Annotated in this window: 55 protein-coding genes (1 of these 55 running past the window's edge); 9 read left to right on the plus strand and 46 right to left on the minus strand. The window is 39.5% G+C overall.

Translation table 11 applies throughout. From position 1 onward, the window contains the following. Positions 1-119 precede the first annotated feature (119 nt). The 4 genes from BDR01S_RS06540 to lipP1 all read right to left on the minus strand — a co-directional run bounded on the left by BDR01S_RS06540 (position 120) and on the right by lipP1 (position 5194). The gene (locus BDR01S_RS06540; RefSeq protein WP_066255177.1) at positions 120-1040 is read right to left on the minus strand and encodes a ketopantoate reductase family protein; all 921 of its coding nucleotides are present in this window, start codon (positions 1038-1040) and stop codon (positions 120-122) included. Between the two features lie 170 nt (positions 1041-1210). Beyond that, complete coding sequence (gene cysP / locus BDR01S_RS06545; RefSeq protein WP_066255180.1) at positions 1211-2293, minus strand: sulfate permease; 1083 nt, start codon at positions 2291-2293, stop codon at positions 1211-1213. A 276-nt stretch (positions 2294-2569) separates the two neighbouring features. Next, complete coding sequence (locus BDR01S_RS06550) at positions 2570-4216, minus strand: flavin-containing monooxygenase (protein WP_280513217.1); 1647 nt, start codon at positions 4214-4216, stop codon at positions 2570-2572. Between the two features lie 30 nt (positions 4217-4246). Beyond that, positions 4247-5194 carry a LipP1 family hormone-sensitive lipase gene (gene lipP1 / locus BDR01S_RS06555; RefSeq protein WP_066255186.1) on the minus strand — a complete coding sequence of 316 codons (948 nt, stop codon included), beginning with the start codon at positions 5192-5194 and terminating at the stop codon, positions 4247-4249. Positions 5195-5339: 145 nt separating this feature from the next. Here lipP1 and BDR01S_RS06560 point away from each other — a divergent pair, with 145 nt between their 5' ends. Continuing rightward, complete coding sequence (locus BDR01S_RS06560) at positions 5340-6035, plus strand: response regulator transcription factor (protein WP_066255189.1); 696 nt, start codon at positions 5340-5342, stop codon at positions 6033-6035. 81 nt (positions 6036-6116) lie between these two features. Here the strand turns inward: BDR01S_RS06560 and BDR01S_RS06565 are convergent, their stop codons facing one another. Continuing rightward, entirely contained in the window at positions 6117-7232 is a 1116-nt protein-coding gene (locus BDR01S_RS06565; RefSeq protein ID WP_066255191.1) for an NAD(P)/FAD-dependent oxidoreductase, read from the minus strand. 306 nt (positions 7233-7538) lie between these two features. On the opposite strand from BDR01S_RS06565, the gene BDR01S_RS06570 reads away from it, so the two are divergent. Next, positions 7539-7733: an alpha/beta-type small acid-soluble spore protein gene (locus BDR01S_RS06570; protein WP_026567533.1), complete on the plus strand. Its 195-nt coding sequence runs from the start codon at positions 7539-7541 to the stop codon at positions 7731-7733. Between the two features lie 119 nt (positions 7734-7852). Further along, positions 7853-8689, plus strand: coding sequence for an SDR family oxidoreductase (locus tag BDR01S_RS06575; protein ID WP_066255194.1), 837 nt, complete (start codon positions 7853-7855; stop codon positions 8687-8689). Here BDR01S_RS06575 and BDR01S_RS06580 read toward each other — a convergent pair. The 3 genes from BDR01S_RS06580 to BDR01S_RS06590 form a co-directional block, all read right to left on the minus strand. Next, positions 8686-9258, minus strand: coding sequence for a DUF2062 domain-containing protein (locus BDR01S_RS06580; protein ID WP_066255196.1), 573 nt, complete (start codon positions 9256-9258; stop codon positions 8686-8688). The two genes, BDR01S_RS06575 and BDR01S_RS06580, sit on opposite strands and share 4 nt — an antisense overlap. A gap of 273 nt (positions 9259-9531) precedes the next feature. Further along, the gene (locus BDR01S_RS06585; RefSeq protein WP_066255199.1) at positions 9532-10464 is read right to left on the minus strand and encodes an aldo/keto reductase; all 933 of its coding nucleotides are present in this window, start codon (positions 10462-10464) and stop codon (positions 9532-9534) included. A 68-nt stretch (positions 10465-10532) separates the two neighbouring features. Further along, positions 10533-11165, minus strand: a complete 633-nt coding sequence (locus BDR01S_RS06590; protein WP_066255202.1) for a hypothetical protein — start codon at positions 11163-11165, stop codon at positions 10533-10535. 166 nt (positions 11166-11331) lie between these two features. Here BDR01S_RS06590 and BDR01S_RS06595 point away from each other — a divergent pair, with 166 nt between their 5' ends. Next, entirely contained in the window at positions 11332-12927 is a 1596-nt protein-coding gene (locus tag BDR01S_RS06595) for an acetolactate synthase large subunit (RefSeq protein WP_066255205.1), read from the plus strand. Positions 12928-12991: 64 nt separating this feature from the next. On the opposite strand, the gene BDR01S_RS06600 is transcribed toward BDR01S_RS06595, so the two are convergent. From BDR01S_RS06600 to BDR01S_RS06630, 8 genes are all read right to left on the minus strand, one after another. Next, complete coding sequence (locus BDR01S_RS06600) at positions 12992-13555, minus strand: hypothetical protein (protein WP_066255207.1); 564 nt, start codon at positions 13553-13555, stop codon at positions 12992-12994. Between the two features lie 140 nt (positions 13556-13695). Beyond that, positions 13696-14754, minus strand: coding sequence for a tartrate dehydrogenase (locus BDR01S_RS06605; RefSeq protein ID WP_066255212.1), 1059 nt, complete (start codon positions 14752-14754; stop codon positions 13696-13698). A 98-nt stretch (positions 14755-14852) separates the two neighbouring features. Beyond that, on the minus strand, positions 14853-16793 hold the full coding sequence (locus BDR01S_RS06610) for an FUSC family protein (protein ID WP_066255214.1): 1941 nt from the start codon (positions 16791-16793) through the stop codon (positions 14853-14855). 52 nt (positions 16794-16845) lie between these two features. Then, positions 16846-17565 carry a purine-nucleoside phosphorylase gene (gene deoD, locus BDR01S_RS06615; protein ID WP_066255218.1) on the minus strand — a complete coding sequence of 240 codons (720 nt, stop codon included), beginning with the start codon at positions 17563-17565 and terminating at the stop codon, positions 16846-16848. 109 nt (positions 17566-17674) lie between these two features. Beyond that, positions 17675-19858: a malate synthase G gene (locus tag BDR01S_RS06620; protein ID WP_066255221.1), complete on the minus strand. Its 2184-nt coding sequence runs from the start codon at positions 19856-19858 to the stop codon at positions 17675-17677. A gap of 246 nt (positions 19859-20104) precedes the next feature. Then, positions 20105-20278, minus strand: coding sequence for a hypothetical protein (locus tag BDR01S_RS25245; protein ID WP_157406114.1), 174 nt, complete (start codon positions 20276-20278; stop codon positions 20105-20107). Positions 20279-20552: 274 nt separating this feature from the next. Then, positions 20553-21275 (minus strand): DUF2161 domain-containing phosphodiesterase, encoded by a 723-nt coding sequence (locus BDR01S_RS06625; protein WP_066255223.1) that lies wholly within the window; start codon positions 21273-21275, stop codon positions 20553-20555. Between the two features lie 93 nt (positions 21276-21368). After that, positions 21369-21872, minus strand: a complete 504-nt coding sequence (locus tag BDR01S_RS06630; RefSeq protein ID WP_066255226.1) for a hypothetical protein — start codon at positions 21870-21872, stop codon at positions 21369-21371. Positions 21873-22069: 197 nt separating this feature from the next. Here BDR01S_RS06630 and BDR01S_RS06635 point away from each other — a divergent pair, with 197 nt between their 5' ends. Continuing rightward, positions 22070-22363 (plus strand): hypothetical protein, encoded by a 294-nt coding sequence (locus BDR01S_RS06635; protein WP_066255227.1) that lies wholly within the window; start codon positions 22070-22072, stop codon positions 22361-22363. Positions 22364-22470: 107 nt separating this feature from the next. Here the strand turns inward: BDR01S_RS06635 and BDR01S_RS06640 are convergent, their stop codons facing one another. From BDR01S_RS06640 to BDR01S_RS06675, 8 genes are all read right to left on the minus strand, one after another. Further along, positions 22471-23064: a class I SAM-dependent methyltransferase gene (locus tag BDR01S_RS06640; protein ID WP_066255230.1), complete on the minus strand. Its 594-nt coding sequence runs from the start codon at positions 23062-23064 to the stop codon at positions 22471-22473. Positions 23065-23133: 69 nt separating this feature from the next. Further along, positions 23134-23694: a class I SAM-dependent methyltransferase gene (locus tag BDR01S_RS06645; RefSeq protein ID WP_066255231.1), complete on the minus strand. Its 561-nt coding sequence runs from the start codon at positions 23692-23694 to the stop codon at positions 23134-23136. Between the two features lie 689 nt (positions 23695-24383). Then, entirely contained in the window at positions 24384-25709 is a 1326-nt protein-coding gene (locus tag BDR01S_RS06650) for an aspartate aminotransferase family protein (RefSeq protein WP_066255236.1), read from the minus strand. 78 nt (positions 25710-25787) lie between these two features. Then, positions 25788-26645, minus strand: a complete 858-nt coding sequence (locus BDR01S_RS06655) for an ABC transporter ATP-binding protein (RefSeq protein WP_082797326.1) — start codon at positions 26643-26645, stop codon at positions 25788-25790. After that, the gene (locus BDR01S_RS06660; RefSeq protein ID WP_157406115.1) at positions 26646-27443 is read right to left on the minus strand and encodes an ABC transporter permease; all 798 of its coding nucleotides are present in this window, start codon (positions 27441-27443) and stop codon (positions 26646-26648) included. 118 nt (positions 27444-27561) lie between these two features. Beyond that, a complete protein-coding gene (locus BDR01S_RS06665; protein WP_066255238.1) occupies positions 27562-28554 on the minus strand; it encodes an ABC transporter substrate-binding protein in 993 nt (330 codons plus the stop codon). 107 nt (positions 28555-28661) lie between these two features. Next, a complete protein-coding gene (locus tag BDR01S_RS06670; protein ID WP_066255240.1) occupies positions 28662-29768 on the minus strand; it encodes an iron-containing alcohol dehydrogenase family protein in 1107 nt (368 codons plus the stop codon). A gap of 305 nt (positions 29769-30073) precedes the next feature. Then, positions 30074-31462 carry a sigma-54 interaction domain-containing protein gene (locus BDR01S_RS06675; RefSeq protein WP_235846503.1) on the minus strand — a complete coding sequence of 463 codons (1389 nt, stop codon included), beginning with the start codon at positions 31460-31462 and terminating at the stop codon, positions 30074-30076. 254 nt (positions 31463-31716) lie between these two features. On the opposite strand from BDR01S_RS06675, the gene BDR01S_RS06680 reads away from it, so the two are divergent. Both BDR01S_RS06680 and guaD read left to right on the plus strand, forming a co-directional pair. Continuing rightward, complete coding sequence (locus tag BDR01S_RS06680) at positions 31717-32391, plus strand: Dph6-related ATP pyrophosphatase (RefSeq protein ID WP_066255242.1); 675 nt, start codon at positions 31717-31719, stop codon at positions 32389-32391. Between the two features lie 123 nt (positions 32392-32514). Beyond that, positions 32515-33882: a guanine deaminase gene (gene guaD, locus BDR01S_RS06685; protein WP_066255244.1), complete on the plus strand. Its 1368-nt coding sequence runs from the start codon at positions 32515-32517 to the stop codon at positions 33880-33882. A 99-nt stretch (positions 33883-33981) separates the two neighbouring features. Here guaD and BDR01S_RS06690 read toward each other — a convergent pair whose 3' ends face one another. From BDR01S_RS06690 to BDR01S_RS06745, 12 genes are all read right to left on the minus strand, one after another. Beyond that, positions 33982-34404 carry an SRPBCC family protein gene (locus BDR01S_RS06690; RefSeq protein WP_066255245.1) on the minus strand — a complete coding sequence of 141 codons (423 nt, stop codon included), beginning with the start codon at positions 34402-34404 and terminating at the stop codon, positions 33982-33984. Positions 34405-34604: 200 nt separating this feature from the next. Further along, positions 34605-34805 carry a CDGSH iron-sulfur domain-containing protein gene (locus BDR01S_RS06695; protein ID WP_066255247.1) on the minus strand — a complete coding sequence of 67 codons (201 nt, stop codon included), beginning with the start codon at positions 34803-34805 and terminating at the stop codon, positions 34605-34607. Positions 34806-34821: 16 nt separating this feature from the next. Then, on the minus strand, positions 34822-35460 hold the full coding sequence (gene folE / locus BDR01S_RS06700) for a GTP cyclohydrolase I FolE (RefSeq protein ID WP_066255250.1): 639 nt from the start codon (positions 35458-35460) through the stop codon (positions 34822-34824). Between the two features lie 6 nt (positions 35461-35466). Further along, positions 35467-36171 (minus strand): helix-turn-helix transcriptional regulator, encoded by a 705-nt coding sequence (locus BDR01S_RS06705; RefSeq protein ID WP_066255252.1) that lies wholly within the window; start codon positions 36169-36171, stop codon positions 35467-35469. Between the two features lie 143 nt (positions 36172-36314). Beyond that, the gene (locus tag BDR01S_RS06710) at positions 36315-36842 is read right to left on the minus strand and encodes an FAD synthetase family protein (protein WP_066255255.1); all 528 of its coding nucleotides are present in this window, start codon (positions 36840-36842) and stop codon (positions 36315-36317) included. 152 nt (positions 36843-36994) lie between these two features. After that, positions 36995-38089, minus strand: coding sequence for a TRAP transporter substrate-binding protein DctP (gene dctP, locus BDR01S_RS06715; protein ID WP_066255258.1), 1095 nt, complete (start codon positions 38087-38089; stop codon positions 36995-36997). A gap of 64 nt (positions 38090-38153) precedes the next feature. Further along, positions 38154-39458: a TRAP transporter large permease gene (locus BDR01S_RS06720; RefSeq protein ID WP_066255259.1), complete on the minus strand. Its 1305-nt coding sequence runs from the start codon at positions 39456-39458 to the stop codon at positions 38154-38156. Continuing rightward, positions 39448-39981: a TRAP transporter small permease gene (locus BDR01S_RS06725; protein ID WP_066255262.1), complete on the minus strand. Its 534-nt coding sequence runs from the start codon at positions 39979-39981 to the stop codon at positions 39448-39450. The genes BDR01S_RS06720 and BDR01S_RS06725 overlap by 11 nt, the downstream gene beginning before the upstream one ends. 71 nt (positions 39982-40052) lie before the next feature. Then, positions 40053-41546: an MFS transporter gene (locus tag BDR01S_RS06730; protein WP_418303028.1), complete on the minus strand. Its 1494-nt coding sequence runs from the start codon at positions 41544-41546 to the stop codon at positions 40053-40055. A gap of 49 nt (positions 41547-41595) precedes the next feature. Continuing rightward, positions 41596-42465, minus strand: a complete 870-nt coding sequence (locus BDR01S_RS06735; protein WP_082797329.1) for an alpha/beta fold hydrolase — start codon at positions 42463-42465, stop codon at positions 41596-41598. A gap of 81 nt (positions 42466-42546) precedes the next feature. Beyond that, entirely contained in the window at positions 42547-43758 is a 1212-nt protein-coding gene (locus BDR01S_RS06740) for an acyl-CoA dehydrogenase family protein (protein WP_066255265.1), read from the minus strand. Between the two features lie 55 nt (positions 43759-43813). Then, positions 43814-44731, minus strand: a complete 918-nt coding sequence (locus BDR01S_RS06745; RefSeq protein ID WP_066255267.1) for a VOC family protein — start codon at positions 44729-44731, stop codon at positions 43814-43816. A 644-nt stretch (positions 44732-45375) separates the two neighbouring features. On the opposite strand from BDR01S_RS06745, the gene BDR01S_RS06750 reads away from it, so the two are divergent. Continuing rightward, on the plus strand, positions 45376-46506 hold the full coding sequence (locus BDR01S_RS06750; protein ID WP_066255269.1) for a hypothetical protein: 1131 nt from the start codon (positions 45376-45378) through the stop codon (positions 46504-46506). Positions 46507-46621: 115 nt separating this feature from the next. Here BDR01S_RS06750 and BDR01S_RS06755 read toward each other — a convergent pair whose 3' ends face one another. The 6 genes from BDR01S_RS06755 to BDR01S_RS06780 all read right to left on the minus strand — a co-directional run bounded on the left by BDR01S_RS06755 (position 46622) and on the right by BDR01S_RS06780 (position 52734). Continuing rightward, the gene (locus BDR01S_RS06755) at positions 46622-47101 is read right to left on the minus strand and encodes a flavin reductase family protein (RefSeq protein WP_066255272.1); all 480 of its coding nucleotides are present in this window, start codon (positions 47099-47101) and stop codon (positions 46622-46624) included. 100 nt (positions 47102-47201) lie between these two features. After that, positions 47202-48101, minus strand: coding sequence for a formyltetrahydrofolate deformylase (purU, locus tag BDR01S_RS06760; RefSeq protein ID WP_066255273.1), 900 nt, complete (start codon positions 48099-48101; stop codon positions 47202-47204). Between the two features lie 248 nt (positions 48102-48349). Beyond that, on the minus strand, positions 48350-48904 hold the full coding sequence (locus BDR01S_RS06765; RefSeq protein WP_066255276.1) for a hypothetical protein: 555 nt from the start codon (positions 48902-48904) through the stop codon (positions 48350-48352). A 54-nt stretch (positions 48905-48958) separates the two neighbouring features. Then, positions 48959-49888 (minus strand): carbohydrate kinase family protein, encoded by a 930-nt coding sequence (locus BDR01S_RS06770; RefSeq protein WP_066363071.1) that lies wholly within the window; start codon positions 49886-49888, stop codon positions 48959-48961. Positions 49889-49970: 82 nt separating this feature from the next. Beyond that, a complete protein-coding gene (locus BDR01S_RS06775) occupies positions 49971-51542 on the minus strand; it encodes an acetate--CoA ligase (RefSeq protein ID WP_066255281.1) in 1572 nt (523 codons plus the stop codon). Positions 51543-51783: 241 nt separating this feature from the next. Next, on the minus strand, positions 51784-52734 hold the full coding sequence (locus BDR01S_RS06780) for a ribose-phosphate diphosphokinase (RefSeq protein WP_066255284.1): 951 nt from the start codon (positions 52732-52734) through the stop codon (positions 51784-51786). A gap of 328 nt (positions 52735-53062) precedes the next feature. Here BDR01S_RS06780 and BDR01S_RS06785 point away from each other — a divergent pair, with 328 nt between their 5' ends. Next, a complete protein-coding gene (locus BDR01S_RS06785) occupies positions 53063-53296 on the plus strand; it encodes an ABC transporter (RefSeq protein ID WP_066255286.1) in 234 nt (77 codons plus the stop codon). A gap of 107 nt (positions 53297-53403) precedes the next feature. On the opposite strand, the gene lpdA is transcribed toward BDR01S_RS06785, so the two are convergent. The 4 genes from lpdA to gcvPB all read right to left on the minus strand — a co-directional run. Beyond that, positions 53404-54804 (minus strand): dihydrolipoyl dehydrogenase, encoded by a 1401-nt coding sequence (gene lpdA, locus BDR01S_RS06790; RefSeq protein WP_066255288.1) that lies wholly within the window; start codon positions 54802-54804, stop codon positions 53404-53406. A gap of 96 nt (positions 54805-54900) precedes the next feature. Next, positions 54901-55206 (minus strand): iron-sulfur cluster biosynthesis family protein, encoded by a 306-nt coding sequence (locus BDR01S_RS06795; protein WP_066255291.1) that lies wholly within the window; start codon positions 55204-55206, stop codon positions 54901-54903. Between the two features lie 37 nt (positions 55207-55243). Further along, complete coding sequence (gene lipA, locus BDR01S_RS06800; protein ID WP_066255297.1) at positions 55244-56122, minus strand: lipoyl synthase; 879 nt, start codon at positions 56120-56122, stop codon at positions 55244-55246. 127 nt (positions 56123-56249) lie between these two features. Continuing rightward, positions 56250-57671 carry the 3' portion of an aminomethyl-transferring glycine dehydrogenase subunit GcvPB gene (gene gcvPB, locus BDR01S_RS06805; RefSeq protein WP_066255299.1) on the minus strand. 63 nt of this gene lie beyond the right edge of the window, so 1422 of the gene's 1485 nt are visible here — the last part of the coding sequence; the start codon falls outside the window, past its right edge — the gene reads right to left on this strand; its stop codon occupies positions 56250-56252.

Genomic DNA, 57671 nt, shown 5'->3' on the forward strand with positions numbered 1-57671 from the left:
CCTTCGCACTCCGCCCTACGATAAGTCAACATCGAATCGCCTCTGGCTCTTCGTATTTCCTTTATCTCAGTTGGAGTGCTCCAGGCCATACGCCGCTGAACAGGGCGCTTGCGCATTTCTTAGTATTGACTTTCGATCAATTGAATCCGCTCATAGAGGTCCTGATTTACGGGTGTTGCTATACCGTATTGATTAGCTAGGTGTAAAACAGTTCCGGCAAACAATTCCACTTCACTGGGGCGTCTGGCCTCGACATCTTGAGCCATCGAGGGTTTTCCGTCTGGACTTAAGGTGGCCAATACACTTAACCAATAGTCTAGATCTGCTTCTGTAAGATGGACCCCTGCTTTTTCAGATAGCTCGATGACCTCTCTCATCGCTCCAATCATCATGTCTCTAGCTTTCCCATCCTGTTGTACCTCTCCATAAGTGCTCTCATAAACAGCTACGGTTTGATTGACCCCTACATTTAACATAAACTTCCCCCATTGTCGTTTCACCATATTCGTATCGATCTCATAGGGAAGTTCGACTTTATCAAAAAATTCCGCTACACCTTTTACCTTGTCTGAAATCAAGTCTGGTTCTTGTTCTCCAAAACAGAGGATTCCCATATGGTCATATGTGAGTTGATTCCCCTCTTTAACGGCATCCATTCCTTGGGCAACACAATATAAAATTTTCTCTTCACCATAAACCTGTCCTATGACACTCTCGCTAGAAATCCCATTTAAGGCAGATAAAATAATGGTCTGTTCACCAACATGGATCTTTACAGCTTGAATGGCATCCTTTAATCCGTTGTATTTCACCGTAAAAATGAGTAAATCAGCTGGCTCACATGGTTCATCAGGTGCCAGATAAGTGAAACTGCATAGTTCACCATTACAATAGACATGTTCTTTTTCATATTTAGTTATTCGTTCCCGGTCCGCAATGATTCTTAAATCTGCTTTTGGCATTTTCTTTGATAAATGATGGCCATAAAGAATTCCTAATGCCCCTAAACCAATAATAGTTACCTTTTTTATCTCCCTCACGATATCTATCCTTTCTTTTTGAAGATGCAAAAATTTTGTTGGTTTTCTTACAATTTTTACTATGTAAACCTGCTCAAAAACAATTTTACTACTAGTGTGTTCATAATAAAATATAAAAACTCTGTTGATAGTTTTCCAACAGAGTTTTAAACATGCTCAAAATCGTGATATTATATTCCACCACCATCATCATGGATGGTACTGTTTTCCTTGCGGATGGTTGCTGAAAGGCTTAACGCTCCTACTGTTGCAATCAATGTACTAACAATGATAATAATATTATAAATATTAATTTCCACTAAGAGATTGATGAGAATATAAGAAATAACAAGCGAAGCTAAGGGAGAAATTAGCCAAACTTTTAGAATTCTTTGAATCACCGATTTTTGCCAAATGCCAAACCCTTTTTGTGAGGCACCCACACCTAAAATTCCACAGGTCGTTACTTGGGTCAGCGGAATTGGCAAACCAAACAGGGATGCGACAATTACGAGGGTTCCGCCCGTAAAGGAAACTGCGCTTCCTTCAAGTAAGGACAACTTGGTAATTTTCTTACCATTCGTTTCAAGCACCCTGCCCCCTAATAAAATGGCACCAATTGAAACGAATAAACCGCCAATCCAGATTCCTTTCGTCGTGGAAATCATCCCGGCACCAACTAGCGGACCAACGGCGTTTGCAACATTATTCATCCCAGCCGAAAAAGCTTCTAAACAGCCCCCCACGACAAGTAATACGGCCAGCCACTTTTTCCATTTCCCATTCTTCGTCAAAGCAACCCATCGTTTCTCAGCCCTAGAAATTATTTTTCCAAGGAAAAAAGTAATGAAAAAAGAGACAATCGGAACTAACACCCAAAATAAAACAATCACCAACAGATTATTTAGGTACAAACTTTTAAAAGCAATCCCTGCTCCAACAATCGATCCAACAGTAACCTCACTTGTCGATAAGGGAATTCCTAATATATTTGCAATAAACAATGTCAATGTAGCTCCGGCAAGGATCAGGACGACTAATTTTATAGTTAGGAGATTGGAAGGAATAATCCCCTCGCCAATAGTTTTCACAACCTCTCCACCACCAATTACAGCCCCTAGGAAAGCTGCCAAGGCCACTAACACCATTGCCAAGCGCTTACTCTTAATTGCATCTGCACCATAGGCCGATCCCATCGATGCTGCCGTCCCACTTGCTCCAATATTCATGGCGAAGAAGAAAGCAATGATAAAAGCAATAGACGTCCAAACCATATATAATCTCTCCTTATGTAACCTCTCTATTAAGCTGGTAAACACTCATCCAATGTTTCAGCCCTTAATTCATACTATTCAGGTAGGAATAATTTAGTATGTTGTTTATTATACATTTCCAGTTGCGAATAATCAATCAATTATTTCAAATGTCTTTGAATTTTCTAAAAATTATTTTCAAATGGTTCATAAATTCGCCTCGGCTTATTTTTAAGACATAAAAAAAGAGTCCGAAGACTCTTTTTTTCGAAGTTTATTTTTTTCTAGCTCAATCGATTAAAGTGATACTGTCTTAGGAGAGGTCATTAATGCAAATCCTTCGTACCCATTTTCTGCGATTTCAGTACACTTTTGGCGATAAGCACCGACTCCGCCTAAATAAATTAAGAATCCGCGTGGCTTACCTGGGATATTCGCACCAGTATACCATGAATCCGTTTTCGTAAAGAGCGTCGATTCAGCTACTTCTCTGCAATGCTTACTCCAAGCTTCTTCCGCCTCTACATTCGCCTCAATTGTTTCAAGTCCATGTTCACGCATATACTCGATACAATCAGAAATCCATTCTACATGCTGCTCAATCGAGACAGGCATGTTACTAAGGACAGAAGGACTTTCGGGACCAGTAATCATGAACATGTTTGGAAAGCCAGCGTTGGCGATGCCAAGGTAAGTCCTGGTCTGTGCTCCCCCTGCCCATTTTTCCTTCAATGACACTCCGTCTTTACCACGAATATCGATCTTAAGTAACGGTCCCGTCATGCCATCATATCCAGTCGCAAAAACAATCGTGTCCAGGTCATACTCCGCCTCCGTGGTCCGGAGCCCTTGTGGAGTAATCTCCTCAATAGCTGCCTTCTTCACATCGACCAAAGTGACGTTTTCTCGGTTATACGTTTCATAATAGTTAGTGTCAATGATTGGCCGTTTAGTGCCATAAAAATAGCTTGGTAAAAGATTTTGGGACACCTTAGGGTCTTTTACAATTTCACGGATTTTGGTGCGGACAAATTCAGCAACCGTTTCATTAGCTGCTTCATTGATCGTCACGTCATAATAGGCGGTGAAAAGTCCTAATCCACCTTTCTCCCATGCTTCTTCATATACCCGCTTGCGCTCCTGCGGTGAAACCTCCAGTGCTGACTTAGTTGGTGGTATCACTGGCTGGCCGCCTTGGGATTCACGCATTTGACGTTTAATCTCGCTGAAATTTTCTTTAGCCTGCCGGATATACTCCGGGTCGTACGGATGATTTCTCGCCGGCGCGCAATACTGTGGGGTTCGTTGGAAAACGGTTAAGTGCTCGGCCTCTTGCGCTATGACTGGAATGGCTTGCACGCCAGTCGAACCAGTCCCAATAATCCCGACCCGCTTTCCCTTGAAATCAACCTTTTCGTGTGGCCAGTGCCCCGTGTGGAACCACTCGCCCTTGAAATGATTAATTCCTTTAAAGTTTGGTACGTTGGAAGCAGAAAGACAGCCAACTCCTGTGATGAAGTACTTCGCTGATACACTCGTCCCATCGTTTAAATAGACATGCCATTTATTATTCTCTTCATTATAATGTGCAGCTGTAACCCGAGTCTTAAACTGGATGTCACGACGTAGATCAAACTTTGTTGCCACGAAATTTAGGTAACTTAGTATCTCTGGTTGCTCAGGATATCGAGAAGTCCAGGTCCATTCCTTATAGAGTTCTTCTGAAAAAGTGTAATTATAATAGATGCTTTCCGAGTCGCAGCGTGCTCCGGGATAACGATTCCAATACCATGTACCCCCGACGCCTTCTCCCGCCTCGAAAACACGGACAGAGAAACCAGCCTCCCGAAGACGATGGAGGGTATACAACCCTGAAAAACCTGCCCCAATAACAATAGCGTCGTAGTTGGCAACCTGATTTGACTGTTTAGTAGATTTCAACAATATCCCTACCTCCCGCATCTAAAATAATTGTTAAACCCTGCCGACCTTTTGGTCAACCTCACTTAAAAACTTAGCGAATCTAGAAATTGATGCCTTGATCCGCTCTGGAAATACTGCCATATTTGTAAAATAACCATGAACTAAACCTGATTCGATTATCGTTTCAACCCTGACCCCTGCTTCTTTAAGACGCCCCGCATAAGCTAAACCCTCATCTCTCAGAACATCATTTTCTGCGGTAATAACGCAGGCTGGTGGTAGATTACTTAAATCCTCTGCTAATAATGGCGCTACATACTTATTCTTTGAATCCTCATCATTATTAATATAATAATTGCCAAACCATTTCATTAAATCTCTATCAAGGCCAAACCCTTGTTGAAACTCTTCATATGATTTAGTGTCATATCCCAGGGCCGTTACGGGATAAATGAGAACCTGGGATGCGATGTCAGGTCCATTTTGTTCCTTTGCGATTATCGATACGACGGCGGATAGATTTCCACCCGCACTGTCACCGCCAACCGCCAAATTGGAAGCGTTTCCATTTATTGCCGCAGCATTTTCACTTACCCACTTTAATGCCGCGTAGGAATCCTCAACAGGGATTGGGAACTTATATTCAGGTGAAAGTCTATAATCAATAGAGACCACTACTCTTCCTGTTCGATTAGCAATCATTCTGCAGCTTGGATCTGCCGTCTCAAGATCCCCAATTACCCAGCCGCCGCCATGGTAATAGACAAACAAAGGAAATGGTCCTTGACCCTCCGGTGTATAAATTCTCACCTTTATCTCGGCATCATCGGCGACAGGAATCAATCTGTCCTCCACCTTCGCAAGCGATGCCAGCTCTACCTCTACAGGAGGGGCTAATGCAAACATTTCTCTTACTGTTTGTGCGTCTAATGATTGGATTAATGGCATCTGGCTGAACATTTCTAAATAAGCTTTTGCTTGCGGGTCTAAATTGGCCAAAAAACATCTTCCTTTCCTAATTGGGAATTTTATAACTTTTAATGAAAAGATTTTCCTAAAAGTCTATCTTAAGATTACAATTTTTTGTATAATTTGAATATTCCCAATTTTAGACGTGCTATATCCCTATAAAGGAGATGATAATATGACATCTCAGTATACTTTACAGCATAGAATACAAAATTTAGAGGAAGCAACATGCCATGAAGAAAGATTATATAAAATTCTGGATGTTTTCATGGACTTCTATCCCGTTACGAATGCTTATTTATTTAGATATTCTCCTTTAGGGTTTCTTGGTGAGGGAATCATCTCATTATCACCTGCAGGAATGGTACATATTGGGGATATCCGGGATGATATCCGCTCACTGCCGATCATTTCTTCAGCGATTAATGAAAAGAAAGCGAAGTATTGTTCAGGCATTGAGTATCTAAAGCAAACAAGTAGTAAATACATAACTTCTTCGGGTGTAAATTCACTTGTCGTTGTTCCTATTTGTTACCGGTCGGTTATTATTGGATATATTTGCTCCAATGAGTTTGTGAGAGAGGTTGCGATTGATGAAAAACTGCTTTCCTCATTAACCCTTTATGGCAAAGAAGTTGGAATGTTTTTTGAGAAATTCGATAATGTGGAGGACCCACAAAATTTAAGTAAGCGGGAACTAGAAGTAATGAGAAGAATTGCTTGGGGGGAAAGCATAAAGGAAATGGCAGATTCAATGCAAATTAGTGAATTAACGGTGAAACAATATGTGAAAACGGCTATTAAAAAGCTCGGCGTCCAGAATCGCTCCCATGCGATTGGCGAACTTTTCCGGAGAGGAATTATTACGTAGTTTTGTGAAAGCGCTTTATTTCTTTATATATCCTCGGAGCAATTAGCACCCATTTTGGGTGCTTATCTTGTTCTTTACCTCTTATAAAAGTGCACCTGCCACATTATAACTGCTCAGATCTATTTCTGTTTGCCTTCCTATTACATGTTTTGCCAGTTCCCTACCAAGATAAGGCCCACTCGTTAACCCTGATGCCCCTAAACCATTGGCTACATAGATTCCTTCGAATTGCGGCAACGCCCCAATCACAGGCAAAAAACCTGGGGTATACGGCCGAAAGCCAACTCTTGTTTCAAGTAATTTACATGTTGATAAACCAGGTGCTACATCAAGTGCTTTGCATAATATTTCATGGATTCCACCTGCGGTTACTCTAGTGTCAAATCCAGCGTCATTTTCATGGGTCGAACCCACGACGACGCGGCCATTTTCAAAGGTCAGAATGTAATGATTTTGAGGCGGAATCACCACCGGCCACCGGCTTGTATCCGTTTCAGGTAATTCCAGATGAATGATTTGCGCTTTTTGAGGTTTGACTAAAAACTCAACACCTAATGGTTGTAAAAGCTCTTTAGACCATGCCCCTGCGGTCACAATGACCAAATCTGCAAAAAAGGTTGAATCATCAATCTTCATGCCAATTACTTTGTTTCCCTCCATGACGAGTGACGCGTCCCCTTTCCTGAATGTAACACTGTACTTGATGGAGGCGCGAATTAATGACTCTCGCAATGCCCTTCCATTTACCCGTGCTCCTCCACTAACATAAACAGACCCATATACCTCAGATAACGGAGGAAAAAGCTGTTTGGTTTCAGATGGTGATAGAATTGCAATCTCACCAATTTCCGGGGCATCCTCGTGCCGTTTTCTCGCTCTTTCCGCCATTTGTTCGAGTTTATTCTGTTCTGTATGAAGACTGATGGCCCCAACCCGTTGATAGCCAGTATCTTTTTCGCCATCAGCTTCTAATTGAGCAATTAATTCCGTGTAGTAACGAGCACCGCCTTTAGCTAACTGATACCAAGCTTTGTTGCGCCGCTGTGAGAGCCATGGACAAACAATCCCTGCCGCAGCATCCGTTGCCTGTCCGGGATCCATACGATCAACTAATATTACCTCAGCACCAAATTTGGCAAGGTGATAAGCGGTTGAAGCACCTAGAATTCCTGCTCCGATTACGATTATTTTTTGCATAAAACACCTATTTCATTATTTTTAAAAAAAGGATTTGATAATTTCTTGTTCATTCTTGCATTCGGTACAAATATATTCTATCTCTAAAGCATCTTCACGTACCATGTGTTCTGTTTCTTTGCCACACTTATCACAATATAGATTTTTTGGGAATTCAATCATATCCAACATCACTCACTTTTCTATATAATGTTTAACCAACCATCAAGAATAATATCCCCGATGATAATGAAATGAACCAAAAACGGGTAAATTATCAATGAGCAATTTTTATTGCTCAAAAAACTTCGTCGGGAGTGATGTATCATGGCTAGAAACAAACTATTGGTTCCTGGAGCAGATAATGCTTTAGATCAAATGAAAGAAGAGATTGCCAACGAGTTTGGAGTTCAACTTGGTGCTGATACGACCGCACGAGCAAATGGTTCAGTCGGGGGCGAAATGACCAAACGTCTAGTTGCTTATGCTGAACAAACCCTCAGAAATCATCAAAATCAATAACCGGTGATTTCAGTCAGAGGCTGTCCCAAAGTATTTTGGGACAGCCTTTTTCTCTTTAGTGTATACAAACACCTTTATTTTAAGTTTAAATAGAGAAAAGGGCAGTGAAGGAGGCACACATGAAGTCAAAAACAGCAATTGTTACAGGATCTTCGAGCGGATTTGGCATGTTAACTGCGATTGAACTGGCATTGAAAGGATTTACAGTTATTGCAACGATGAGAGAGGTAAACAGAGCAAAGCCGTTATTAGAGCTTGCAAAAGAGAAACAGGTAGAAGATTTCATCCATGTCGTGCCGCTTGATGTGACGTCACAGGATTCCATTCGTCTTTTTCAAACCTTGTTGGCGGAATATCCCGCTATAGATGTGTTGGTAAACAATGCAGGCTTTGCACTGGGAGGTTTTAGCGAAGAGCTATCAGTAGAGGCTTATCGAAGTCAATTTGAAACTAACTTTTTCGGGTTGATTGCTATCACCCAAGCAGTCCTGCCATCAATGCGGGCAAAGAAACAAGGCAGGATTATCAATATGAGCAGTATCAGCGGAAGATTTGGATTCCCCGGTTTATCTGCCTATGTTGCATCCAAATACGCTCTTGAGGGATATAGCGAAAGTTTACGATTGGAGCTCAAACCCTTTGGGATTGATGTTTCCTTAATTGAACCTGGCTCCTATCAAACCAATATTTGGGCCAGCGTTGATGGAATGGAGGTCAATGGTGAGTCTCCATACTCATCCTATATGGAAAACATTCTAAAAGAACTTGAAGGTGGCAAAGCTGGACATGGCAATCCAATTGAAGTTGCCAAACTGGCTGCACGAATTGCTTCGCAACCAAAAACACCCGAACTTAGGTATCCAATCGGGGCTGGTGTAAAGAATATGCTGACACTTAAAAGTTTTCTGCCCTGGAAGCTTTTAGAATCCATCATCATTAAAAAGCTAAAACCTTAATTGTTACCGGCATCAATGATAACAAGCGTATTTTTTCGAGAAGCTTGTTTATCACGAATTCTTGTAAGTCTTTTCTCTTTTTCTTTTTCGTAGAAATAATGAACAAGGAAGAAAGAAAGGACGCCAAGGATAATTCCGAATATAGTCATTCCAATTAACACATGGACTCCTCCATGAAGGAGGCTGACAATGCCATGAAAATCACCCTGCAGTAGTCCCTCAACCGAAAATGGTGTCTTATGCCCGATTTGTCCATTAAATGGATAAATGATTTTACCGATTTTCTTTGCTAAAGGTAAGAGGAGAACTGGAAGAAAGGAAAGTTTTCCAATGACATTTCCGATGATTGCAGCAGGCAAGGAACCTTTAGACATTCGTACCATTGGTAAAAACACAATATAAATAAGGGATGCCGAAGAAAGTACCACCATCTCTAAACCAAAGCCAATTGCGAATCCCAACGATACTTTTTTGGCTCCACCTGGAGAACGCAACAGTTTGATAAAGTTCAGTTTAAAAGCTCGTCCAATTCGTTGAAAAGTATTGTGTTTTCTATGTTTTAAGTTCATTGGAATACTTCCTTTTTCAACAGATTTTCATCAACCTGATTCCAAGTAAATCAAGGCTTCGGTTCAATATTACTATTACCATTATCATAACACTAAAAACATCTTAATTATGATTTAAATTGTGAACTGTAAGCGAATTTACAATTTACCAAGGGTAAATTTTCCTCCTGTCCGATGGGACTTCCTTTTAAAATTTGAATGATTCTTATTATTCCTTATTTAATAAAAATAAGCCGTGAAAAGGTGGGAAAAATCACCCTTCACGGCCAAATATTATTGGAAAATCCGATCGATAGCATCGATCTCATTTGCAGTCAAATGAACGGTTAATGTTTTAAGATTATCGAGCACCTGCTCTGCCCGCTTTGCACCTGGAATGATTACGTCAATAGATTTTCGTGATAAATACCAAGCAAGGACAACTTGAGCCACTTCCGCACCCTTTGCCAACGCAATGCTGCGAACCTGTTCAATTTTTTCTAAGTTATGTTCAAAGACACCTTCTTGGAATTGTGGTCTATTCCGATTCTTTTCACTAAGGTGCGATTCTTTAGTATATTTACCCGTTAAAAACCCAGAAGCAAGCGGATAAAATGGGACAAATGAAATCTGCTTTTCGATAGCGTACGGAAATAATTCTTTCTCAGCTCCGCGGCTTAATAAGTTGTACTCACCTTGAAATACATCAACATAACCATCAACATTAGCTTCCTTTAATTGATCAATCGAAAAATTAGATACTCCGATGGCTCTAATTTTCCCTTCATCCTTCAATTGTTTTAATGTCCCAACTGCTTCGGACTTTGGGGTATTTTTGTCAGGAAAATGAATATAAAATAAATCTATGTAGTCGGTTTGAAGACGAGTTAAACTCTCTTCGACTGCTTGTCTTAAAAAAGCAGGTGAATTATCTAGGACCATTTCATTGCCAATCAATTTATGCGCTGCTTTTGAAGCGATGATAACATCTGAACGATTTCCACGTTCTTTAACAACTTCCCCAATGATTTCTTCAGATCGTCCCAGACCATAGACATAGGCTGTATCTAAAAAATTGATCCCATTAGCAAGTCCTGATCGTACTAATTCCCTTCCCGCTTCTTCATCAAGGTTTGGAAAGAGATTATGTCCGCCAACAGCATTGGTTCCTAAACCAATCGGATGCACAAATAAATCAGTTTTTCCGATTCGAGTACGTTTTTCCATTTTCCATTCATCTCCTTTTTCTACATCAATGATATCAAATGGTTGAATGATAAAACAAAGTTAATGCTCTACTCTTCTTTAAGCAAAAGAGCCAATTCAGAATCAGTGTATCGATCTTTAATCCCCGGTTTGTTTTGAAGATAAGTGAAGATTTCATCATCAAGGTAGTCTTTACTTAATCCCTTTATAATTGTTTTTAAATAGGCATGGGAAGGCTTGTTCCATTCTACATCATTGATATCCCATGGGGCTGTAAATGTATATATTGGAAAGCCCCCTTCTTCTCCTAAAAATAATATATTCCCATACCAAGAATAGCGTTGGAATACTTTTGAACCTTTCCGATTGACCTCTTTTAAATCAATTTCAAAATCAATACCATTATTCTCCTGTTTAACAACATCTAAAAACTGCTCGACCGTAATTAGATATTTTTTGCTGTAGGTCCTGTTTTCTTTGTCTTCGTGCAAACCGATAAAGGCTACTCCTTGGGCTTCCCATCTGGCTGCTTCTTTAGCAAAGTAAAGTGGCCGGTCTATTGTAAAAGTTGACTCATCCACTGGAAGAGTAGCATCCTTACAGCCTATCTCAACTTGGGAGGAACCCTCAGGTTGACCGCCTTTTATATAACATAGGAATCGGTCGGCATTAATATTGGAACCATAACTTGCATACCACACAAATTGTTGGTTTTCATTCATTAATTTTCACCCTTTTTCTCACTTTTTCCATTATTTTCTTTTTATTGTAACACTACTTGGATTACACGTCTTGGCATTTTTCCAATCTTCTCCTTTTAGTGGAAGGTTGAAAAATCCTTTCAGCGGCAACCATAGAAAAATAACGAAGGCGTTAAAGGAGGAAAAGATGAAGGTAACCGATGTACTTGTTCATTGTTTAGAAAACGAAGGTGTGGAATACGTGTTTGGAATTGTCGGGAAGGAAACACTTGATCTGGCTGATTCGCTATCCAAATCATCACAAATTCAATATGTGAATGTCAGGCACGAGCAAGGGGCTGCTTTTATGGCCGATGTTTATGGTAGATTGGCAAAAAAGGTTGGCGTCTGTTTATCAACACTTGGCCCTGGAGCTACCAATTTGTTAACTGGAATTGCCAGTGCCCAGCTCGATCATTCACCAGTGGTGGCATTAATTGGTCAAGCAGGTGTGGAACGTCATCATCCCGAATCACATCAATATATAGATATTACAAAAATGTTTGAGCCAACCACAAAATGGAGCACTCAAATCAAAGATTCCGAGACTGTCCCTGCTATTATTCGGAAAGCTTTCAGAGTGGCAAAAATGGAGAAGCCTGGTGCGGTCGCTATTACTTTACCCGAGAACTTTGCTGCTCAAATGATTCCTGGAAAGCCTTTACCGGTAAAATCTATGCCTGAAAGTGTCCCAGTTAATGAGGCACTCGAAGCAGCAACCAATCTTATAAAAAGACACCTGAAACCATTTATTATCATCGGAAACGGTATCATTAGGCAGGACGCAGTTCCAGAGGTGCTGACATTTATCGATACCATTCAATCTCCGGTTACCCACAGTTTTATGGCAAAAGGTGTGCTTCCAAAGGAACATCCGTTGAATTTCTTTACGTTTGGATTTAATGAAAACGATGAAGTTTTACCAGGCATGGCGGAAGCAGATTTACTGATTGTCATTGGCTTCGACTTTGTCGAGAAACTGCCAAAAGATTGGAATCAAAAGAAACTTCCGGTATTACATATTGATACCTTACCTGCCGAAATCAATGAATATTATCCAATCGAAGTTGAACTGGTCGGGAACATTAAAAAGACACTCCAAATCCTTAATCAATTAGAGCTACCAACGAAATCCTGGGTACCTTCCGGGGGTCTTAAGGAGCACATAAAGACCGCTTATCAAATCGATCAGGACCAAGTTAACACCCACTCTCAGTCCTTTACGATTGAGAATATCTTACATTGCATTGAAACGCTAACACTTGAAAATACGATTGTAATATCTGATGTCGGGTCCCATAAAGTTTCAATCGCGCGGACCTATCAGCCGAGAATGCCAAACCGGTTAATCATCTCTAACGGTCTCGCTTCAATGGGAATTTCCATACCTGGTGCCATAGGTGCAAAATTGGCCTGCCCTAAAGACCCTGTTATTTGTATTACTGGTGATGGTGGTGCCCTTATGAATTTTTCCGAACTAGAGACCGCCAAACGCCTAGGGCTTTCTTTTATCGTTATTGTTTCAAATGACTCCATGTTAAAACTTGAGGTACAGCAAATGAACAAAAAGTTTGGCGATAACTTCGGCGTCACCTTCAAGAACCCCGATTTTGTACAATTGGCGGGTAGTTTTGGAATTATAGGAAAGCGAGCGAGCAATCTGTTTGAATTCGAAAACATCCTTAAAGAATCGTTGAAGTCTGTGGAGGAAATCGTCTTAATCGACGTTGCCATGCAAAATTGACTGGAAGATCCCCACTAGAATAAGAAAATAGGATCTGCTCCTAACACAGGAGTGATTTGGAGGATTACCAGGTAAAAGCCTTATTTAACCTTTTAAAAATAACTAAAACGATATCAATCCAAATCCAGCTATAAATGCACGCAAATAAAAAAATACTACCTGTTGTTAAAAAGGAGAAAGAGGTCGAAATAGTTGGTCCCAAGAGTGGGAATTTAAAAACATTTAATAGGATTATTATACCGATCGTTAAAAATGCGGCCCCAGTAACGATGATGCTTATTCTCTTCTTAAAAAAATAGAAAGCGGCACCAGTACCCAGCCCTAACAAACCAGTTGTAAAGGGGAAGACAATTAATTCACCTGGCTGAAGAATTAGCAGCAATAGATTGGTAAGGAAATAGGCCATCACGCCAAGCGGAAGGGAGAGCATGGAACAGAAAAGAATCGGTGCTGTCGCAAAGGGGCTGATAAAATAACCTAAAACTGGTAAAAAACCACCTGCAGCTTGGAGAACTGCTGCAATACATGCAAATAATGCACAGAATACCAGCCGTTTGGTTTTTGAATTTTTCTTGAAATCCGCATGTATGGATTTAACATTCTCTGAAATTGTCATTAAAAAATACATCAGTTCCACCTCGGTCCTCGTATTTTCTACATTACAATATATTTGCCAGGTATAAGTGGTGGAACTGATGCGTTAATGAAATTTAGAAATGACACGCCTAAATCTTATTTTTTTCTAAGAATCTCTGAAATGGTAATAAACTAGTAGTTTGATAACTTCCTAATTATCTCTTCTGTTACTTCTTCTGTGGTATGTATTCCTCCAAGGTCCGGTGTTAAAATACCCGCACTTGTGACGCTTTCGATTGCAGCTAGTAATAAATTTCCGAGTTCTTCTTCTCCAAAATGGTCCAACATCATTTTGGCCGTCCAAATTTGACCAAGCGGATTTGCGATGCCTTTTCCGATAATATCAGGTGCAGAACCATGAACAGGTTCAAACATCGACGGATATTTTCCATTCACATTAATATTGGCGGCTGGTGCAACCCCGATACTTCCCATAATGGCAGCACCTAAATCAGTTAGAATATCGCCAAAAAGATTACTAGCCACAATTACATCGAATTTTTCGGGATGGGTAATAAAGAAGGCTGATAAGGCATCAATGTGCTGTGAATCTGTATCCACAGTTGTGTAATCTTTTGATACGTCTTTAAAAACCTCATCCCAGAAAGGCATTGAGTAGACGATTCCATTTGACTTCGTAGCACTCGTTACATGCTTTTTGCGTTTTAATGCCAATTCAAAAGCATAGCGCATCGCACGTTCTGTTGCTTTTCTCGAGAAAATATTATTTTGTATAGCCAATTCGTCTTCGCCTTGATAGATTCTTCCGCCAACTGAACTATATTCTCCTTCACTATTTTCTCTAACGACTATTAAATCAAAGTCCTTTGGATTTATTAAAGGAGATGTTACTCCTTTTAGTACTTTCGCTGGCCTAATATTAATAACCTGTTCAAATTCTCGTCTAATTTTAATCAGAAGACCCCAAAGTGAAACATGATCTGGAACAAGCTTAGCATTACCAACAGCCCCAAGAAAAATGCTGTCAAAATCTTTTAGTCTTTCTAGTCCATCTTCAGCCATCATCGCACCATTTTCCAAATAATATTCACAACCATACGGAAAATTGGTGAAGTCAAACTTCATGCCGCCATGGATATTTGCGATTGTCTCCAACACTTTAATTGCTGCTGGAACCACTTCATTTCCTATTCCATCCCCAGGAATAGAGGCAATTTTTATATTCTTCATCTTTCTACCACCTTTACTTAACATTTTTTAAGATAAACTTTTAAAAAAAGTAGCCTATCGCACTATGCTTTAGGCCATTTTTTAACTTTCGTAGAAACTCACCCTTCTTTTAGTAGCGATTTTTGCAAGCTAAAAATTTCACTTTGAATGCTTGGGAAATCTGCAATTTCTGGAACACTTTTTACAGAAGTCGAACGTTTTCGAAGAGTAGCATTGGCCATCATTTCAAAAATATACAGCAATTGGGAATGTGTTTCTTCCGAAAGATTTGGACGTTTTCTGATCTTTGAACAATTTTCTAATAAATACCCTAAATTTTCAATGGAGAAAATAACGGGCCAGTAGTAGTCTATTACTTTTTGATTAACCGGGATCTCCCCTGAAGCGGTTGTATATAGCGTAATTAAATTAATGATATTCGTGTGCATTTTCTTAAGTTCTCTACTCTCAGAAGCAATAAAGCCTTCTCCTTGATCAGAAAAGAGGATGAACAAAAATTGTGCCTGACTTCGAATCGTTTTTGTGATTAAATGGGGCAGCCGACTAGAGGCCGACTGTCTCCCTACTAACCATACACCAATTAGACCAATACTTATACCGATTATGACATCGATTAATCTGGCTGAGGCAAAATAAGCAAAACTAAACTTCGCTTGACTCGTGCTTTCTGCCATAAGTAACGCATTCGGAGTAAAGAATAGGGCCGCTAATCCATAATTTTTTACGATAAACAGCTCAGTGATAAATGTTAATAATAAGATAAAAAAAGCAATTATGTAGCCAGCAGGGTGCATTGCCAGAATCAAACTAGCAATTAAGATACCCAAAATGGTACCAAATCCTCTTTGAATCGCCCGATGATAGGTGGCAACAATCGTTGAGCCAGATAAAACAGCGACACAGGATAGTGGCACCCAATAGGAACGTACAAATCCAAAATGAAAGGCAATAATCGCAGCAATGATTGTAATAACACCGAAACGTATCGCCGTAATAAAAACAATTGAATTTTTATCAAAAGCACCCATAAAAATCGATTTAAGGGAAGGTTTAGAAATTCGAATCGTTTGATTTATTTTGGATGTTGGTTCATTCATAATAGCATCCGCATCATAAACGATTGTAAATAACTTTGCAACCTTTTCATCCATCTCGGAAGGCTGAATAATTTTTTCAGAAAAACTTTCTCCCTTTATCTTCTGGTCGAGTGAATGAGCCATTTTCCGGACAGTCTTGCCTAATTCTAGGGGGATTTTAGCATGACTATCTGAAAAATTTTCAAGGACATACAAAAATAGTTGATTTGCATGATCCTTTAAGACGAATAAACGATTAAATAGATCTGTTGGTCGCCAAGGGATGTAACCCGCAGCCAGTGTTTCTTCCGCTTCTTTTAAAACGGACATAACGCGATGTCGCGACTCATTAAATTTTTTCGTCCCAACGGAATCAAGAAACACTGCCAATTCCAAGTAAACTCTTTGGACGACCCCTGTTTCCGGGCCATGTGGATTGAAGAACCAGCCAAACATTGCAATAATCCACGAAAGTGTTCCACCAAGAAAAACAAGACCGGCGCGTAACGGGGCAAGCTCTGGTTGAGCAGGCATCCCTGTTGTCATTGCAAAAACTAACACAAAAAAGATGGCGGAGGGTCCCGCTATTCGTAAGGCTCCAAAAATAAATAAAGCAACAGCACCAATGATCCCCATTAAAAGGGCAATAGCCAGCGGGTAAGGAGCAGCAAGTGTACCTAATACTGTGACCAAACATATGCCAAGGATAACAAATAATAGCTTTTTTGCCCTTAGAGCATAGGGAATATTAAATACATAAAGATAGGTAAAGCCCCCCATCCCGGCTAACAACCCATATTCTATGTTGCCAAATAATAATCCAATCATAACAGGAAGAGCTGCTGCAATACCTGCACAAAATGCTTTTAGCCAGGGAAAGGGTTTCTTATTAACTGCAATCGCTTGTTTCATAATCGTTAAGACTCTAGGGTTAGATGCTCCTGATTTACGGCTTTCAACCATGCAATCGCTTCTTTCCAAAAGTAGTAGCTCACTTGCAGAGTTCCCGCCTTGTTCAGGCAAGCTCTAAGGCGATTTCCATCATTTGAGTGAAAGCATTTTGCCTTTCCTCAGGTGACGTTTGTTCATTCCTTAAAATATGATCACTTACCGTTAAAATGGTTAACGCATTAACCCCGGCATATGCTGCATTCATATAAAGTCCCGCAGTCTCCATTTCTACACAAAGAATCCCCATTTTACGCCACTTTTCAATTGCAGTAGCGTCCGCATTGTAAAAAATATCACTCGAAAGAACATTTCCGACATGGACAGGAAGTCCTTTTTCATCTGCTCCTTTTTTTGCTCTTTCCAACAATGAAAACGAGGCAATATTGGAATACTCTCCAGGGAGGTTGTATTGATGAACATAGCGGGAGTCCGTCGATGCTCCCATTGCCAGAACAATATCATACAAATTCATCTGGTCTTGGATAGCACCGCAAGTTCCGATCCGAATCAAATTTTTTACTCCAAAAACATGAATCAGCTCCCAGGAATAGAGACTCATGCTTGGCATTCCCATGCCTGTACCCATTACCGATATTTGTTTTCCTTGGTAAGATCCTGTGAATCCAAACATATTTCGAACTGAATTAAATTGGACCGGGTTGTCTAAATAGGTCTCAGCGATAAACTTTGCCCGTAACGGATCTCCAGGCAATAAAATTGTTTCGGCAATTTCTACCCCATTTGGCTTAATATGCGGTGTTTCTTTCTGTTCAACGTTACTCATCTTAATCACTCCTTAAAAAGTCATGTATCAAAGGTATTTTCCCTTATATTGACCTTTTCATTCATCAAAAAAGGCAACTACATCTGTTCCATGCAGTTGCCTTTCCCCACTAGTTATAGTTCTTGACGCCCCATTTGGCTTTTGCTTCAATTCTGCGGCGATGCAAAATTGGCTCGGTGTATCCGTTGGGCTGATCATAGCCTTTAAAGACCAAGTCGCACGCTGCTTGAAAGGCAACAGATTGATCGTAATCGACAGCCATTGGGCGATAAGACGAATCTCCTTCATTTTGACGGTCGACCACTTTCGCCATTCTCTTTAAAGTTTCCAATACTTGTTCCCGGGTACAAATCCCATGGTGGAGCCAATTGGCGATATGCTGACTCGAAATCCTTAGCGTCGCACGGTCCTCCATCAAGCCCACATGATTAATATCCGGTACTTTCGAACATCCAACACCCATATCAACCCAACGAACCACATATCCAAGGATACCCTGGGCATTGTTATCCAGCTCCTGCTGAATTTCCTCCGCCGACCAGTCGGTATTTTCGGCTACAGGGATTGTTAAAATTTGATCCCTTAAATCCTGGATATCCTTAGCTAACTCCTCCTGCACCTTTGTAACATCTAATTGATGATAATGAAGCGCGTGCAGGGTAGCAGCCGTTGGCGAAGGAACCCATGCCGTTGTACCGCCAGCTTGCAAATGACCGATTTTTTGCTTAAGCATTTCGGCCATTAGATCAGGCATTGCCCACATCCCTTTACCAATCTGGGCACGACCTTTTAGACCAGCGGAAAGCCCGACAAACACATTTGATTTTTCATAGCTTTGGAGCCAAGTTGAAAACTTCATTTCATTTTTGCGAATCACCGCACCGATTTCCATAGACGTATGGATCTCATCCCCTGTTCGGTCCAAGAAACCTGTATTAATGAATACGATACGTTCCTTAACCTCACGTATGCAATTCTTCAGATTCAAAGACGTCCGGCGCTCTTCGTCCATGACACCAATCTTTAGCGTATTTCGCTCAAGTCCCAGCATATCTTCGACGCGATTAAACGTTTCGTTAGCAAATGCTGCTTCCTTAGACCCATGCATCTTCGGCTTAACAATATAAATAGAGCCCTTTGAAGAATTCTGATATTTTCCATTCGCCAGAAGAGAATGTTTAGCTATCAAACTAGTTAGAACTGTATCCATTAACCCTTCAGGTACCTCATTTCCATCCTTATCAAGAATTGCATGACTCTTCATTAGATGTCCGACAATTCGGATAAACATGAGAGATCGTCCTTTTAAGGTAATCTCACCACCTGAAGGGGCAGCATATCGTCTGTCAGTCTGGAGAGCTCGCGTGATCGTCTTTCCATTCTTCGTAAAAGCAGCCGTCAGGTCCCCCTTCATCAAACCGAGCCAATTGGAATAAACAAGCACCTTATCCTCAGCATCCACAGCGGCAACGGAATCCTCACAGTCCATAATCGTAGTCAAGGCCGACTCTATGAAAATATCTTTAACGCCCGCCAAATCTGTTTTACCAATTGGATGGCTGCGGTCAATTTGAATTTCAAAATAATTCCCGTTATTTTTCATCAAAATGGCGGAAGGCTCTTCAGGATTCCCTTGATATCCAATTAATTTGGATCCATCCTCAAGTTCTCCCTTAGCGCCGTTACGAAGTAAAACTACCAATTTTCCATTCAAAACCTGATATTTGACAGCATCCTGATGAGAAGATTGTTTAAGAGGTACTGCTTGATCAAGAAATTCCCTTCCATAGGCAATGACTTTTTCCCCACGTTTTGGATTATAGGCGCCTGTTCGCTTTGCATCATTGTCTTCACTAATCGCATCCGTTCCATATAACGCATCATAAAGGCTTCCCCAACGTGCATTGGCTGCATTTAGGGCATAACGGGCATTATCGACTGGAACGACGAGCTGCGGCCCTGCTTTTAAGGCTACCTCTTCATCAACATTGTCCGTGCTAATCTGAAAATGGGCTGCTTCCGGTTCTAAATAACCAATTTCCTTTAAAAATGATTGATAATTTTCAAAGTTGAAGGTTTTATTTATCCGATGCCAGGCATTGATTTGTTGCTGAATATCATCCCTATGAGCTAGCAGTGTATTATTTTTCGGAGTTAAATCGTCTAAAAGTGTCTCGAAATCAGCCCAAAACTTCTGTCGGTCTAAGCCAGTCCCAGGCAGTGCATCCTCGTTAATAAAATGATAAAGTACATCCACTACTTGAAGATTACCGATTTTTACATAGTTTGACATCCTTCAATTCCCCCTTATGTAGCTTAAACTTTTACACCCATGAAAACCTACTAATCTCCGAACCTCTTACACCTGCATACCGTAATTGGTTGGTCAATGACACCATTTTTTATAAATATAAAGCGCTTCCTTTATTATACAATAATTAACACGAGAAAAAACCTTGCAGTTTGCAAAGTTACATTTAAAATCTTATAAAAATATAGGCAGCATCTGCTGCCAATAGAATTCATCCCATCAAAAAAATTACTCTGCCGAAAGAATTCTAATTTCATTTTCCGCCTCAACCATCCTGCCAAATTTATAGCCTTCAATAAGTACATGACGCTCATGTTCACTTAGTCGACGCTTCCATTTCGTTTCTAAAAAATAGATGACTTCGTTATAGTAAATTTCCGGGTATTCAAACGGTTTATTCATAAATAAGTCTCCTTCCTTATTTTAATCGCCCTCTATTTATCAGTCTTGACAAAATGCAGAGAAAATAAAAATAGGATTTTTATGAACAAATTTAGCAATCAACTTAATTTGAATGAATTTAGGACAAGCACCCTTCTAGCTACCCTGTTTATCTTCGCCTTGGCATGCTATGACATCCTTTCAAAATATAATTATGCACACCCGCCAATCGGAGTTCCCAGTGTCCAATTAAAAAAACTGCCCCAAGTAAATTCTTGGGACAGCCTTTGTATGTTTATGTATCGTTCTCGTCACCTAAGCTAGTTAAATAATAAGTTACTAACTCCGAATATCCCTTAATTTCTTCTTTCCCCTTTTCTGTTATCACATAAGTACCTCGTTTGATTCTTTCAAACCAACCATAATAGTTTTTTGTAAGAATCGATGAAGTATTTTTTCCTGATCCTAATTGAATTAACATCCTCGGGGCTAATGGACCTAATTTTTCAAGATAACAGGCAATTTGGATACAATTTTCTTTATATGCCGTCATGATTTTCGTCCGATTACTCCCGCCAATATTATAATCCGCACTACGGCCATTAATTTCCTTCAGAATAGTATCGCGCTTACGTTTGTTTTTCCTGCGCTGAAAGGGAGTGGGCTCAAAAATAATTTCAGCACTTCCCCTTTTCCCCGGGCTTGAAACAACGATTAAACCAAGCTCCAGCCTGCGAATTAAATGGAATTTATCCGTCCATTGTTTCGAATTCAAACGATGCTTAGGTTTCGGAATCGCCACATAAACGTTATCCGTAATCCGCTGCCGTTTGGCCGCTTGTATCAATAAATCAACAGTTAAGTTAAGCTTTAATTCGATGACAACTAACTCCTCATCTTTGACTGCAACAATATCACAGTCTTTTACTTCACCGTAAACCTCATATCCTTCTCGGACAAAATAGGTCTGAATGGGTTTATATAAATCTATCTCTAGGAGCTTTTTTGTTTCCTTCATGCGGTATCACCATCCCAATGCAAACCCTATAGAATCGAATCATCCTACCATCTGAATGGAACTTTCAGACGGAAGTGCAACAATCACCCAAAATTACTTAATGTCCTGTTTTTCCCAATATTCATTAATCATTTTTTGAAAAATTTCATTCAAACTTTTCTTTTTTTGTTTTTTTAGCCATTCTATTTGATTTATTGGCAGATTTAGTTTGATACTAACATCCTCATTAGGCATTTCGACTTTTCTTATTTCGTCTATTGTAATGCCATCTTCGATATTCGGAAACCAAGAATCATTTTCGCTTACCCGATCGAAATCAGCGTATTCTTGGACATCATCGAGGTCACTGAATAAATTAAGTTGTGGCAATCCGCCAGAGAGAATTTTTACATGCATAATCGAATGGATGATTCTACCATCTTCTAATTCTATCTCGACAATTAGGTTGTCTATCGTCTTATATTTCTTTACTACAACCTCACTGACAATCAGATCCAATTCTAAGGTAAAGCCCGAACTTGATTCAAAGATGTAGATAGCGTTTCTAAAAACATGGATACTCTCACCATCGATTGTGACTGATTTTACAACTGCCATAACCCTTTCCTCCATACATCTGTTTCAACTATAATCGTGCTTCTTTTTATCCTGTAATTGAAGTATTTCACTCTTTTAATTTACCATAGAAATGGTGAGACAGTTGTATTTTTCATTAAACTTTTACTCCACAATAATTTTAAGGACTATAGGGAATATTAGAAGAGGCTAAATAACAAAAAGAGGTGGACGAGACATTGAATCAAGATAATACAATTGATCCGAACCAGTTGCCTAAATTCAATAGTCATGAAGAAGCAAGAGAATGGTTTAAGGGGCAATTTGGTGATAGCTTTTTATTGAGAATGACAGATATGAAAGATGGAAGAAGAGTAAATTTCTATCATCTCGTAAAGGATCCTGAGGTGTACAAGCCCTACATGGAGAGCTTTGCCAGCGTAGTTCAGCATGAAATCACCAACATGGAAGTCTTTAAAAGCTATACTACTATCGAGATTGATGAAAATGGAAATGTTGAAATTAAGGACTAATTAGTTCGAGTCTGGTCTCTGGAGCGTTTAATCAAAAAGTTTGGCAAACCAAAAGGCTGCTTCTGCGTTGTTCCTTTAACAACCTTTAGAATCGGCCTTTTAGTCACCTATTTTTTATTTTCGCCTTCTGCACAAACAAATAAATCACGATAATACTTTTGGACATTAATTATCGAGATATTATGACCCCTTAGTAAGTCGATGGTATTTCTATTTAAACAGCAACCATCACAGATCTTTTTCCAGGCTGGAGTAAGCCAGTCCTGTAGCGAAGAAAGAAATCTGTTTTGCATTTTAACATGCTCAAAAAGAAGAATTTTCCCATCCGATTTACATACTCGTTTCATTTCTAAGATTGCTTTTTCCGGATTTGGAATCGTACAAAATACAAGTGTTGCTATAACGGTATCGAAGGCATCCGCAGCAAAAGGCAGTTCTTCTGCACTTGCCTGAACGATGTCTATTGGGACACATGCTTGCTTTTGTTTTAATATTGACCTCTCAATCATGTGCAAATTCGGCTCTATTGCAGTAACTGTTACTGCTTCCTCATATAAAGGAAAATTTATTCCTGTACCCGATCCTAATTCTAGGATATTACCAGTTGCCTTGGAAAGAAGCTCCTTCCGAATCTTCTTAAACTTCTTTTTCTCCAATGGATTCATAAAAAAATCATACCAATTGGCAAATAAACGGCTCAAAATTCTCCACTCCATAATCCCATTTTAGTTTACATAATATTTTTATATTAAACTAAACTCTTTACTACGCTATCGCTTCTGACAAAATATTGTTTGTACCCCCTCCTGTTCATTTTCTTCAAAAAAGAGAACATCCCAATCTTTAAATTCACCCAACAACTCTTTAGGATTAAGTTTATATTGATTTGATACACCCTGATTCCCGGCCTTCGTTGATTGATAGAAGGTTTCCATAAAAAAATACCCTCCCACTTTAATCAGGTTCTTCATCATCGGAAAAAGCGCACGGTCAAGGTAATAGGAAATGACCACTAAGTCGAAAGTTTGATTGACCCAGAATGTATTATTCAATTCTGTTAGATCACATACCTGGGCTTGAATCTTGAGATGATCCTTTTCTGCCTGATCTCTAACATAGGTAATTGCCACATCCGAAATATCAACAGCGTGAACTTGATAGTTCAGTCGCGCTAGGAACAAACTGTTCCCCCCGAGTCCGCACGCTAAATCAAGAGCAGTTCCTCCTTTAAGATAGTCAGACTGTTTTTTTAATCGGGGATTTGGTACAGGTTCCTTCAGATTATTCATACGTTCTTTATATTTTGAATTCCATTTACTTTTACTGTCCACTTATAAACTCCTCATAATAACTTTTTACATTAATTAATGGATGCTTTACTTCCACCTAAAACCTACAACATCCAAGAGGAAATGTCTATTTTGATTTCATTTTATTATTAACTAGGCATATGAGTGATGCGTTTCATTCTGACAAACGACATCAATGGAGAGCAAAATCCAGATGAGAGTGTCGCACTTTTGTTAGTTCTTACAGTAACGATTCGATGTTATTTGTGCCTATCATTACTGAAAAGGATCTTTCATGGTCACGATTAGGTGCTATTCGTGACTTTCATTGATAAAATAGCATCTTTTTGGTAACTATTAGATACTATTCGTTACTTTTATTGATGAAATAGCACTTTCTTGGTAACGAATAGATAATGTTCGCAATCAAAAAGAGTCCAGGGCATCGATCCATTATTGGAACATTTCCCTGCACTCTTTGACCTCTATGATTACCGTTGTAACAAAAAAATTGAACCGAACGGGCATCATATATCCTCTATGGTTACAGCCATACCCGAAAATTCCAATACGCGTGCATCATACGTCTCCTATGATTACCGCTGTGACAAAATTTCACTTCGAACCAGCATCATACAAAACTACGATGATACCTGCTTATGTGCATACCACTTTTTCCCTTTGAAGCGCAAGCAAAAGCCAATCGAAGGGATTGGCGACTGAAATTACGCTTAATTATTCACTGGATTCAACAAGGTTGCTTCATACTCTGTTAAAGCCTCATCCAACATTTGCAAACCAGCATCAATCTGTTCCTTCGTCACAATTAGCGGAGGAATCATACGAATAACTTCCCCATGGTTTCCGCATAGGTAGAATAAAACACCTTTTTCAAGGGCGAGATCAAGAATTTTTAACAATCCTTCTCCATTTGGTCCACCTGTCACTGGGTCAATGATTTCAATTCCAATCATTAATCCCACCGCACGGATGCTCCCAATTACAGGGTGACGTTCTTTAATTTGTTCTAGCTGCCCAACAGCATAACTTCCCATGTTTCGAGTGTTTTCAAGCAAGTTTTCCTCTTTCATTACTTCCAAGGTAGCCAGTGCAACGGAACAAGCGATTGGATTACCGCCAAACGTCGTGCCATGACTACCGAGTGGCCATTGTTTCATTAATTCAGCGGAAGCAACTGTCGCGCTAAGTGGAAGACCATTGGCAATCCCTTTGGCGATTGCCATAATATCCGGTGTCACATCGAAGGTTTGCGCTGCGAACCATTGACCTGTACGGCCAAATCCAGTTTGAACTTCATCAAAGATAAGTAAAATATTATGACGATCACAAATTTCACGAACTTTTTTCAACCAGCCCTTCGGTGGAACCACATATCCACCTTCACCGAGTACCGGCTCTAAAATGACACATGCGACCTCTTCAGGTGTTACTTGATGACTGAATAACGACGCGAAATCTTTTTCTAATTTTTCGATCACATAGGTTTCAGGATCCATACCTGCTGGACATTCTTTTACATTTGCATAGGGAACTTGATAAGTTAGACCCGATGGCTGCATAAATTTCCGATATTTGCTTTTTGAAGTCGTCACACTTAATGCCCCTAACGAACGGCCATGGAAACAACCCGTAAAGGAAATGACATAAGGGCGTTTCGTTACATATTTCGCCAGTTTAAGAGCTCCTTCGATGGCTTCCGTCCCACTATTGGCAAAGAAAAAGCAATCAAGCTCACCAGGTAAAATATCGGCCAGTTCATCGGCTAAACGTAAAATCGATTCGTACATGATCACGCCTGAAGGACCGTGCATCAATCCATCTGCTGCATCTTTAATCGCTTGGACAACCTTGGGATGACGATGCCCAACATTTGTGACCGCAATTCCTGAGGTAAAATCAAGGTATTCCTTTCCATCTACTCCATAGTAATAGCAGCCTTCCTCTTTAACGACTGGTAGATTGGGATGATCCTTTGCCATACTTGGTGCAAGCCGATTCGGCATATTTTTCACGAGGTGATCCCATTTGTTCTCCATACTTTGACCTCCATATTCGTAATCCTTTTATCTAGAAATTACGCGTTTCTTCTATTATTATCAGGTTAGTGACGTGAGTTATTTAATCGCTTTTAAACTTTCATCTCGAATAAGAGACAATAATTCATCCTTGTATTCAGCAAACTCGACTGTTGCTTTCACACTGAAATCCCTTGGTCTCTCCAATTCTATTGGTACCTTTTTCTTTAAACGCCCTGGTCTAGCGGTCATGACATAAACTGAATCCGCTAAAAAGATCGATTCATCGACATCATGGGTAATAAATAAAATCGTCTTTTTCGACTCTTCCCATGCTTTCAGGAGCACTTCTTGCATAATGTTCCTTGTTTGAGCATCCAAAGCTCCAAACGGTTCATCCATTAATAAAATCTTCGGATCGTTTGCTAATGCCCGTGCAATTGCGACACGTTGTTTCATCCCTCCAGATAATTGGATTGGGAAATGGTTTTCAAATCCTTCTAAACCGATTAATTGCAAGTAGTGCCTGGCAATATTGTCTCTTTCTTTATTTGAAACACCCTTTAGCTTTAACCCGAAGGTAATATTGTCTTTCACTGATAACCATGGAAATAACGTGTATGATTGAAAAACCATGCCGCGATCAGGTCCAGGTCCATGGATTTCCTGCCCATCAAGGAGCACTTTTCCTGAAGTTGCTTCTTCTAACCCTGCAACAATCCGCAAAACGGTTGACTTACCGCAGCCCGAAGGCCCTAAGATCGTCACGAATTCCCCATCCTCAATCGAAAAGGAGGTCTTTTCTAAGGCGGTCGTTTCCCCTTTTTTTGTTTTAAATACTTTTCCTACCTCTTTAATTTCTAACTTTGGGGTTCCTGTTACCGAAATAATCGATTCACTACGTTTTGGTTCAACTATATTTTCTCTTTCTTTAACTTTCAATTGAGGTGTGACCATTTAAAATCCATCCTTTCTCATCCATGAAAACGAAGCCTTGTATATGGCTTTAAAGAGGATATCGGTAATCAGCCCCAATATTCCAATAATCAAGATTCCGACGATGATTTTATCCGGCTGCAGAAACCGTGAGGCCTGCATAATCATATAACCTAAACCACTCGATGCACCAACAATCTCTGCCACGACTAAATACGTCCAAGCCCAGCCGAAGGTAATCCGAAGTGTATCAACAATTCCCGGTAATGAAGCAGGTAGGATAACCTTTGTAAACACTTGTGCTTTCTTTGCACCTAATGTGTAGGAAACATCGACTAAATCATTTTGAACATTCTTGGTGACGTCCATAATCATCAACGTCAGCTGAAAAAACGTTCCTAAGAAAATGACACTCATTTTTTCTGTCTCACCAAGGCCAATCCAAAGTATCAGCAGTGGAATGAAGGCGGAAGCAGGCATATAACGAATGAACCCAATGATTGGTTCAAAGGCTCCCTCCATAATCCGCAGTGAACCCATTAAGATCCCTAGAGGTATGCCAATAATCGCAGCAGCAAGAAACCCGAACAGAACCCTCGTAAAACTGATCCCAATATCAGAAAGAATTTCACCATTTACGAACAAATCAACGGCAGTAGTTAATACATCAGTTGGAGTTGGTAAGAATAAAGGATTAACAATCTGTCCGTAACTGAGGACGGACCAAATCAATAGAAATATTATAAATGTTAAAAAGCCGGCGGAAGTATAAAACATTTTTGGAATTTCTTTATTAGGAGTAAACAATTTTGCGATCAATTTTTCTCACCTATTTTCCTATGCATCTATTTTGTAAAAAAGCCTAACTGATGAGGGCAAAAACACATCTCATTAGTCAGGCTGATCAAAGTGAATCCTTAAACTTGCTTAAAAGTTGTTACTTTTGGAAACTTGGATTAATAACATCCTCAGCTTTTGGCTCAGTTTTAAGTAGTTTTTGCTCTTTGTAAAATGAAATCGCATTTGCTGTTGATTGATAGATCGAACCTTTTGCACTTTCTGTCCCAAATAACTTTTCGTTATCCTCTTTTGAGAAGAATTTCAAACCAGTTACTGTTCCTTCAAATTCTTTAACATCAATGTTCAAACCTTTTGCCATGATTTCGTTGGCTTCTTTTTCATTAGCTTTCCAGTATGCCATTGCTTCACCCATCGCCTTAACAAAAGCTTTTACATCTTTCGGACGGTTTTTAATCACATCTTCTTTAAAGCTAACCGTATCAACAATGATTCCAGATAAATCTTTAGTTGTTAGCAACACTTTACCGTTTGCTTTTGCGCCTTTTGATAACCAAGGCTCCCAGGTAACAGCTGCGTCCACTTTACCAGCGGCAAAGGCAGCACCCGCATCGCCTGCAGACATTTGCACTACTTGTACATCTTTTTCTGTTAAACCACCTTGTTTTAATGCTTGTAGTGCTAGCATATGGCTTGTTGAACCAACTTCAAATGCTAGTTGTTTGCCTTTTAAATCTTTGACACTATTAATTCCTTTTTTAACTAGGATTCCATCACCGCCGTATGAATCATCCAATAACCAAACCACTTGCACAGGGATTTCCGAAGCAGCTAAGGAAACTTGTACATCTAGCGCCGTTGCCATCCCGTCAATTTTTCCACTAGCTAACGCTTGTTTACGTTCTCCTAAGCCCTCTACAATGGAAAGATCTACATCAATCCCATTCTTTTTGAAGAAGCCCTTTTCTTTTGCTAAAAATAATGGACCGTACCCAGTCCAAGTTGGCAGAGTCACTTTCAATGGTTCAGAAGACTTCCCATCCTGTGCACTACTTGCCGCATCCTTTTTCCCACATGCTGCTAGTGCGAATAACAACATCAGTGAACAAACAACTAATAACCATTTTTTCATCATAAAATCCCCCTTGTTTTATATATTTCTGTGTAGCGAGTTTCATAGATTCACGTTTTTCCTATCGAATGATAATCGGAATAATACTTCTTATAATCAAAGTTTAATTAATTCACAGCAGATGGGCTTAACATCATATTTCCTATTTGATCTGCTCGGCGAACCGCTTCAATCACCATTTCAGGTGTGACTTCAAATGGCATATTCGCCATATCCTCTATCGTAACAGTTATTTCACCAAGCTTATTCCACTGACTTTCCGATAAGTTAATAAGCCCCATTTGCTTTAAGGTATACGGAAGCTCGACCTGCTGGTAATAGCCGATTAATGCTTTTATCTCATCTTCGCTCGTATTCTCCATGCACAGTTGTGCAAGAATCCCAAAAGCAACAATTTCGCCATGATAGGTGTGGTGAACTTCTGGAAAAATGGTTAATCCTGAATAAACTGCATGGGCTCCAGCAGTCCGGCAATCATCGCCGCCGTACCCACTTACACTGCCACTGACTAAAATAATCGTATCAATGACATCTTCTAATTCTTTTGTTACGGTTTGTGTTCTAACAGAAGTGACCGCTTCCTCCCCAATTTGGAGTAACGTTTTGTACACCTGTCCTGCAATTGCAATTGCCGTCTGATTCAATGCAGTTGGTGTCGCTTTTTTCACTGAGGATCTCGTTTCAAAATATTTAGCCAATGTATCGCCAATTCCAGCTATTAAAAAGCGAACCGGTGCCTTCATGATGATTTCCGAATCGACTAAGACGAGGTCAGGCGCTTTTGACTTTCGTTCAATCCCAATAAATTCACCCTCATCGCTGTATAGAATGCTAATCGGTGTCGCTGCCGCACAAGTTGCTGCAATGGTTGGAATGGCAACTAATGGTTTATTAAGCTGGTAAGCAACGGCTTTCACTGTATCAATTGCCTTGCCTCCTCCAGTCACAATAAGAACATCGATATTTTCATCTTTTAATTTATCTACTAATCTATCGATATTCGTTTGAGAAGATTCTCCCCCATACCAAGTGGAGTGCTCCAAAAAAACACCATGATCTTCCAAACTCTTCTTTAATGAAACTTCTATAATTTCACTACTTGTATGGCCTCCAATCAAAGCTGCAGTTTTTCCGAAGTTTTTAATATATGTTCCTGCAACTTCTAATAAGCCCTTATCTCTAATATATTGAGCTGGTCCAACCGTTACTTTCATAATCCACCCCTTCTCTACTAAAATTATTTAAAAATGAATAATATTCTTATAATATATAGATTCAATTATTTTATGTCAATATATTTTTCTAATATTCTATCTTTATTGAATATACATATTTAGAAATAAAAATACACAAATATTGCTATCTGGAAATACTTCCGTTTATTATTTCTGTATAAAAATAAATAACCAGTTACCTCTTGTCCTTCGAATATGCCCCCTTTATTCGGCATCCTACTGCTTTGTTAGACACTTGGATTATTATTCTTATCTCTTAAAATAATGCAAGTTTTGTGCCACTTTTATTCTATTTTGTGTTTTTTGAGTTTTCTAAATACAGAGGGCTGACTTATCCCTAATGCTTTCGCCATGTTTATCGTTGTTTTGTATCGTTTTCTAGCCTTGATAAGTACTTGCTTTTCAACACTATCAAGAATTTCATTCAAGGTGCGATTCGTTTCATCGACAGATGTCACATCAGTAAAAGACTTCCGAAATTGATTGGGTAAGTCCTCAATTTCAATCAGCTGTTTAGGCGAGGTAACTACCAGTCTTTCAATTAGATTGATTAATTCCCGGACATTTCCCTTCCACTCTTGTGTTAACAATAGATGGATAACACCTTCATCAAGGCTACGCTCACGGTTGTACTTTTTTGAAAAAAACGCTAAAAAGTGTTCGATCAACGGTAGAATATCAGTTGAACGCTTCCTTAATGGCGGTATGGTAATGGGTACAACATTTAACCGGAAATAGAGGTCATGCCTAAAGGTATTTTCCTCAACCGCTTTCTCTAAATCCTTATTTGTCGCGGCTATTATCCGAAAATCAACGGTTCGAAGCTTCGTTCCACCGACACGATAAAATTGCTTTTCCTGAATAAATTTGAGGATTTTCACTTGATCTGCTAATGATAATTCACCAATTTCATCTAAAAATAATGTCCCGCCTTCTGCAAGTTCTGCTAAACCTATCTTCCCTTTTGTATTTGCACCTGTAAATGCACCTGCTTCATAACCAAAAAACTCTGCCTCAAACAAAGCTTCGGGGATGGCTCCACAGTTAACTTCAATAAAAGGACCGTCTTTACGCGAACTTTTTTTATGAATGAATTTAGCAATATGTGATTTTCCTACTCCCGTCTCGCCCAGCAGTAACACATTGACATCGATTTCAGCCACTTGTAAAGCGAGCTTGAGAACTTTTTTCATTTTTATACTGGTAGCAATCATTCCATCTGAATCAAATTGAAGATTCCTGAGCAATTCAAGCTCACTTTTCACTCGTTCCATCTCATCCTCGATGTCAGTTAAATATTTCTTCATGTTAAGTAACTCTGTTACATCATGTGAATAACTGACAATTCGAACTAACTCTTTGCTCGCATCGAATACAGGAATCCCGGTAACAAGTAACTTTTCGCCAGTATTGGTCGTTTGGACAAGGGTAATTTTCCTTTTTTCTTTAATGACTAATGGCGTTAAAATCGGTGTAAAAACCCCTTCTTTTTCCAGTTCATAAACGGACCGACCGACCATTTCATTAGACTTCATATTATAAATTCCTTCGGTCGCTGCACTTACCTTCAAGATGATGCCGTCTGTATCGGTGACTAAAATATCGTCTTGCAATGAATGAAGAATCGCTTCACTTTCATTCCAAACTTTTTTCTCATCACTAATAAATAACACTCCCTTCTTGGACTAAGCAAACAATAAATTATTCATTTATGAATAGAAAACGAAACAAAATTGTTGATAGTATAGTTATATCAGATAATTGATAAAATTTATACTCTTTCGAATAATTTATTCATTTTTGTATAATACAACCATTGTAAACAATTTTTTTCGATGTTTACCCAGTACCAACTCAGTGGTTTTATCTTTGTGTTAAACTATCAATATTACTAATAATGAAAATATTTTAATGAGGATGAAGAATCATGAATAAAAGAATTGCTTTATCTTGGAGTGGCGGTAAGGATTGTTGTATGGCATTAGATACACTAATTTCGCAGGGATTTGAGGTTGTTTCGTTGGTTACAACTGTTCCCAAAGAACTTGGGCGAACATTTGGGCATGGGGAGCGAACTGAAATGATTAAACTTCAAGGTGAAGCTCTATCTATCCCTGTTCACTTTATCGAATGTACATACGAAAGCTATACAAATCAATTTGTCAAAGCAGTCCAAATCTTGAAAAATCAGTTTAATATAACAGGAATAGCTTACGGAGATCTTTATTTAGACGAACATCGGGAATGGGGCGAAAAAGTCGCATCTGCTGCAGAAGTCGACGCGTTGTATCCATTATGGATGAAAAAGGAAGCAGCCTTACAGTCACTAGAAAGGTTTGTCTATTCCCGGTATAAAGCAATCGTGATTCGTGTCCGTGAAGATGTATTAGATGACACGTGGCTTGGTAGAATCATAGATAAATCGTTTCTGGATGATGTCCAAGAAACTTCTATATGTCCTATGGGGGAATTGGGAGAATATCATACCTTTGTTTATGATGGACCCCTTTTTACAAAGAAAATTCAATTGGAAAATGGAGAATTAATCCAGCTGGAGACGACAAAGAAACTGGAATTTAAGAATTTTCAACTTATCGAGTGAAATCATTAAAAAATTGGGATTTGCAAAAATATTAAATATGTAGTTACCTAGTTGTTTGGTTAAATCCCAAATATGGATAGAATAGATAGTATTTCAAAAATACAAACATTGGAGGTGTCCTTCTTGAGAAAATATACACAAGTTTTCCAAGGGACTGCTTTTTCCAGCAAGTCACCAAAAGAAGTCCAAATTTTAAAAGAATATCTTTTCTGTGTTAATGCGAACGGAATGATTGAAAAAGTCGTTTCCCCAGAAGATGCTGACTACCGACCTTTACTAGATGCTTTTCAAGGTGAAGAAAACTTTCTTCGTTTAGCTGAAGGGCAATATTTCTTACCTGGTTTTGTCGATTTACATGTTCACGCTCCGCAATGGGCTCAAGCTGGAACAGCATTAGATATTCCACTCTATGACTGGTTAAACACCTATACCTTTCCACTTGAGTCAAAATTCTCGGATTTAGATTTCGCGAAAGATGTCTACCAAGATGTCGTCAGCACCCTACTCGCAAACGGAACTACTACGGCACTTTATTTTGCAACTGTACATAAAGAAGCTAGTTTATTGCTAGCTGAAATATGCGCTCAAAAAGGACAGCGCGGACTAGTTGGGAAAGTTGTGATGGATGATCCTGAACAAAATCCAGACTATTATCGTGACGCAGATACTCAAACGGCATTAGCGGATACAGAAGAATTTATTTTAGCCGTAAATAAATTAGCAAAGAGGGTGAAACAGGGTGTTTATCCGGTCGTGACTCCGCGCTTTATTCCAAGCTGCACCGATGATGCGTTAAAAGGTTTAGGAGAATTAGCTGCAAAGTACGATACATATGTCCAATCGCACTGTAGTGAAAGTGATTGGGAGCACGATTATGTAAAGAACCGCTTCGATAAAAACGATGCGTTTGCTTTACATCATTTTGGTTTATTACGTGATAAGTCAGTCATGGCGCATTGTAATTTCTTAAATGAAGATGACGCCGATTTATTTGTTGAAACAGGCACAGCCGTTTGCCATTGTCCCATCTCAAATGCTTACTTTGCAAATAGTGTCATTCCCATCGCTCATTTGCATTCAAAAGGTGTTGAAATTGGTTTAGGAACCGACATTTCTGGCGGGTTTTCACCCAGTCTTTTCGATAATGTTAGACAAGCGGTGATTGTCTCTAGAATGTTAGAAGATGGTGTGAATACGGCATTGCCTGCCGAGGAGCGCGGTGTTGCTAATTCACGGATCACCATTAATGAAGCGTTCTATTTGGCAACCGCTGGTGGTGGAGAAAGTTTAAGCTTACCGATTGGTCGTTTGGCAGAAAACTATGCATGGGATGTACAAATCATCGATACGTCTGTATCATCTGCAAAACTTCCTATTTATCATGCAAAAGAAGATTTACATGATGTCTTCCAAAAGATTATGTATCTAGTTCGATCAGAAAACATTCGTGAAGTCTGGGTACAAGGCGAAAAAGTTCATTCACGTTTTTAAGCTACATAAAAAGTGCCAAGCATCATCCATTTACTGGGTGGTGCCTGGCACTTTTTTTCCAACTAAAGGGATTACTTGAAAACAATATTTTCAAATTAATTATTGCTCGGCATATTTTTTAAAATTATCTAAAATTGCCTGCCATCCTGCTTGTTGCATCTCAACTGGATTAGTGGTTTCCGCATCGAAAGTTTCGATTACCTCGGTTTCGTTTCCTTGACCTTTAAAAGTAATTGTAACTTTTCTTCCATCCCCCAAGGTATAAGAAATTACTTCATGTAATTTCACTTCATCATAAATCCCGCCAAAATCAAAGCCAAAACTGCCATCTTTTGCTTCCATTCTGGTAAGGAACTTCCCACCAACCGTTAAATCATTTTCAGCAACGGGAGTGTGCCAATCATCTGAAGCATTGTTCCATTGGGTGATATGTTTGGGCTCGGTCCAATATTCCCATACTTTTTCTACAGGAGCATTAACTACTGCTTTTACAGTTACTTTTTCATTATTGCTTGTTGTCATTTTATTTTCCGCCTTTCCTATACACTAAGTTTATTATGTAGATTTAATTTCCTTCATGGTGCCACAAACCTGTTAATATCTTATCAACTCTTCCCTGTGAACGCAATAAACAGTCTTGGATAAGGGAACAATAATAAAGCCAGGATGAAGTTTTTCATCCTGGCTTTATCAAGTGGTGCCTGACACCAATTAATCCTTCTTTATTCAGTGGCTCTTGGACTGCTTTCAAATCCGCCTTTTTTATGGGATCCATCACAGAACGGCTTTTTGTTGGAAAGGCCACAACGGCATAGATACACTTTTGCCTTTTTCGGATACTCCTTTCCATTTGCATCGAAGATCTGAAAATCACCACTTATCTGCAATGGACCATTATCGTTAATTTTTATTTGATTATCCATATTTATCATATCTCCTTTAGTTTTTTATTAATGAAAAAAATTCAGAACGTAAATCAGCATTAGTTTCAAATGCCCCGTGACTGCTGGTGGTAGTGGTAACCGTGGTTGATTTTTTCGTCCCTCTGCTGCACATGCACATATGTTTTGCTTCAACAACTACCATGGTTCCTTCCGGCTCCAAAACCTCTTCCATGGCCGCTGCAATCTGCGATGTAAGTCTCTCTTGCACCTGAAATCTTTTCGCATACCCGTCAGCCATTCGACCAATTTTCGATAAACCAGTAATTTTCTCTTTGGGGATATAACCTACATGAGCGACGCCAAAAAAGGGAGAAAAATGATGTTCGCACATTGAAAAGAACTCAATCCCCTTTACTAAAATCAGTCCCTTATGTTGAATATCAAACGTCTTTTCGAGGTGGAGTTTGGGATCCTCATGATAGCCTTCGGTGTATTCGAGGAATGCTTTAAGTACCCTAAATGGAGTGTCATGCAGTCCATCTCGATCAGGATCATCTCCACATAGCTTAATTAATTGTCTAATCGCCGAGGTGAAAATATTAACATCCATTAAATTCCGATGGTTCTCCTCTGCATGGGGTTTAAACAAGCTAGGGAACTTCTTAGATAATAAAAGATATTGATCACTTGTCATTACACATCATTCCTTTGGCATGATATTGGAGGATTGATCCTCGATGATTAAACAAGGGGCGTTATTATCTACTTGCTCATTTTGTTGAATTCGAAATGCACAGCAACCATCACCATTCTGAAAGCGTTGTTCTCTTTGCACCCTACATCCGAGCAATTGAGTCAGAACAGAAACAGTCACGCTGCACAAGATAGGACGCTTAAGAGCAACATTATGAAAGGGACAATTCCGCTCAATTAGGTAATTATCATTACCCTTTTTGACTACTTCCATATAAGAGTCATCTTTTGCATAAAAATCCTTAAGCACTGTTAATCTTTCGTTGGTACTAAGCCCTTTCAATTTCGGCTTCCATTCACGAACCCTATCTTCTATCATCGCAGTAAGCACATCTTTAAGTGCATTTTCACCTAGATGACTCACCAAGGTATCTAGAACTTCAATCGTTAAGTGATCATAGTTTTTTTCAAAAAGATGTTCCCCGGCAGTGGTTAATTGATATCGAATATGAGGCCGGCCAATCCCATTGTGCTTTTCAGAAATCCTGACGATCCAACCGTCTTTTTCTAAATAGAGGAGATGCTGCCGAACTGCCTCAGCGGAGATATCTAATTTGGAGGCAAGTTCACTCATGGAAGAAGCACCGTTAGTTTTAATCGCACGAACAATTCTTCTTCTAGGTTCTGATAAATGTTCGGCCTGAAAACTCATGATCTCCCCTCCCTGAACTATCATTCTTAAATGTATATTCAGGAAGTTTTCGAATAGTTCAAGTTTTTTATTGAATAAATGGAAAAAATCTTTAAACAAAAAGAATCCCTCTGAAAGGGATGTAGTTAAAATCTATCATTATATTAATCCCAACCCAATAACTGCTTAGCTTCTGATTGGATTTTATCTTCGAAAAGTTTCCGAATGCGACTCGATGAGATGATTTCCCCTGAGGCACACCGTACCGGCTCTAAAATATGAACGGCAAATTCTTCTTTTAATAAGTCAACATTCCCCTTCCGTTTGACACCATATTTAAAGTTATTTCCGACCCATATTCCCAGTGGATTTAATTTTTGGAGTTCATCATGAAATTCCTCTGCTTTGCGCGAAGCATATAGTGTGTCAAATGGTGCTATGACCACATGTTGGACACCCAAACGTCTTAGTCTATTTAACTTCTCAGGCAAGGGAGTTAAAAGTCTCACTTCTTGAAAAAACACCCTTGGCGGGGGATCAAAAGTATAAACAACAAAATGTAGTTGAAGTTTCTCCGCATGACGACGTGCACTGTCAATTAATTTTTGATGACCTTTATGCACACCATCAAATCCGCCGATTGCCACTATTGAAGCTGATAATTGTAACGTGTCATAAGTGTGAATTTTCAATTATCTCACACCCCTCTTTCTCAAGATAACTGAAGCAAACGGTTCGCTTGAAAGTTGACGATAAGCTATTCCAATGAATCGTTCACCTCAGTCTCTTTAAGCAATCACAGACTATCTCTTAATAATTAAGGTAAGAAATTCTATTTAATAGATTAAAACGGTAAGTCCACGCCAGCTTCTTTTAACAATTCCTGATATTCTTTCATCATTTCCTTTCCATTATATCCTTTCTTATTAGCGTCTTCGACCCAGGCATCCCAAGCTACTTTGGACTTGCTTTTGAGTGAATCGATATCTTTATCCGCCAAGGTAGTCACTCCACCTTTTCCTTTTACGATTTCAGTAAACTTCTTCATCGAGGTGCTATTATCCTTAATTTGAGCGTCCAAAACCAGTTGGACCAAGGCAGGACTCAAGTCATCTTTAAACAATGTTTTCAAATTATCTGGAAGTTGATCATAAACAGACTTATTCATAATCGGTACCATTTGAATCGACTTATATGGCAGATCGACTACATATGGGACGACTTCATTAAGAGAAGTATCAATCGCTCTACTTAAGGAAGTAACACTAATATCAATAATTCCTTTTTGAAGAGATTCATAGTGTTCTTCCGCTGTAACAGAAACTGGCACGGCCCCCCATGCTTTTATTGTATCGGCCTCGCTGCTGCCAACCGCCCGCATTTTTTTGTTTTTTAGCGATTCATATTTCTTAATTGGTTTCGTGCTAAATATATAGGAAGGAACTGCCGCTGAAATGCCCATAATCTGAACATCTTTCCCCATGTCCCCAATATATTTTTCTGCAAATTTATTAACAATCTCATTATTTGTTTTAATATCGGCAGATCCTGCAAATGGAAGGTCAGCAATCGTTAAAGGAAACAATTCAGATTGCATAATATACGGGGTCCAAACCAATCCGACCTCATATACACCGCCTTTTACATCATTTAGAATGGTGTCTGTCCCTCCAAGCGCACTGCCATGGTACAAGTTTACTTTCACTTTTCCGTTCGTTTTTTCTTCAACAAGCTTCTTCCATGGCTCAAATACCTCTGTTGCATAAATACCCGTACTTGGTCCATTATTATTAACATTTAGTTCGATTACTTTAGAATTTTTCCCATTGGAATCTGAAGCATTCCCATTTACTTCTTTTCCGCCGCCGCAAGCAGCTAACACTAGTGTGAGCGCCAGCATTAAACTGCCCATTTTAAATAAGTTGTTCGATTTTTTCATACGTAATTGCACCTTCCTTTAATAGGTTTCGTCAAAGTTCTACACAAATTAAATTTCACTTTCTCTATCCGATCATTTGACTAGGAAGCCACAGAGCAATTTCCGGGAACATGTAAAGTAAGACGATGATGACTAACATTGGCAGTAAAAATAGGGTAGCACCCTTATATATTTTGCCAATCTTCAATTCGGGCACCGTACCGTTTAATACCATAATGTTCATTCCATACGGCGGTGAAATGAGAGCCATTTCTACTAAAATACAGAGCACAATACCGAACCACACCAAATCATGCCCTAAAGAACTCATAATTGGGATAACAAACGGCACGGTGATGACGACAGCTGCTAATGAATCCATCACCATACCTAGAAGAATATACATAATGACAATAAGGGTAAACATCGCTAAAGGTGAAATATCCAAACCTAGCAGAAAAGATGAGGCTGCAATTGGCACTTTAGAAATAGCTAACAGATAACTAAACAGAAACCCTGATAGGAGGATTGCATAGATAAATCCAGAATTACGGACCGTTCTCAAAATGGTTTCTTTGAAAATCGACCAAGTAAGCTTCTTTTTGGCAGCAGCTATTAATGTAGAACACATGGCGCCAATCCCAGCCGCTTCTGTTGGGCCAAATAATCCGATAAACATGCCTCCGATGACAATGATAAACAATACAAGAATCCACATAGTACTTTTCAAAGAGAGAATCCGTTCTTTCCAAGAAACCTTTTCCCCTTTTGGAGCCAACTCCGATTTAGATAAAACAGCAATGTAGATCGTAAGGATGAAAAGAAGTGCCAGCAATACCCCTGGAATAATCGCCGCAAGAAGTAGATTTCCGATCGACTCTTCTGTCAGCATGCCATAGACGATCAAGAACGAACTTGGCGGAATTAATATACCCAAGGTTCCACCAGCGACAATCGAACCACCAGCTAAGCTAGTATTATATTTATTGTTCATCATTTCCTTTGCTGCCATCTGTCCAATCGTCGCTGTATTCGCGATACTGGAACCCGATGCCGCCGCAAATACCGCGGAAGCGCCAATCGTCGCCATACTTAATCCGCCCTTAAATCTTCCCAGCCATTTTTGGAAGGTGGCATATAACTCACTACTGATTCCAGTAAAAGTAAGCATTTCACCCATCCACAAGAACATCGGGATTACACTTAATGAATAACTAAAGCTGTGGGTCCAAATGTTTGATTCCACCGAAGTAGCTAATACCGTCCAGTCCCTAAGGTAAAAAATACCGATAACCGCTGGTAACATCATGGAAATGACGATGGGTACACGCAGCATCATGAGAACTAACATAACAACCAGTGCCAATATTCCAACCAATTCAGCTGACATTGCTGCTTTCCTCCCTTCCTGGTTCGATCATGATTGCCTCTTTCTCAATCCCGCTAAAATATTTGATCATCCTGTTAAGCGCTTCCAATCCCCAAACTAAAAAACCTAAGGAGACAACAAATTTTAGAATGTAGATTGGAAACTCCAGCATTAACGTTTCTTCTTTGGTTACTTGAAAATCATGAAGGGCTGAACCCATAAAAATATAGCCAATAATGAAGCAAAGGACAGCAGTTGCAACATTTCCAAATAGATCAATCGTGTTTTGAATCCATTTTGGTAAGTGGTCGACGATGATTCCAATCTTAATATGCTTGTCCCCGGCTTCCGTGGAAGCAAAAGTGAACATAATCAGTCCGATTAGTAGAATCTGTACAACCTCAACAGCGCCAACAATCGGATGCCCCAAAAACTGAAATACGACGCCCACAACAATGGCTAGCATCATAATAACTAGAACAAACGAAGCAATCCATAAAGTGAAACGTGTCAAATTATCAAGTACTTTCGATATAACGACCACTTACTCTCCTCCTGCCATAAAAAAGATGACGAATAACAAACTTTTATGGTAACTGACCCATACAGATAAAATCATGGATGCTCTGCCTGGTGCTGCTCCGACTTGTTGGGTTTACCTCTTAGCAACGAAACTGCTGCCCCAGCGGCGCTTAATAATGCGGCACCCCAGAACACCGTGTCTAATGCGCTCATGAATAATTCTGGAGGAACAGTACTCAACTCTTCAGTATTCGATGGACCACCCATATCCCGTAACCGAAAGGTAAACAAGGAAACGGCAAAAGAAATCCCCGTTACCATTCCGATATTACGGGTCAGCGCGTTCAACCCACCTGCCAAACCAACCTTCGTACTCGGCACCGATCCCATTAGACTAGAATTATTCGGAGGTTGAAACATGCCCTGACCGACACCAAAAATAGCGATATTCCCCGCCACCAGCCAAAGGCTATTTTCTGTTGATAAAAAAGTTAGTGCAACAAATCCAAGGCCAATTAGCACGAGACCGCCTGAGGTTAAAAAATACGAACCAAATCGATCGGACAACCAGCCAGCTAGCGGTGCAGTCACTCCCATCATCAACGGATAAGTGACCATCACATATCCAGTTGTCCCTGGTGACAACAACAGGACATCTTGGAGAAAAAATGGCATTAAGATAATCACGCAATACATGGCCACGACCGAAAGATAGGCCGTCAGAATACTTGTTTGAAACACCTTGATTTGAAACAAGGAAAAATCCAACATCGGGTAGGCTGTTCGTATCTCCCAGAGATAGAATAATCCCAAAACCACGGCAGCCCCTAGGAGGCCCATTATGGTTTGCCAGGATGTCCAGCCTTGATTTTCCGTTGAAGAAATGGTGTAAAGGAGTGTTGTCATTCCGGTCATAAACAGGACCGAGCCAAAATAATCAAAAGGCACTTTAGTTTGATTGGTCCGCTCTTTTGGCATGATCCATAGACCAGCCGCGAATCCAAGTAGACCAATCGGCACATTAACCCAAAAGATCGACGGCCACCTGAAATGTTCAATGAGGAAACCGCCTAATCCAGGTCCGCTTAATACACCCAATGACACAGCGATTCCTGCAATACCCAGTGCTCTGCCGCGTTCCTTGGCTTCAAATGTGACCGCTACAATCGCTTGGGTGTTTGCCATCACTAGTACCCCGCCAAGGGCTTGAATTACCTTTGCCCCAATCAGCATGATAAAGGTAAACGACAGGGCACTCAGACATGAACCAATCGTGAAGATTAGAAAACCAAAATTGTACAGTCGTCCTTTGCCGAATAGATCGGAAAGATTACCGGCGATCGGCAATAGCGCACAGATGGTCAGGAGATAGGCGGACATGACCCATTGTACGACAGTGATGGATACATGGAATTCGGCACTTAGGGTCGGCAGCGCAATACTAGCGATACTGACGTCCAGATTGGTCAAAAACGTTCCAATCGATACGATGGCCAAAATCCACCATCTACGTGGGTGGGCCAATGTCCTCTTCTCCGAACTCATGTGATTCACGGGCGCCGCTTTTTCGTAAGCTTTTTCTGCCATCATTCATCCTCTCTCTCCTCATTCGAAGAGTTACCTAGACAGGGGAGACCTACTCATTTGTTAGGAAATCGGCGAGTAACCGGTTAAATTCATCTGCCTTTTCCCACTGGGCCCAATGCCCGCATTGGGCAAAGATATGCAATCGGGCGTCTGGTAGTTCCCAAATAAGTTTCAGCGCATGATCTAATGAAACAAACCGGTCATCCCTTCCCCAGATTACTAAGGACTTTGCCTGAATTTCTTTAATTCGCGGTGTGATATCCGTAAACAACCCATCCGGTGGAGCTAACTCCCTGCTCTTAATAAAATTTCTGAGATGCTCGCAGTCATTGCTCAGCATACTTTCAAATCTGCTTTGAACAAGTTCTTCAGTAAGTTCACTAGAATCATAGACAAATAGCTTCATTAATTTGTTGAATTTATCAAAACTCGGATTCTCATATTCCTGAAACACATTGAATAGGAGTTTCGTCCCCTCTGTCGGCATAGGATTGAAAAGACTTGGACCCAAGAAGCCCCCAGGACCCATCAAGATCAATTTGTCAAGACGTTCTGGATATTCTAAGGCAAATGCAATCGCACTTTGTCCTCCCAATGAGTTACCAACAACATGGGCCTTCTGTATATCAAGAGCGTCCATTAATTCCACGACTGCCCGAGCATGGACCAGTCTCCGTGGTTCAGCTGTAACAATCGGTCCAGATTTGTGGAAACCTGGACAATCAGGTAAAATGACGCGATATCTCTTTTCCGCAAGTGGACCAATATTTCGAGAATAATTACTCCAGCCTCCAGCGCCTGGCCCGCCTCCGTGCAGCATAATAATTGCTTCTCCTTCTCCTGCTTCGTGGTAATGGAGTTTCAATTCTCCTAGCTGAACGTATTTACTAGTGGATTCTTCAGTGATTACCATTGACATTGATTTGCTCTCCCCTTCTTTTACATAATTAGATTTTATTTATATTTAAAAATAAGAACTCTAGCGTCAGTTTTATTTACCTTATTGAGATTCGGGTGTGTAACCATCCAAATTAAATAGTCTTGGAGGTATTCCTTCACCCAATAGGTATCCACCCAGAGTTCCAGCGGTATCGTCGGAATTTTGTGTCCCATGACAAGCAGCTGCCAAAGTATCTCGTAAGATTCGTTGGATCGGGCTTGAAGAGTAAACCCCACGAGCCCCCAGAGCTCTTTGAAGTAATTGAACGGCGTCAACACATTCCTGACCCACACTTGCTGTATCGAGAACAAAGTGGACATATTCACCTTCTGGAACCCTTTCGCCGCGATTGACATAAGCAGTTGCCTCTCTGACTGCTTGCAGCAATCTAGCTCTTGCCGACCGCACATTTAGAACTGCATTACCTAGACGATCTTTGACGTATGGGCTTTGTGAAGCCTTGTTCCCTCCAGTATTCGTTTTACGAATGGTTGTACGGGTTTTCATGTGTTCCATAAAATGATCAATTGCTCCTTGCGCAAACCCAATCACACCCGATGAAATACAAGCGAAGAATACAAAGGTTTGATGAAGTTGGTACAAGTTAGGACGATCTGACCATGGCTGGTCAATAATACTATGTGAACGATGATCAGGGACAAAGACATTATCAATAACAACACTCTTACTCCCCGTTCCCTTCAAACCAAATACGTACCAGTTGTCAAGAATCGTATATTCGCTTTTTGGTATTAGGAAAGCCCGATGATCTGGCTTGGACTCGTCTTCACTGACCACATATGCCCCAACAATCGTCCACTGGGTATGATCACAACCGCTAGACGTTGGCCATTGACCGCTTAGAATCCAGCCGCCATCTACCTTTGTTGCTTTTCCGACCGGAGCATAGGCAGACCCAATCAACGCATTACTATTTTGATTCCATATATCCTCTGCTGCTTCCGGAAGGAGCCCCATTTCCCAATTGTGAACCCCAAGAACGGCCAGGTTCCACGCAGAGCTAGGACAGCCCCGCCCAATCTCCATTAGCACTCGACAAAACACAGCAAGGTCCATCTCGTATCCACCCCAGCGTGCAGGCTGAGTAATTTTAAAGAAACCCGCTTTCCGAAACTTTTCAATCGTATCCACTGAAACTTTGCGGGCATTCTCCGTTTCCTCAGCTCTTTCCTTTAACCAAGGAATCATATCGTGGGCACGCTGTACTAATTCTTCAGCGGTTACCGATGTCTTTTCTTTCTGAATCGTCATAGTTTCTTTCCTCCCTTTCATCTAAAAACCTCAAATTCGGTTTCGCCCAAAATATTTATTCTGAAACTTTTGCTAGAGTTTTTTGAGCTATTGGTTTATGCCCCCATGCGCTAGATTCATAGTGGACCTTCACTTTCCATTCCTCTTCCTCTTCGATCACGATTCCGCCCCATCCATATTCGATCTCAAAGCCTGACGGAGACTTGATGTAGAAAGTAAGTGCCTTGTCGTTAGGGTGCTGACCTAGTCCCTTAGCAACATACCCGGCTTTTAAGCAACGGTCGTAAGCCAATCCAACGTCCATCATGTCTTCTACCTGAAACATCGTGTGGCGGATCCGTTTTGGATGTGGTGCTTCCATTGTGGCAATGGTATGGTGACGACCAGTAACAGTATGGAAAAAAGCACCATCTACAAAAACACCAGGCTTTACTTCAATTCGAACAATATCAGAAATGCGCATCCCTAATACATCGCGATAGAACGTCACACTCTCTTGATAATCCTTCGCAATTGGTACCAAATGACCGATCCCGAGTGGACCGGTCACAAATCCAGTCCCGACCAAAACTTTAGAATGAAAAGGTTTTGAAGCACGTGCCAAGGCTGGTCCGCAATAAAATTCATGCTTGAAATTACCGCTTGGATCGTCACAAACATATACCTTCTCTACACGTCTTCGCATCTCCAATTCTTTCCCGCCGTTATTTATCTCGATACCAGCTGCATCAACCTTTTGGACAAACTGTTCTAACGCTTGTTCATTTTCAAACTCCCACCCAGCTACCAACAAGTCATCATCATTGCTCTTCTCAAGGATAATCCGTTGCTCGTACTGATCCATCCGAAGAGTCAACAGGTTTTCTTCTCGCCTGCCCACCTGTAAGCCCAGAATATCGACAGCAAATTTTTCCCAATCGTCCAAATCACTGACACCAAAAACTGAATATCCCAGACAGGTAATTTCCGCCATTGTCAAATCCCCCTTTTTAAAAATGAATCGTAACCGCTTACAAAAGTGATAAATTTGATTTGTATTTCATGCTGCACTCTGTGCAAAACTACTTACCCCTAATCGAATAAGAAAGTAATTGATTAATAGGGCTGACAATTCCCCCTTATGAAAACAAATCTAAATCACCAGGTCACTTAGAACGTGTGAATATTCTAAATATTCTTATTTACAAGGAAATTGTCTTTGTCTTTTATGACAGCTGTGATAAAATATTTTTAAAATCAAAGACATAACCCGCGAACAAGTTTTTATTTCTATATTGGTTTGACACCTGATTGAAATAAAAACTTAAAATGAGTTCTTCCTTGTCTACAGGTGAGATGTTTTCTCAAAATACTGAATCATTCAAAAAATATGACAACTCGGTGGTATGTGTTTATCCTAACAAGGATATAGAACACTTGTAAAATGGAGTTGATTGTAACATTAACAACATTAAAATGATTATTTCATCGGAGTCAGATCGTACTTTAAGAGAATCGAGAGGAATATTTTAGGAGGTAGTAGATACATTTAAGGAAGATATATTTTTAATCGGAGTAGATAGGTACATAAAAAAATTATCATTTTTATTATTCGATAATGCTGAGGTGAGGTATTCAATGTCCTATAAAATAAACAAGATCCTAGAAGAAGCATGTATTGAATTTGAACGAATGGTTAATAAGGTGAGCAAAAATCGAAGTCGAAAGATTGTAACTACCCAAGATGTTGTGATGAAATATGCCGATAAACTGAAATATGAAAAAAATAACCATTTACTACTAGTTGAGGATCAAATAAAAGATGACCTGCAAACTGCTGAAGAAGGAACGAATGAACGGAAGATTATCCAGCTCCAAAAACGAATTATTGAAGAAGCGCTACGGCTCCGTAAGGAAAGTAAGAATAGCTTAACACATCCAATTGAACGTAATTACGTCGAAGCACCTATTTTTTCAGCGTCTGTTCCGAAGCAGCACACCCTATTAAAATTAAAAAACCACGAAGGCAAAATTACCGAAAATAGATCAGGTTATCGCAAAATTGAATATACCTCAGAAACCGGGGACTATCTTACCCCGTTCGATTTCAAAACATTTGCCGGTTTGCAAAAACTTTGGGAAATCAAGGGGAGGAATAAAAACTTTGGATTTACTTATCCCGAATTATGTCGAGTGATCAATGCAAATGTCGATGGAGGGACCTATGAGATCCTACGGGCTAGTATTATAAAACTATCACGTACGACAATTAGGATTGAGGACTATGAAGATAAAGAAATGAGCGAGCGAATCAACACACATACTCATTACTTGATTCATATTAATCAAGTGCCAAATCAACAAAATAAATTGTTGATCATTCGATTAAATGATCACTTGCATCATGGTCTAGAATCTGGAAACATTATCCATATCAATCTTTTAACCTTCCAAGATTTCAAAACTAATATATCTGCAATGTTATACCCCCTACTCACCAGTTTAATTAAAAATCGAAGAAGGCTTGATTTGGATAAATTAATTAACAATTTGGTTTTGAACCACATGGACCGAAGAAAGGCTTTAAAATTATTAAGAGAGGCTTTTGATGAGTTTTTAGAAAATCAAATGATATCAAGAGCAGAATTTATCCGCGAAGGCAGATCGTTTAGGTATGTGGAAATCGAATATCCTGATCAACTTTTAACAAATTTTAATGACCAAGGTGTATTTGAAAGTTTTTCCTTCCTAGATACTTCCTGGCTCTAGAAAATTATGTTTAAAAAATAAAAAAGCGAAGGGAATCTCCCCTTCGCTTAACCAATTTCTTACTAAATCATTTGAGGTAGTTTCTTTAACAGAATGATATTTTCAAATATTATTTTCAGGCAATGGGTGTTTCTTCTGAAAGGAAACGATAGCGTCCACAATAGAAAATAAGTGGTTCAGAATCTTCATTTAGTTGAAGATCCGTTACTTTCCCAATAAAAAAGGTATGATCCCCCTCCACATGTTCAGCTGAAACTTCACACGAGACTTGTACGATAGCCCCTGGCACCACTGGTTGACCACCAAGTCGATCAAAGGCAACCCCATCATGTTCCTTTAACTGACCTGCGAAAATCATTGAAACTGTTTGTTGGTCGGAAGCAAGGATATTCACTGTGAATTTTTGACTTTCCTTTATTTTATTTAAAATTTTTGCATTCTCTCCAATTGAAACCACCACCAGCTTCGGTGATAGAGAAACGGACATAAAAGCATTTGCTGTCATGCCATGCGGTTCACCCTCTACTTCTGTGACAATTACGGTTACACCCGTAGCAAATTTCCCCATCGCATTACGGAATTGACGATCATCCATCAAAAAAACCCCTTTCATTGTTCAACATCATTTGTCTAAAAATATAGTAACTATTTCCGTTGATGAATGTCAATAATATTCTGAATTTTTTAATCGTGCACTAGAAAACTATTGTTTTATTTTGATGGACGATAATACGGTCTTCAATATGCCATTTAACCGCTCGAGCCAAGACACTTCTTTCAATTCTACGACCAATTTTTTTAAGACTATCGACATTATCATGATGATCAACTCGACTGATGTCCTGTTCAATTATTGGCCCTTCATCTAGGTCATTAGTTACATAATGAGAGGTTGCACCGATCAATTTCACGCCGCGATCAAATGCTCGTTCATAAGGTCTTGCACCTACAAAGGCCGGTAAGAATGAATGGTGAATATTAATAATCTTATTTGGGTTTTCTTCGACAAATTTCGGAGATAGGATTTGCATATAACGAGCCAAAACGACGAAATCTATCTCGTACTCTTTTAATAGTTTAAGTTGTGTAGTTTCGGCTTGTCCACGAATATCTTTATTAGCAGGAACGTAATAAAATGGGATGTTCAAACCTTCGACAACCTCTTTCGCCGTTTCATGATTACTGATCACAAGGGCGATGTTTGTCATTAAATCTCCACTTTGCCATTCCCATAATAGTTCTAGTAAACAATGAAGCTCTTTTGATACAAAGATTGCCGCCTTTTTCACATGATAGACATGAGTAAAGTTCCATTCCATCGAAAACTGTTCAACGATTTCCGCGAACTGGTTTTCCATCTCTTTTGCTTTTTCCTTTAAGTTAGGGCATTCAAATTCAATTCGGATAAAAAAGGTACCGCCTTCGGGATTGGTCGAATATTGACTTGATTCAATAATATTTGCATTATAGGAAAATAAAAATTGGGAAATTGCAGCAACAATTCCTGGTTGATCGGGGCAACTAACTAATAGGCATCCCCTGTTTTTATTTTTTTCTTTGAATAATTCAATTTGATTTTTTATATATGCATTCATGTTTACAAAACCTCTCTGCCTTTGTTGAACACATTATACATTAGATAGACTTATTAGTTAATTGTTTTTTTGAAAATTTCTAATTGGAGGAACATTCGGGATACTGTTTCATGATCATAAAAATAAATAGCAACTTCTTAATTCTATTGGCTACTTTTCCTTCAACTTTTTCACGATTTCTAATACTCAACCATAAAAAACCTGAGTCTACATATCTAGAAGACTCAGGCAGCTATTTTAGAAAAATATTAAGGACGTACTCCTTTAAATGTAAATTTATGTTTGTGATTGTCCCAAGTATAAACAGCGGTAACAGGATCCCATCCTCCATTTTGGCGGTACTTTTTCCATTCCTGATAAATTTTATTCTTGGAGATACGAATATCTACATCTCCTGTAACATTTAAGATTCGAATAAGTTTCCCTTTTTGCATTCTGTAAACAACAGCTCGTTCACTGCCTGGCAACCAAGAATTTAGGGTTATGATCTGATACTCGCCTTTTGCTGGATTAAATACTCTTAATTTCGGTGTATCAGCATCCTCATAAATTAATCCGTTTGCAACATATATAACCTTTTTTCCTTTTACCAAATACATTCTACCTTGTTTAGTTAAGATGACCGTCTCGGCTTTATGGTCCTTGTCCAAATCTACAGTGACTTGTGTTCGAATCGTCTGTTTAGGGTACTTGGATTTAAAGATGGATGTACTTGAGGCAGCCAATGATGAAATTGGATGGCTAAGCGTTAACAACAATACCAGGGATAAAGTAAAAATAATACCAGTCTGCTTTTTAGGCATTTTTTCTCCTCCTTATCATATTCACTTCTATTATAGAAAAAGGAAAATATTACATCAACCAATATTTTTTTGCCATAATATATTTGCTGACAACGAGCCGATTTCCGTTGTAGAGACAGCTCCAACTTTATTTGCAAAATTGAGGTACTCCTCTAATTGAAATAGCTTAAACGGCAGACCTTTTTCATGAAAAGAATACAAAAGGGCTGACATGAAGGCATCACCTGCACCGGTTGTATCGATGGCCTTTACACTAGGTGCAGGAACAAATACTTTGTTCTCATTAAAAATTGCGTAAGCGCCCTTGCTTCCCATCGTAATAAAGAGATAAGGAATCTTCATTTTAGACAATTGATCTATTCCAGCCTCCAGTGAATCTGTTTCCGTTAAAAAATGAAGTTCATCTTCAGCGAGTTTCACGATATTTGCATATTTAAGAAAGGCAGAAACTGTTTGGCGACAATGTTCTTCACTTCCCCAACGCTTTAAACGAAGATTTGCGTCAAAGGCAATGATATTTCCAGCTTCCTTGGCAAACGTCAGCGCAGATTCAGTTGTCTTTTTTGCTTTTTCTTGAAAAAGAGTTCCTGAACCAAAATAAAAAATCTTTGCCCTCTCAAAAACTTCCCTTCTCAATTCATCTTCAGTTAACACTTCATCTGGAGTCGGGTTCACATATGAATGAAAATACCGCTCACCATTTTCGCTAATATGAACATATACACCACAAATTTTCTTACTCGATGTGTTAACTGTAAATGACGTATCAACACCTTCTTTCGTGAATTCTTGTTCTACAAATTGACTAATTACATCGGACCCTAGTTTGCATAAATAATAAACAGGAATTCCAAGTCTCCTTGAACCAACTGCTACGTTAACGGTAGCTCCGCCCAACAACTGCATATATTTGGTATTGGATTGGTCTATTGAAATAAAGTCTACAAATGCTTCTCCTAGTGAAATGACTCCATTTTGATCCAAGATGGTCCTCCTTCATTGATGTATCTATGATGATTATATGAAAAAACCTCCTCAATGAAAATGTTGAGGAGGAAAATGACAATTATCCTTTGATTGTTGCGTTCCGCAGTTCGATCCGACGAATTTTTCCTGAATCTGTTTTAGGTAGTGCCTCGATATATTCAATCACCCGCGGATACTTATAAGGCGCTGTTAAATTTTTAACAAATCCCTGCAATTCCTTGGTTAACTCCGCTGTACCGAGAGTTCCTTCCTGCAACACAACAAATGCTTTGACAACGTTTCCTCTGATTGGATCCGGCAAAGCGACGACCGCACATTCTTTCACAGCCATATGTTTCATTAAGGCATCCTCCACTTCAAAAGGTCCAATCGTATACCCGGAGCTGATAATCACATCGTCTTTTCGACCCTGGAACCAATAATAATTATCCTCGTCCTTCATCGCACGGTCACCCGATAAAAAGTACTGACCTTGATAGGAAGAAGCAGTGGTCACGGGATTTTTATAATACTGTTTAAATAAGGCAGGAAAATCACCTCTAATCGCAATCGTCCCGACTTCATTTATAGGAGCAGGTTGACCATTTTCATCAACGATTTCAATAAATTCTTGTAAAAGCGGCTGCCCCATTGATCCCAATTTGTTCTCATTGGTATTTAAGTTTGCAATCAATAACGTACTTTCTGTTTGACCATATCCATCGCGAATCAGGATATTAAATTGATTTTTAAAAACATCAATAACTTCACGATTAAGCGCCTCACCTGCCGAAACCGCAGTATGTAAATCGATGAGATTAAAGCTTGATAGATCATTTAATTTAGCCATCATTCGATATTCGGTCGGTGTGCAGCATAATACATTTATTTTGTTATCTTGAAGAATCCTTAGATATTTGTGCGGATTGAATCTGCCATGATAGATAAACCCGGTTGCACCTGAACCCAATATCGATAAAAATGGACTCCACACCCATTTTTGCCAACCTGGGGAAGCCGTTGCCCATACCAGATCCTCTTCACTAATATTCAACCATTTTGAGGCAGCGATTCTTAAATGAGCATAGCCCCATCCATGACTATGGACAACTCCCTTTGGTTGCCCGGTTGTTCCGGATGTGTATGCTAAAAAGGCATAATCCTCACTCAGCGTATCCACATCGCTAAAGGTTCCAGATTCATTTTCCACTAACGCTTCTAGCGAAATCCAATTGGGTACCTCTTGACCAAAGGCGATTTTAAATTGTAAAAATGGTGTTTCCTCACTTATATTTTCGAATTCACTAATTAATTCAGAATAAGAAATGACAGCTTTCGCCTCTGAATGATTCAAGCGATAAACTATATCCTTTGCCCGTAAAAGTTCTGAAGTTGGGCTTATCACTAATCCTGCTTTTAAACAAGCTAAATAGATGATATAAGACTCAATGAGACGAGTGGTCATGACGACAACCCGATCACCTTTCTCTAATCCTAATTTCGTTAACCCATTGGCAAGTTTATTTGCCTTCGTGATTAACTGAGCATAAGAGATTGTTCTCGTTTCCCCGAGCTCATTTTCCCATCGCAAAGCGATTTTATTGGAGTCATGCTTGGATATTTCACTTGCTAAATTAAAGTGCTCTGGTGCGATCAATGATTTCAAATCCACAATTGTCAATCTCCATTCTTAGTAGTTTTAATTTGAGTTCCCCGGATAACTATGTGTATTGGTTAGTACCTGGTTATAATATAAGATACTAAATAATATTCACTCTTACAATAATAACACTTTAAAAATCTATGTAAATTATTTAGTCTTTGGAAATATATCTAATACTAAGCCTTATTATTTCCTACAGGTCCTACCAAATACAAAAGCCAACTATAAAAAATAGTTGGCCTCGCTAGGTTTATTCAAATAACGGACTTACGGCTTTTTCATTATGAATCCGGTCGATTGCCTCAACTAACAATGGGGCAACTGAGATCGTCTTTATTTTACTGATTACTTTCTCACTTGGTAATTCAATCGTATTTGTTACCACTAATTCTTTAATCGGAGAGGCTTCAATTTTCTCAATTGCTTTGTCTGTAAAAACAGGATGTGTACACCCTGCAAAGATGGCTTTTGCCCCGCTCTCTGCCAGTGTCTTCGCTGCTAATACAATGGTTTCCCCTGTATCAATTAAATCGTCAATAATAATCGCATTTTTTCCTTCTACATTACCAACTACACTTGTGGTTTCGAAAGCGTTTTCTTCAAATCTTCTTTTATCGATTAGCGCAATCGGAGCATGTAATAGATTAGCCATTTTCCTTGCTCTGCCAATACTGCCATTATGTGGCGCAACAATAACAATATCTTCTAATTCTTTTTCTTGAAAATACTGTCCAAGGATTGGAACACCATTTAAATGTTCAACAGGTATATCAAAAAATCCTTGAATTTGTGAAGTATGGAGGTCCATTGTAAGGATACGATCTGCTCCCGTAGTTTCTAAAAGGTTTGCGACTAATTTTGCTGTAATCGGCTCTCGTGAACGGGCTTTTCTGTCTTGTCGTCCATATCCATAGTATGGAATGACAACGTTGATGATTCCGGCAGAAGCTCTTTTTAAGGCATCAATCATGATGAGTAGCTCTAAAATATTATCATTGACCGGGTAGGAAGTGGATTGAACTATATATATTTCACTGCCGCGAACACTTTCTTCGATATGGATTTGAATCTCGCCATCACTAAAATGAGATACAGAACATTTGCCTAGCTCACAGCCCAAAAGTTCTGCCATCTCAGTTGCTAGCTTTTGATTTGAATTCAATGAAAAAAGTTTAAACCGCTTGTTTTGTTGATATGTCACCTTAGATCCTCCACACTATTTCAATTTCTAAATAATTTGTCCTCACTTATTTTACTATAATCTTCTTCACAATGGTAGGCATTCGAAAGATTGAAAATTTATTCATGCTTTATATGCTCTGATTTAATTCCTTTAATAGAAAAAATTAATTTTTGAAGGAGTATTTTACCTCTAATTTAGAAGATCATTCTTTCTATTTGCAACTTAGCGGAAAGAGAGTGGATAAACGCCTTTTTTGAGCCCTATTTTTATGATTTCTTAAACAAGTTCAACTGCACCGCATACATTATTATTGAACAAGCTTAGAAAGAAAAGGAGGTGAGTTTCTGTGAGTCCTAACCATTCTTCCTGCGGCATTTTTGGAATTTTTCTTGGATTTTTAACAGGTGCAATTTGGTTATTGTTTGTCTTATTTCACTGGGTGACACTATTGCTTGGAGTAATTGGCCTAAGTGGTTTATTTGTTACTGTTTTAAACTTCCTAATTGCTTTAATCGGCTTCCTTGCATTCCTAATTTTTGGTTTATTCCTATTCAAGAAAGCATGGCATCACTGTAAATGAAATAGCAGTGAGGATTAAAACAACTTGGAATTATTAATTTTCTGCAAGAAAACAAAACTTTAAGACAGCCTCTAATTAGAAGCTGTCTTTTTTAATATTTTTAATTTTTATCCATGTATGGCCATTTCATTAACAGCAAGTGCTGCTTCACCAATTGCTTCAGCCAGTGACGGGTGGGGATGGATGGTATGAGCAATATCCATCGCGGTTGCATTTAATACACGGGCAAGTCCTACTTCTGTAATCATATCTGTTACATGTGGACCAACCATATGGGCTCCTAACAGCTTATTCGTTCCTTCTTCAACCACAAGTTTGACAAAACCATCTGATTCACCAAAAACCAAAGCCTTTCCAATCGCCCGGAATGAAAACTTACCAGTCTTCAATTGATATCCTTTCGACTTTGCTTCTTCTTCTGTAAGTCCAACACTTGCTACTTCTGGGCTGCTATATACACATTTGGAAACCAAAGTAGAATCAAGTGATGCAGGGCTTTTTCCGGCCATTTGTTCAATCGCGATAATTCCTTCGTGTGAGGCAACATGGGCAAGCTGCAGGCCGCCAATCACATCACCAATGGCGTAAATATTCGGTTCATTCGTTTGATAAAACTCATTTGTTTTAATAAAACCACGGTCCAGCTCAATGGCCATCTTTTCAAGACCTATACCTTCTGTATTTGGTAATCGCCCAACGGATACCAAAAGTTTATCTGCAGAAAATGGCGTTTCTTTTCCTTTATGCTCCGCCTTAATCGAAACACCCTCACCTTTTTCAAGCGTTTCCGGAAGCACCTTTGCACTAGTGACGATCTTTACACCCTTTTTCTTCATTAAACGCTGGATTTCCTTGGAAACATCTAGATCTTCTGTTGGTAAAATACGATCAGCATATTCAAGCACGGTTACTTGTAATCCGAAGTCCACGAGCATTGATGCCCATTCGATTCCAATTACTCCGCCGCCAACAATGATTATCGAATTAGGAAGCTTCTCCATTTTAAGCGCTTCGTCCGATGTCATCACATACTTGTCATCTACTTCCAGGCCAGGCAGTGTTCTTGGACGAGAGCCTGTTGCAATGATAATATTCCGCGGGCTTAAAATGACTTCCTCTTCACGATTGTTCAATTCTACTAATACATCTTTTGACTGCAAGATACTGCCTTTCCCGTCATAAACATCTATCTTTCCTTTTTTCATTAAATGTTGGACACCTTTAAAGAGGCGATCGGTAATTTCTTCTTTCCGTGCTTGTACTTTTGAGAAATCAAGTCCAACTTCTGGGGCAACGACACCATACTTATCCGCATGTTTTGTTTGAGCGTATACTTCTGCGCTTCTTAATAAAGCCTTACTTGGGATACAACCTGCATGAAGGCATGTTCCACCGATTTTTCCTTTTTCGATAACCGCCGCTTTTAAGCCTAATTGTGAAGCGCGTATGGCAGCAACATACCCGCCTGTTCCACCGCCGATAATAACCACATCATATTCTTTTGTCATCTTCGTGTCTCCTTTAAAATTCTAGAAAATGTATAGGAAAACTTGGAATAATATGAATAAAATATCTCGATGATTCTTTAATTTTTCAATATTATACTAATCTATTTCAATTGCACAGGCACTAGAGGCAAAGCTTTCTCCCACTAGAAAACCGTGTTCGTCACTATAATCGATTTGTGTTTCTACATTTAAATAGCGTTTTGTAAAACGATCGAACCGAATCTGAATCCCATCCATCTCAATGGTTAAATCGTTTCGTCGTGGTTCATCAAAAACAATTGAAAACTTAACAGTCATCCCGCATCCGCCGGCGACATCGGCGTCAATCCGAGGAGTTTGCGCTCTATTGACCACCATTTCCTTCAGCTTATACCTTGCTGCTTCTGTCATTTTTATCAACATTGGACCGCCCTCCCCTAATATCGCCATTTATTATTGATTACGCATTCGCTTTTGCTGCATGTACCTGTTCGTCCGCATGATAAGAAGAGCGAACAAGCGGACCGGCTTCACAGTGACTAAAGCCTTTTGACATGGCAATCATCTTTAGTTCTTCAAATTCTTGTAAACTCCAATACTTTTGGACTTTTAAATGATGTTTGGTTGGCTGCAAATATTGACCGATTGTTAAAATATCTACATTGTTTGCACGAAGATCGTCCATCGTTTCAATAATTTCTTCTTTTGTTTCACCTAAACCAACCATAATGCTAGACTTTGTAGGAATAGCAGCATTCAAATCTTTTGCTCGTCTCAAAAACTCAAGGGACCGTTCATACGTTGCCCGGGCACGAATTCTTGGTGATAATCGTTTCACTGTCTCAATATTATGATTTAAAATATCAGGCTTCGCATCTAGTAATGTATTTAGGTTGTCATATTCCCCGTTCATATCGGAGGGAAGGACTTCAATGCTGCATAATGGATTGCGGCGTCTTACTGCCTGTATGGTTTCTGCAAACACTCCTGCTCCACCATCTTTTAAATCATCACGAGCAACCGCGGTAATTACAACATGCTTTAGGCCCATTTGCTCCACGGATACAGCCACACGTTCTGGCTCTTCCCAATCAAGCTCCGTCGGAAGTCCTGTTTGTACTGCACAGAATCGGCAGGCACGCGTGCACACACTTCCTAAAATCATAAAGGTTGCCGTTTTACGTTCAGCCCAGCATTCATGAATGTTTGGGCATTTCGCTTCTTCACAGACTGTATGTAGTTTTTTTTCACGCATCATTTTTTTTATGTTAGTATATTGTTCGTTCGTATTTAATTTAATTTTTAGCCATTCTGGTTTGCGGACATAATCAGTAGACATCTGTTTCACTCCTATGAACAGTCATGAAGTTTTTAATTTATTAATATTAAACCACCAAGAATGACATCGTAAGAAAATTCCTTTTCTCTGAATCTTCATTCCCGGTGGTTCATGGTTAAACATTCATTTAAGACATTACAGGTTCTCTTTTTACCGCTTCTTCTTTTGTATAACGCAAAATTGGTTGTCTAGCTGCCTGTACTTCATCCAATCGGCCAATGACCGTCGTATGAGGTGCGTCTAATACTACACCTGGATTTTCTTCGACTTCTTTTGCAATTTGAATCATGACATCTGCAAAAGCATCTAAAGTTTCTTTTGACTCTGTTTCTGTCGGTTCAATCATCAAACATTCCTCTACATTGAGCGGGAAGTAGATGGTAGGTGGATGGTAGCCAAAATCAAGCAGACGTTTGGCCATATCAAGTGTTCTTACACCAAGCTTTTTCTGTCTGGATCCTGATAACACAAATTCATGCTTACAAATTTGCGAATATGGTGCCTCAAAATACGGCTCGAGTTTTTTGCGCAGATAATTCGCATGAAGTACCGCACCTTCAGACACTTGACGTAACCCTTCAGGTCCCATTGTACGAATATAAGTGTACGCACGTAATAGAATACCGAAGTTTCCATAATAGCCCTTCACTCGACCGATAGATAGCGGTTGGTTAGAATCTAGCACATATACGTCATTTACTTTCTCCACACGCGGTACAGGTAAAAACGGAATCAGTTTCTCTTTTACACCGACTGGACCTGCACCTGGGCCGCCGCCACCATGAGGTGTAGTAAATGTTTTATGAAGATTTAAGTGCACGATGTCAAAGCCCATTTGCCCTGGAGTTGATTTTCCTAAGATGGCATTAGCATTCGCTCCATCATAGTACAATAAGCCGCCAGCTTCATGAACAACTTCAGCGATTTCTACGATTTCTTTTTCAAACAAGCCGAGAGTATTTGGATTGGTTAACATCAGTGCGGCTGTTTGATCATTTACATGCTTCTTTAGTTCTTCAATGTCGACTAATCCATGCTCATTGGATGGAATTGTTATCGTTTCAAAACCGGCAACTGATGCACTCGCAGGATTTGTTCCGTGTGCAGAGTCTGGTACAAGAACCTTTGTTCTCACTTCTCCTTTTTGCTTATGGTAGGCTTTGACCATCATTAACCCAGTCCATTCACCCTGTGCTCCTGCTGAAGGCTGTAAAGTTACTGCATCCATTCCTGTGATGACAGCTAACTCTTCCTGCAATTCATATAAAACTTCTAGTGCCCCTTGGACCGTTTCAGTTGGCTGGTATGGATGAATACGACTAAACCCTTCCAAACGCGCTACATCTTCATTTATTTTCGGATTGTACTTCATCGTACAAGAACCAAGTGGATAGAAGCCATTATCGATTCCATGGTTTTTATTCGAAAGCGCTGTGTAATGGCGAACAAGCTGCAACTCTGATACTTCCGGGAGTTCTGCCGGCAGGTCCCGAATCAAATGCTTGGGAAGTTTATCATTAATATTAACCTGATCAACATCACTTTCTGG

The organism is Neobacillus drentensis NBRC 102427 (genome assembly GCF_001591445.1).
GTDB lineage: Bacteria > Bacillota > Bacilli > Bacillales > Cytobacillaceae > Neobacillus > Neobacillus drentensis.

Excerpts from the sequence above, each read along its gene's own strand:
- cysP (WP_066255180.1), bottom strand. The coding sequence starts at position 2,293 with ATGGTTTGGACGTCTATTGCTTTTATCATTGCTTTCTTCTTCGCCATG.
- BDR01S_RS06560 (WP_066255189.1), top strand. The coding sequence starts at position 5,340 with ATGACATCTCAGTATACTTTACAGCATAGAATACAAAATTTAGAGGAA.
- BDR01S_RS06565 (WP_066255191.1), bottom strand. The coding sequence starts at position 7,232 with ATGCAAAAAATAATCGTAATCGGAGCAGGAATTCTAGGTGCTTCAACC.
- BDR01S_RS06570 (WP_026567533.1), top strand. The coding sequence starts at position 7,539 with ATGGCTAGAAACAAACTATTGGTTCCTGGAGCAGATAATGCTTTAGAT.
- BDR01S_RS06575 (WP_066255194.1), top strand. The coding sequence starts at position 7,853 with ATGAAGTCAAAAACAGCAATTGTTACAGGATCTTCGAGCGGATTTGGC.
- BDR01S_RS06580 (WP_066255196.1), bottom strand. The coding sequence starts at position 9,258 with ATGAACTTAAAACATAGAAAACACAATACTTTTCAACGAATTGGACGA.
- BDR01S_RS06585 (WP_066255199.1), bottom strand. The coding sequence starts at position 10,464 with ATGGAAAAACGTACTCGAATCGGAAAAACTGATTTATTTGTGCATCCG.
- BDR01S_RS06590 (WP_066255202.1), bottom strand. The coding sequence starts at position 11,165 with ATGAATGAAAACCAACAATTTGTGTGGTATGCAAGTTATGGTTCCAAT.
- BDR01S_RS06595 (WP_066255205.1), top strand. The coding sequence starts at position 11,332 with ATGAAGGTAACCGATGTACTTGTTCATTGTTTAGAAAACGAAGGTGTG.
- BDR01S_RS06600 (WP_066255207.1), bottom strand. The coding sequence starts at position 13,555 with ATGTATTTTTTAATGACAATTTCAGAGAATGTTAAATCCATACATGCG.
- BDR01S_RS06605 (WP_066255212.1), bottom strand. The coding sequence starts at position 14,754 with ATGAAGAATATAAAAATTGCCTCTATTCCTGGGGATGGAATAGGAAAT.
- BDR01S_RS06610 (WP_066255214.1), bottom strand. The coding sequence starts at position 16,793 with ATGGTTGAAAGCCGTAAATCAGGAGCATCTAACCCTAGAGTCTTAACG.
- deoD (WP_066255218.1), bottom strand. The coding sequence starts at position 17,565 with ATGAGTAACGTTGAACAGAAAGAAACACCGCATATTAAGCCAAATGGG.
- BDR01S_RS06620 (WP_066255221.1), bottom strand. The coding sequence starts at position 19,858 with ATGTCAAACTATGTAAAAATCGGTAATCTTCAAGTAGTGGATGTACTT.
- BDR01S_RS25245 (WP_157406114.1), bottom strand. The coding sequence starts at position 20,278 with ATGAATAAACCGTTTGAATACCCGGAAATTTACTATAACGAAGTCATC.
- BDR01S_RS06625 (WP_066255223.1), bottom strand. The coding sequence starts at position 21,275 with ATGAAGGAAACAAAAAAGCTCCTAGAGATAGATTTATATAAACCCATT.
- BDR01S_RS06630 (WP_066255226.1), bottom strand. The coding sequence starts at position 21,872 with ATGGCAGTTGTAAAATCAGTCACAATCGATGGTGAGAGTATCCATGTT.
- BDR01S_RS06650 (WP_066255236.1), bottom strand. The coding sequence starts at position 25,709 with ATGGAGAACAAATGGGATCACCTCGTGAAAAATATGCCGAATCGGCTT.
- BDR01S_RS06655 (WP_082797326.1), bottom strand. The coding sequence starts at position 26,645 with ATGGTCACACCTCAATTGAAAGTTAAAGAAAGAGAAAATATAGTTGAA.
- BDR01S_RS06665 (WP_066255238.1), bottom strand. The coding sequence starts at position 28,554 with ATGAAAAAATGGTTATTAGTTGTTTGTTCACTGATGTTGTTATTCGCA.
- BDR01S_RS06670 (WP_066255240.1), bottom strand. The coding sequence starts at position 29,768 with ATGAAAGTAACGGTTGGACCAGCTCAATATATTAGAGATAAGGGCTTA.
- BDR01S_RS06680 (WP_066255242.1), top strand. The coding sequence starts at position 31,717 with ATGAATAAAAGAATTGCTTTATCTTGGAGTGGCGGTAAGGATTGTTGT.
- BDR01S_RS06690 (WP_066255245.1), bottom strand. The coding sequence starts at position 34,404 with ATGACAACAAGCAATAATGAAAAAGTAACTGTAAAAGCAGTAGTTAAT.
- BDR01S_RS06695 (WP_066255247.1), bottom strand. The coding sequence starts at position 34,805 with ATGGATAATCAAATAAAAATTAACGATAATGGTCCATTGCAGATAAGT.
- folE (WP_066255250.1), bottom strand. The coding sequence starts at position 35,460 with ATGACAAGTGATCAATATCTTTTATTATCTAAGAAGTTCCCTAGCTTG.
- BDR01S_RS06705 (WP_066255252.1), bottom strand. The coding sequence starts at position 36,171 with ATGAGTTTTCAGGCCGAACATTTATCAGAACCTAGAAGAAGAATTGTT.
- dctP (WP_066255258.1), bottom strand. The coding sequence starts at position 38,089 with ATGAAAAAATCGAACAACTTATTTAAAATGGGCAGTTTAATGCTGGCG.
- BDR01S_RS06720 (WP_066255259.1), bottom strand. The coding sequence starts at position 39,458 with ATGTCAGCTGAATTGGTTGGAATATTGGCACTGGTTGTTATGTTAGTT.
- BDR01S_RS06730 (WP_418303028.1), bottom strand. The coding sequence starts at position 41,546 with ATGGCAGAAAAAGCTTACGAAAAAGCGGCGCCCGTGAATCACATGAGT.
- BDR01S_RS06735 (WP_082797329.1), bottom strand. The coding sequence starts at position 42,465 with ATGTCAATGGTAATCACTGAAGAATCCACTAGTAAATACGTTCAGCTA.
- BDR01S_RS06740 (WP_066255265.1), bottom strand. The coding sequence starts at position 43,758 with ATGACGATTCAGAAAGAAAAGACATCGGTAACCGCTGAAGAATTAGTA.
- BDR01S_RS06745 (WP_066255267.1), bottom strand. The coding sequence starts at position 44,731 with ATGGCGGAAATTACCTGTCTGGGATATTCAGTTTTTGGTGTCAGTGAT.
- BDR01S_RS06750 (WP_066255269.1), top strand. The coding sequence starts at position 45,376 with ATGTCCTATAAAATAAACAAGATCCTAGAAGAAGCATGTATTGAATTT.
- BDR01S_RS06755 (WP_066255272.1), bottom strand. The coding sequence starts at position 47,101 with ATGGATGATCGTCAATTCCGTAATGCGATGGGGAAATTTGCTACGGGT.
- purU (WP_066255273.1), bottom strand. The coding sequence starts at position 48,101 with ATGAATGCATATATAAAAAATCAAATTGAATTATTCAAAGAAAAAAAT.
- BDR01S_RS06765 (WP_066255276.1), bottom strand. The coding sequence starts at position 48,904 with ATGCCTAAAAAGCAGACTGGTATTATTTTTACTTTATCCCTGGTATTG.
- lpdA (WP_066255288.1), bottom strand. The coding sequence starts at position 54,804 with ATGACAAAAGAATATGATGTGGTTATTATCGGCGGTGGAACAGGCGGG.
- BDR01S_RS06795 (WP_066255291.1), bottom strand. The coding sequence starts at position 55,206 with ATGTTGATAAAAATGACAGAAGCAGCAAGGTATAAGCTGAAGGAAATG.
- lipA (WP_066255297.1), bottom strand. The coding sequence starts at position 56,122 with ATGTCTACTGATTATGTCCGCAAACCAGAATGGCTAAAAATTAAATTA.